Raw genomic sequence first — 53702 nt, 5'->3', positions numbered from 1 at the left:
CTCTTTAAGCCATCTTAAATGACTCTGAGGTGTCTGTTAAACCCGTGGCGATTCACAAATAACGTTAACACAGGTGCGATAGAGTCATTCACCTATGCTCAACTAAAAGCAATGGACATGGGGTCCTATGTATCCTCCGCCTGGGCAAATGAGAGGATAATGAATTATGACGAATGGTTGCGCGAGTGCAAACGGTGCGCAGTAACCCCATTAGCGGAATGGTCTGCTCCGATGACTTCTGACCAGGCGGATAGCTTCCTGGCTCTCGTCACAAAATATTATGGCCCACGCCCGACGGATGTTTGCGTCCAGTCCACATACCCACAAACCCTAGAATTGCTGCGTTCTAAAAATGCGTATATCGGGCTATGCGTCATGGGCGGCTACGGCGCTGCATTGGACGAAGACCGACTTAACCTGGCTTATAAACTGGGTAACTGCGCGGCAATGCTAAGTGGCCCCATTATCACAGATGCATCAGCGGTATCAAGTATAAAAGACCGTGGTTTACTGCTTGTATATGCTATTGCTAATACACCAACTCGTTTTGATAATGCAGTCAGTGCTGGTACCGATATCATTATTACTGACTTTTACCGGGGGTAATATGCAAGTTCAAACTTATAAAACATTACCAAAAGGTATGCAGTCATTCTCATCCTATTCAGATATACCTATTGGTTCAAATACGTTCAACAAAAACGACATAACAAAATCGGTTCTGATAAAGTCGTCAACAGCCTCCGCTGCATTGCAGTTAATGGATTTAGGTAAACAGGCACACGGAACAACATTGAGTTTCTCAGTAGACGTTCGATGCGCCTCGCTTACAGTAGGTTCCGCTTCTATTGAGATGGACTCACGATCCGGTAATGGAATTTCAGCTGGTAGAAAAATTGTGGGTGTTGCGACTACGTCGTCACTAGAATGGGTAACCCTACGTATTGACTGGATTGTGGCTGACGGTGGGAACTGGATATCTTTGGCCTACGGAGCCAGTACAACATCGCAGGGCACTTTTGAGTTTAGAAACCCTCGATTAGCAATCAGCGGTGAGCGCCGCAATAAAGCGATTGCGTTCAATTTACTACGTAGTGGTGGCGTGTGGACTATTGATGCAGCGAATTTCTTTACGGGTGGGGCGTTTCTAATATCGGCATCAGGGGATCAAATCGCTGTTGGTTGGCCCGGGGTCGATGAATCCCTAGCTCCTGCTGTCAGTATCACCATCGACACAGGATTTAGCCTTGCGTCAGCAGGGTTTGTTAGCGCAGGTCCGAATACAGTAACAAATACTGGATGCAATATTAAATTGATTCAGTCTGATGGGGCGTTCAAATCTGATGTGCTGGCCGGAGGTACTGCTCGGCTTCATGTTGTTGTTACTTGCTGATTTCAGACACACTTTCGCGGATGGCGTGTTATATGAGGAACTGCTATTTGTAAGCTATGGCGAATGCATCTGCATGCAACGCCGCAGCTTTGTCAGTCAATAATGACTGAGATGTGATGGCAAAAAATTAGCGCAAAACAACTCGAAACCGGTGAGGGTAGTGATTCGTCTTGCGCTAATGCTCTTGAAAACCACTAACTTAAACTCGAATCTGGGGGGGCATATGGGGGGCAGAATGCTTTCAGGGGGCAGGTTTGGGGGCATCAAAAAGGCCGTATATGTCCCTATATGTCCATACAGCACTTTCCCTAACCCACTGATTATCCTCTAAGTGCCTGATTTGCAGAACCTCTCAAAACCGATTAAATAAATAGGCATTGGCTATACATCTTTAGCACATCTCGCTAATCCAGCTATCACCATCAACAAACCCATTATTTTTCAAAGCATTGTAAAAATTAATCTATCTCATTCGCCGCTTGTCGCAGGGTCTATGCTTATAAAAAGACATCAATAAAGGGAAAACGGGGAATACCCCCACGTGGCGCGGGTTGAAGTGATAATCATTATCACTAACATAGCGTTATCCCTTTGTGGCTCCACTGATGAGGTAGACCTATGGATTTGCATTCTGGAACTTTCGATCCCAGCGATGTCACCTGGCGTGGCGTGACGCTTACCCCGCCTGCGGCGGCGCATATTCGGGAGCTGGTTAAACAACAGCCCGGTATTCAGGGCGTGCGGCTTGGGGTGAAACAGACCGGCTGCGCGGGCTTTGGCTATGTGCTGGACGCGGTGAGTGAACCGAATAAAGACGATCTGCTGTTCGAGGCCGACGGCGCGAAGCTGTGGGTGCCTTTAAGCGCGATGCCGTTTATTGACGGCACGGAAGTGGATTACGTGCGGGAAGGCTTGAACCAGCTGTTTAAATATCATAACCCGAAGGCGCAGAACGAATGTGGCTGCGGCGAAAGCTTCGGGGTATAGGCGGTACATAATGACGCGCAATACTGATGCAAGTGACGATGTCCAGACCTGGGCCGGCGGCCCGCTGAACTATAAAGAAGGGTTTTTTACCCAACTACAGACCGACGAACTGGCGAAAGGGATCAATGAAGAGGTGGTGCGGGCGATTTCAGCCCGACGCAATGAACCCGAGTGGATGCTGGAATTTCGCCTGAAGGCTTATCACGCCTGGACCCAGATGGAAGAGCCACACTGGCTAAAAGCCCATTACACCTCGCTGAACTATCAGGACTACAGCTATTACTCCGCGCCATCGTGCGGTAACTGTGATGATACCTGCGCTTCCGAACCAGGTGCGCAGCAGCAAACCGGGGCCAGCAGCTTTTTGACCGATGAAGTAGAGGCTACCTTCAACCAGCTCGGTGTTCCGGTGCGCGAAGGTAAAGAAGTGGCGGTGGATGCTATTTTTGACTCCGTCTCGGTTGCCACTACCTATCGGGAAAAGCTGGGCGAGCAAGGGATCATTTTCTGCTCCTTTGGCGAGGCTATCCACGATCACCCTGAACTGGTCCAGCGCTACCTGGGCACTGTCGTGCCCGAAAATGACAATTTCTTTGCCGCGTTGAATGCGGCGGTGGCCTCGGACGGTACCTTTATCTACATCCCGAAAGGGGTGCGCTGCCCGATGGAACTCTCGACCTATTTTCGTATTAACGCCGAGAAAACCGGCCAGTTTGAACGCACCATCCTGATTGCCGATGAAGGCAGCTACGTGAGCTATATCGAAGGCTGTTCCGCCCCGGTGCGCGACAGTTATCAGCTACACGCGGCGGTGGTGGAGGTGATCATCCATAAAGACGCGGAAGTGAAATACTCTACCGTGCAAAACTGGTTCCCCGGCGACAACAACAGCGGCGGGATCCTCAACTTCGTCACCAAGCGTGCGCTGTGCGAAGGGGAAAACAGCAAGATGTCCTGGACGCAGTCAGAAACCGGTTCGGCGATCACCTGGAAATACCCGAGCTGCATCCTACGCGGGGATAACTCGGTTGGTGAGTTCTTCTCGGTGGCGCTGACCAGTGGCCATCAGCAGGCTGACACCGGCACTAAGATGATCCACATCGGTAAAAACACCCGTTCGACCATTATCTCGAAGGGGATCTCTGCCGGGCATAGTCAGAACAGCTATCGCGGGCTGGTGAAAATCATGCCGACGGCGACCAATGCGCGTAACTACACTCAGTGCGACTCGATGCTGATTGGCCCCGACTGCGGGGCGCATACCTTTCCGTACGTTGAATGCCGCAATAACAGCGCACAGCTGGAGCATGAAGCCACCACCTCACGCATCGGTGAAGATCAGCTGTTCTACTGCCTGCAGCGCGGCATCAGCGAAGATGATGCTATCTCGATGATCGTGAACGGCTTTTGTAAGGATGTTTTCTCGGAGCTGCCGCTGGAGTTCGCCGTGGAAGCGCAAAAACTGCTGGCTATCAGCCTCGAACACAGCGTCGGTTAAGGATTAAGGGAAACGGTATGTTGAATATCAACGAATTAGAAGTCTCGGTTGACGATAAAGCGATCCTGCGCGGCGTTAACCTGAACGTGCGCCCAGGCGAGGTGCACGCCATTATGGGGCCGAATGGCTCAGGGAAAAGTACGCTCTCCGCGACGCTGGCGGGCCGTGAAGATTACACCGTTACCGGTGGTTCGGTAACGTTTAAGGGCAGCGATCTGCTGGCGCTGTCGCCGGAAGAGCGGGCCGGAGAGGGCATCTTTATGGCCTTCCAGTATCCGGTCGAGATCCCAGGGGTCAGCAACCAGTTCTTCCTGCAAACCGCGCTGAACTCGGTGCGCGCGCATCGCGGGCAGGAACCGCTGGATCGTTTTGACTTTCAGGATCTGATGGAAGAGAAAATCGATCTGCTGAAGATGCCCGCGGATCTCCTGACCCGTTCGGTCAACGTCGGTTTCTCCGGCGGCGAGAAGAAGCGCAACGATATTCTACAGATGGCGGTGCTGGAACCGGAGCTTTGCATTCTCGATGAAACGGACTCCGGGCTGGATATCGATGCCCTCAAAATCGTCGCCGACGGCGTGAACTCGCTGCGCGACGGTAAGCGGGCGTTTATCATCGTCACCCACTACCAGCGCATTCTGGATTACATCAAGCCGGACGTGGTGCACGTGCTCTACCAAGGGCGCATTGTGAAATCCGGCGACTTCCGTCTGGTGAAACAACTGGAGGAGCAGGGCTATGGCTGGCTTAGCGAACAACAGTAGCGCGCTGCAGCAGTGGCATGCGCTGTTCCAGTCGCGGGGCGGCAACGTGTCGCCTCAGGCGCAGCAGCACCTCCAGCAGGTACAAAAGCTGGGTCTGCCAACACGCAAAGATGAAGACTGGAAGTACACCTCGCTGGATAAACTGCTCGCCAGCACTTTCGTTGCTCCGGCACTGCCAGCGCTGACCGTCGCAGAGCGCGATGCGCACGCGGTGGCGCTGGATGCCTACCGGCTGGTGTTTGTTGATGGGCAGTTCGATGCCCGACTGAGCGACGATTTATCGGCGAGCGGGTTTGAGGTGATGGTCGATAACCAACGTCAGTCGCTGCCGGATGCCGTGCACGGTGAAGTCTTCCTCCATCTGACCGAAGGGCTGGCAACCAGCGTGACCCATATTGCGGTGGCGCGTCATCAGCATCCAGCAAAACCGCTGCTGTTGCTGCACATTACCCGCGGCCTTGATTCTGATGAGATGAACACTGCGCACTATCGCCACCATCTCCGCCTGGCGGAAGGGGCGCAGGCGACGGTGATTGAACAGTACGTTAGCCTGAATGCGGCGCGCCATTTTACCGGTGCGAGGTTGACCGCAGAGGTGGCGGACAACGCGCAACTTCAGCATCTTAAGCTGAACTGTGAAAATGCCCTGAGCTACCACTTCGCCCACAACGATCTGCGATTAGGACGCGATGCCTCGGCCTTCAGCCACAGTTTCCTGCTGGGCGCGGCGGTCACCCGTCACCACACCAGCACACAGCTGAATGGCGAGAACAGCACTCTACGGGTCAACAGCTTGTCGATGCCGGTGGGCAACGAAGTGTGCGATACACGTACCTGGCTTGAACATAATCAGGGTTACTGCAACAGCCGCCAGCTCCATAAAACCATCGTGAACGATAAGGGGCGGGCGGTGTTTAACGGCGTGATTACCGTGGCACCGCATGCAATTAAAACCGACGGGCAGATGACCAACAACAATCTGCTGCTTGGACGGCTGGCGGAAGTGGATACCAAGCCGCAGTTGGAAATCTATGCTGATGATGTCAAGTGCAGCCACGGTGCCACCGTGGGTCGTATCGACGATGAGCAGCTCTTTTACTTACGCTCACGCGGGATAGCGCAGGAGGAGGCGAAGAAAATCATCCTCTATGCGTTTGCCGCGGGGCTGACCGATGCCATTGCCCTTGAAGCGCTCAAGCAGCACGTGCTAGCGCGCATTGGGCTGCGTCTGGCAGGAGGTAAACAATGACTTTTTCCGTACAACAGGTTCGCGGTGATTTTCCGGTGCTGGCGCGTGAGGTTCACGGCCAGCCGCTGGTGTATCTCGACTCGGCCGCCAGCGCGCAAAAACCGGAACAGGTAATCAACGCCGAAGCGACCTTTTATCGTCACGGCTATGCCGCCGTACACCGTGGGATCCACACGCTAAGCGCCGAAGCGACGCAACGTATGGAAGATGTGCGCCAGAAAGTGGCGCACTTCCTCCATGCCGCCAGTGCCGAAGAGATTGTCTTTGTCCGCGGCACCACCGAGGCGATTAACCTGGTGGCGAATAGCTGGGGAAACAGCAACGTCAAGGCCGGTGACAATATCGTGATCACCGCCATGGAGCATCACGCCAATATCGTGCCCTGGCAGATGCTCTGCGCGCGCAGCGGGGCGGAGCTGCGGGTTATCCCACTCACGCCTGACGGTACCCTGCAACTCGATGCCGTAGAGGCGTTGTTTGACGAACGTACCCGGCTGCTGGCGGTAACCCAGGTCTCTAACGTACTGGGCACGGAGAACCCGCTGCCGGCGCTGATCGCTCTGGCCCATCGCCACGGCGCGAAGGTGCTGGTAGACGGCGCGCAGGCGGTGATGCACCTGCCGGTTGATGTACAGACGCTGGACTGCGATTTCTATGCCTTCTCCGGTCACAAGCTCTATGGACCCACCGGGATCGGTGCGCTGTACGTCAAAGCGGAGATCCTGCAGGAGATGCCACCGTGGGAAGGGGGCGGCTCAATGATTGCCACCGTCAGCCTGACCGAAGGCACCACCTGGACCAAAGCGCCGTGGCGTTTTGAAGCGGGTACGCCTAATACCGGCGGCATTATTGGCCTCGGTGCGGCACTCGACTACGTGAATGCATTGGGCCTGACGGCGATCGACGAATACGAGCAGACCCTGATGCGCTACGCGTTGGATGCGCTGGCCACCGTGCCTGATTTGCACCTTTACGGCCCCGCCGAGCGCCGTGGGGTGATTGCCTTTAATCTCGGCAAGCATCACGCCTATGACGTGGGCAGTTTTCTCGATAACTACGGCATCGCCGTACGTACCGGCCACCACTGCGCCATGCCGCTAATGGCATTTTACCAGGTTCCCGCTATGTGCCGGGCCTCGCTGGCGATGTACAACACCGTTGAAGAGGTCGACAGACTGGTGGCAGGGTTACAGCGCATCAGGCGCTTATTGGGTTAACAGGGAGCAACGATGGCGGCTTTACCGGATAAAGACAAACTGTTGCGCAACTTCACGCGCTGCGCCAACTGGGAAGAAAAGTACCTCTATATCATCGAACTGGGGCAGCGCCTGACACCGTTAAGCACCGAGCTACACAGCCCTGAACACCTTATTCAGGGCTGCCAGAGCCAGGTGTGGATAGTGATGGGGCGCGATGAACAGGGTCGGATAACCCTGCAGGGCGATAGCGATGCAGCTATTGTTAAAGGCTTGATTGCCGTGGTGTTTATCCTCTACGATGGCATGACCGCCGCCGACGTTCAGGCTTTCGATGTTCGCCCCTGGTTTGAACAGCTGGCGCTGGCGCAGCATCTGACACCGTCGCGCTCCCAGGGGCTGGAGGCGATGATTCGGGCAATTCGTACGCAAGCAGCAAGTTTTAGCTAATATCAAATAGACAGCTTTCATTCTGTTACGAAAGGCGGGCTTAAGCCCGCCACGCTGGTGGTTCAGCTTTCTGGCACGTTGTCAGTGAATATGAATAAGGAATCCAGATATGAAGCGCGCGTCCCTCTTAACACTCAGCATTTTAGGAGCCCTCAGCGCTATTTCCAGCGCCTGGGCCGTTGACTACCCATTACCCCCTGCCAACAGTCGTTTAATCGGCCAGAATCAAACCTACACCGTTCAGGACGGTGACAAGAACCTACAGGCTATTGCCCGACGCTTTGATACGGCGGCGATGCTGATCCTCGAAGCCAACAATACCATCGCGCCCGTGCCAAGACCCGGTACCGTGGTGACTATCCCGTCACAGATGCTATTGCCGGATGTGCCGCGTGAAGGGATTGTGGTGAACCTGGCTGAACTTCGCCTCTACTACTTCCCGCCGGGAGAACAGCAGGTGCAGGTCTATCCTATTGGCATCGGTCTGCAAGGGCTGGAAACGCCGGAAATGACGACACGCGTGGGGCAGAAGATCCCCAACCCGACCTGGACGCCAACAGCGGGCATTCGCGCGCGTTCCCTGGAGCGTGGCGTCACGTTGCCCGCGGTGGTGCCTGCGGGTCCAGGTAATCCGCTGGGGCTCTTTGCGCTGCGTCTGGCGTACGGTAACGGCGAATATCTCATTCACGGCACTAACGCCCCGGACAGCGTCGGTCTGCGCGTCAGCTCGGGTTGTATTCGCATGAATGCGCCAGATATCAAAGCGCTGTTTGCTCAGGTACGCAGTGGAACGCCGGTCAGGGTGATCAACGAACCGGTGAAGTACGCCGTTGAGCCGGATGGCTCTCGCTATCTGGAAGTGCATCGCCCGCTGTCGCAGAACGAAGCACAGGACACGCAAACCATGAAGATGACGTTATCCCCTGGCTTTAAGCAGTTCGTCCAGCAGGCGAGCGTGAGCGAAGACCAGGTGAAAAAAACGCTGTCGCGTCGTGCCGGTTATCCGGTGATTATCTCCACGGGGAAAGGAACGGCTTCTGCGGCTGAACCAGTGCTGTCGGTACAGAACAGTGCGCGGGGAGAAGCGGTGGGGGCAGAAACGTCATCCGGAAAGGTGACGCAGTAGAGCCGGCAAATCGCAGGCAAAAAAAATGGCGCACAATGTGCGCCATTTTTATTACCAGAACTCTTACTTACGGTAAGAGTGAGCCTGGTTGTCCAGACGCTGGTTAGCACGAGCTGCGTCGTCTTTAGCAGCCTGAACGTCGGAACGCATTGCGTTCACGTCGTTGCTCAGCTGGTCAACTTTAGCGTTCAGAGTCTGAACGTCAGAAGACAGCTGATCGATTTTAGCATTGCTGGAGCAACCTGCCAGCAGAGTAGAACCCAGGATTACCGCGCCCAGTACCAGTTTAGTACGATTCATTATAAATACCCTCTAGATTGAGTTAATCTCCATGTAGCGTTACAAGTATTACACAAACTTTTTTATATTGAGAATATTTTTTTATGCCTTTTCCCTTATTTTTGATCGTTCGCTCAAAGAACCATCGACTTTGGGATTTTATGGCGAAAAAGTGTGTGAAAACAGAGGACTTCCATCGGATTCATCTTAGATAATCTGAGTTTAAATAGTGACAGCCTATTTGATTTTTTATTGAGCTCAGTTATCTGACTGTATAAAAAAAGCGCCCAGAGGGCGCTTTTTTAAGCAAACTATAATAAGTATGTGGATTATTACAGTACGTGCACGGATGCCGTGTTGGTGGTTCCGCTTGGAACCAGCGCGCCAGAAACCATGACAACAACGTCACCTTTCTGAGCCAGACCGCTTTCCAGAGCGACTTCTTTACCCATACGGTAGAAATCATCGGTAGAGCTGATCTCTTTGACTACCTGAGCGATAACGCCTTTGCTCAGCACCAGCTGACGAGCAGTGGTTTCATTGGTAGTCAGCGCCAGAATGGTGGCATCCGGGAAGTATTTACGGATAGCACGTGCAGATTTACCGCCCTGGGTAGCAACCACGATCAGCGGCGCGTCCAGTTTTTCAGCAGTTTCAACGGCGCCACGGCATACGGCTTCAGTGATGCGCAGTTTGCGGCTGTCGTTGTTGAAGTCCAGACGGCTGGTCATCACGCGGTCAGTACGTTCGCAGATGGTCGCCATGATGGTTACCGCTTCCAGCGGGTACTTACCTTTAGCGGATTCGCCGGACAGCATGACTGCATCGGTACCGTCGAGGATGGCGTTGGCGACGTCGCCTGCTTCAGCGCGGGTAGGACGTGGGTTTTTGATCATGGAATCCAGCATCTGGGTCGCAGTGATTACGACTTTACGTGCACGGATACATTTTTCGATGATCATCTTCTGCGCGAAGATAACTTCTTCAACAGGGATCTCAACGCCCATATCGCCACGAGCAACCATGATGCCGTCAGATGCTTCGAGGATTTCGTCGAAGTTGTTCAGGCCTTCCTGGTTTTCGATTTTGGAGATGATCTGGATGTTTTCGCCGCCGTGCGCCTTCAGGTGCTCACGGATTTCAACAACGTCAGAACGTTTACGGATAAAAGACGCCGCAACGAAGTCAACGCCTTGCTCGCAACCAAAGATCAGATCCTGTTTGTCTTTCTCAGCCAGTGCTGGCAGAGCGATAGAAACTCCAGGCAGGTTAACGCCTTTGTTTTCGCCCAGGTCACCGTTGTTCAGCACTTTACAGATAACCTTGTTACCTTCGATAGCGGTCACTTCCATACCGATCAGACCATCGTCTACCAGTACGGTGTTGCCCACGGTCAGGTCAGTGGTGAAGCCTTCGTAGGTCACAGCAACGATTTCGCTGTTACCCACAACGGATTTGTCGGTGGTGAAAGTGAAGGTCTGACCCGCTTTCAGGGAAACGTCGTTACCGCCTTCCAGCTTGATGGTACGGATTTCTGGGCCTTTGGTATCCAGCAGGATAGCTGCTTTCTTACCGGTTTTGCTCAGCACGTTGCGCAGGTTTTTGATGCGCTGACCGTGTTCAGCATAGTCGCCGTGGGAGAAGTTCAGACGCATGACGTTCATGCCAGCGTCAAGCATTTTGCCTAACATCTCTTCGGATTCAGTTTTCGGCCCGATGGTACAAACAATTTTGGTCTTTTTCATGACAGTCTTAGTCTTTAAGTTGAGATTGAGAAGGATTGGGATTTTGAATTCTCGCTCCATGCGCGCACAGCCATGGAGTCAAACCGGTATTACGAAAGTTGCTATGCCACGCCATAAGGATAGGTGACATAAAAAAAGCGTGCAGAGGAAAGTGTGCTAGAGGTTCAGCATAGTTAAATAGGCGATGTTTTAATCGTTTATTAATGCAGTCCAATGAGCTGAAACCATTCAAGAAAGAAACGCCGCAGATTATACGATGTTATGTTGTAAAAAGAAAATAAAAACACCGTTTCAAAATTAAAAGACGCTAATTAACAAAACAAAAACGTATTACTTCTAAAAATGTAACAGCGAAGATGCGCAACAAATCGATGAAAGCTGCGCGGTGGTCGTTGCTGATTTGCTTTATCCACTAATAGAATCAATAATAATTTGATTATTAATGGAAATTAGCGAGCGTAAACGATGGGAAATCAGGCGAAAGACGACGTTTTATACCAGGAAATGTGCCGCGTGGTGGGCAAGGTAGTGCTGGAAATGCGCGATTTAGGGCAGGAGCCAAAGCATATTGTGATTGCAGGCGTGGTGCGTACGGCGTTGGCTAATAACAAAATTCAGCGCTCCGAGCTGACGCGCGAAGCGATGCAAAAGGTGGTGACTGCGCTTTCAGGGCAGTGATAACACCTTGAAATAAATAATGATCAGGCGATAACGAAACGCAGAATAGCTTTGACGGCCAGTTCGCTGTGATGGGAAATCAGCGCGTCATCATCGATGTCTGGAAGCGGACCGTCCAGATAAAGGCTGTTAAAGCTATAAAAGTTGGAAACCTGATAAAAGCTGAAGCTGCTGATCAGGCGGTGCACGTCGCGGGCTTCAAGCGCAGGCTGAAAAATGCCTTGCGCCTGCCCGCGATGAAGAATGTGTTCCAGCAGCGAAAGGGCGCTTTTATTGAGTCGTTTCAGGTCGCCCGACGCCAACAGCCATTTCCCACGCTGCATGTTCTCCATACAGATAATACGCATAAAGTCCGCATGTTCGGCGTGATAACGCACGCTCCACTTCACCAGTTGCACCAACGCTTCTACCGGCGGCTGATTCTCCAGACCGAGCTGCTGCTCCGTTTCACGGATCCGCGAATAAACATACTGAAGAACCGACTGGTACAGCTGCTCTTTCGTTTTGAAGTAGTAAACCACCATACGTTTGGTGGTCTGCGCTTCCCCGGCAATCTGTTCCATTCTGGCTCCCGCCAGCCCATGTTCGGCAAACACGGCAATGGCCGCGTTGAAAATACGGTTCTTAAGCGACTGGGCTTCGTCTTGAGCGATGGCGGACATAACAACTCCTGTTAACTTTTCCAAGGGAACAAAAAATACACACAATGATCACAATTTAGCAACCAAATATGGCGCTAACGAACCAAATGATTCATATTCATCCCACCGTTACTGCATGAACCTGGTGAAACTATGTTGCGTTCTATTGCCACCGTGTCTATTTCTGGAACCCTGCCTGAAAAGCTGAGCGCAATTGCAGCAGCAGGCTATCAGGGCGTTGAGATCTTCGAAAATGATTTGCTCTATTATACCGGCACGCCAGCAGATGTCCGTAGCATGGCCGACGATCTGGGGCTAAAAATCACCTTATTTCAGCCATTTCGCGATTTTGAAGGCGGCACCCGCGCGCAGTTTGCCGCCAACCTTGAGCGGGCGAAGCGTAAATTTGCGCTGATGCACGAACTGGGCTGCGACACGCTATTACTTTGCAGTAACGTTCAGGCAGATTGTTCTGCCGATATTGACCTCCAGATTGCCGATCTCCGCGCGCTGGCGACGCTCGCCGAGCAGGAAAATATCCGCATTGGCTATGAAGCGTTAGCCTGGGGAACGCACGTCAACCGTTGGTACCAGGCGTGGGAAAGAGTGAAGGCAGTAGATAGCCCGGCGCTGGGTATTGTGCTCGACAGCTTCCACATTCTGTCGCTCGGTGACGATCTCAGCCGCCTGCACGAAGTCCCGGTCGATAAAATTACCTTCCTGCAACTGGCCGATGCGCCGTTGATGAAAATGGACGTACTCGAATGGAGTCGTCATTTCCGCTGTTTCCCTGGTCAGGGTGAACTGCCGCTGGTGGAGTTTACGCGGGAACTCACGCGTGTAGGCTATCGCGGCCCGTGGTCGCTGGAGATTTTTAACGACGGTTTCCGCGCCTCACCGAACGGCGCCACGGCCAAAGATGGCTATCGCTCACTGCTGTGGCTGGAAGAGCAGACGCGCCACGCGTTGGATCACACCGACGCCTGTCTGTTCCAGACCGCGAATTTACCCACTTACCAGGGCACCGAGTTTATTGAATTTGCCGCCAGCCCTGCAGAGGCCAAAAAGCTGAGTGCCATGCTCAGTGGGATGGGGTTTACGCTGGCTGGTACCCACCGTTCAAAGCAGGTAGCGCTCTGGAGCAACGGCGGTGCGCGGGTGATTATTAACTATCAGCCGCACAGCTGGGCCGATCACTTTTACCAGCGTCACGGTGTATCGCTGTGCGCAATGGCGCTGCGGGTTAGCGCAAGCGCGCCGATTGTGGCGCGGGCAAAAGCCTATGGCTACGCCACCTGGCAGGGTGAGGTGGGGCCGAATGAGAGTGCGATCCCAGCGGTTTGCGCACCCGACGGCAGCCTCATCTATCTGGTGGAGGGCAATCAGGATATCTATAGCCAGGATTTCAACCTCACCGCGACGGCAAACGGCGGGGCGCTGCTGGGCATTGATCATCTGGCACTAGGGATGGAGGCCGACAGCCGTGATAACTGGGTGATGTTCTGTCGTGCCGTACTCGGCTTTACGCTTGAACATGAACAGACGATGCCCGACCCGTACGGCCTGGTGCGCAGCCTGGCGGTACAAAGCCCGCAGGGCAACATTCGGCTGGCGCTGAATATTTCACAAAGCCGTGCCACGCAGATTGCGCGTTCCGTTGCCTGTTATCAGGGGGCTGGGCTCCAGCATGCGGCGTTTGCCTGCCAGGATCTGCTGGGATTACTGGATAAGCAGCCGCTGGCGGACTCGCTCTCCTTACCGGTACCGGCAAACTACTATGACGATTTGCTGGCGCGTTTTGGTGGCCCGGAGCAGGTTGCTCTTATGCAGCGTCAGCAAATACTTTATGACCGTGATGTCGCTGGTGGTGAGTTCTTGCACCGTTACACCTGGCCCTTCAGCGAAGGACGCTTCTTCTTTGAATTAACCGAAAGACGCAACGGATACACGCAGTATGGTGCGGTGAATGCCGCCGTTCGACTCTCGGCTATGCAGTACCGTTAGCGCGCTGGAATGAACCACCCGGTACGCTAACTTCACAGGACAGACCATAACAATAAACACGCATCTGCACTCGACAACGACAGGTAACTACTATGAATTCACTCGGCCATAATCGCGTGGCTACCGCTGAGGCGGTTAACGCGGTCCCCCGTACCCGGCGGCGCATCGGTATTTTGGCGCTGCTGGCCGTCGGGACAATGATTAACTATCTCGACCGTACCGTGCTCGGCATTGCCGCACCGCAGCTCACCCAGGAACTGGGTATCGGCGCGGCGGTGATGGGGATTGTCTTCTCCGCCTTCGCCTGGACCTATGCGCTGGCGCAGATCCCCGGCGGTATGTTCCTTGACCGCTTTGGCAACAAAGTGACCTACTTTCTGGCGCTGGGATTCTGGTCGCTGTTCACGCTGTTCCACGGGTTTGCCGTGGGGCTGAAATCGTTGCTGCTGTGCCGTTTTGGCCTCGGCATCAGCGAAGCGCCGTGCTTCCCGGTGAACAGCCGGGTGGTTAGTGCCTGGTTTCCTCAGCACGAGCGAGCCAAAGCAACGGCGGTTTACACCGTCGGGGAATATCTGGGCTTAGCCTGCTTCGCGCCGCTGCTGTTCTGGATTATGGACGGTTTCGGTTGGCGCACGCTGTTTATCACCGTCGGTGTGGTGGGTATTCTGTTCGCGCTGGTCTGGTGGCGCCATTACCGTGAACCGCATGAAGATGTGCGTCTGAGCGAGCAGGAACGCGACTACATCAGCGCAGGCGGCGGTATGACGACCGGGGCCGAGCAGCGCAAAGCCTTTAGCTGGCCGTTGGTGCGCCAGTTGTTGCGCAAACGCCAGATTGTCGGTGCCAGTATCGGTCAGTTTGCGGGTAACACCGTGCTGGTCTTTTTCCTCACCTGGTTCCCAACCTACCTGGCGACCGAACGCCATATGCCGTGGATAAAAGTCGGCTTCTTCGCCATTATGCCGTTCCTGGCAGCAGCGGGCGGCGTGATGTTCGGCGGCTGGGTATCGGATAAATTGCTGAAAGCGACCGGTAGCGCCAACCTGGGGCGTAAGCTGCCGATTATCGCCGGGCTGCTGATGGCGAGTTGTATTATCAGCGCCAACTGGCTCACCAGCGATACAGCGGTCATTATGGTGATGTCCTTCGCCTTCTTTGGTCAGGGAATGGTCGGCCTTGGCTGGACCTTAATTTCCGATATGGCGCCAAAAGGCCTGGGTGGCTTGACCGGCGGGCTGTTCAACTTCTGCGCCAACCTGGCGGGGATCCTCACACCTCTGGTGATTGGCTTTATCGTTGCCGCGTTCGGTAACTTCTTCTATGCACTGTTCTATATCGGCGGTGCGGCGCTGCTCGGCGTGGTGGCCTATCTGTTTATCCTCGGCGATGTGAAGCGCATTGAGCTGGATCTGCCGGAGCAGGAGGGCACTCATGCAAATTAGTGGGCATACGCGGTTAATTGCTCATTTGGGGTACCCGACCGAAAGTTTCAAAGCACCGATGATCTACAACCCCTGGTTTGAAAACCAGGGGGTTGATGTCAAAGTGGTACCGATGGGCGTGAAGCCGGAAGATTATACGGCGCTGATTCCGTCAATCTTCACTCTGACCAATATTGCCGGCGCGTTGGTGACTATGCCGCATAAAGTCGCCACCTGTGAACTGGTGACCCGGATGAGCCCAACCGCGCAAATTGCCGGGGCGTGTAATGCGATTCGCCGGGAGGCAGATGGCACGCTCACCGGCGATATGTTTGACGGCGATGGTTTTGTCCGCGGGATACAGCGCAAAGGTTTTCGCACTATTGGTGCGCGCGCGCTGGTTACCGGCTGCGGCGGCGTGGGGTCGGCGATTGCCGCCTCGCTTGCTGCCGCAGGCGTCAGCGCGTTAACGCTGTTTGACGCTCGTGAAAGCACGGCGAATGCGCTTGCGGCGCGGTTGCAGGCGCACTATCCGCAGCTGCGGTTAACTGTGATGTCTTGCGACCCGGCGGGGCACGACCTGGTGGTGAACGCGACGCCGCTCGGTATGTCGCCCGGCGACCCACTGCCGGTCGAGATGTCGCGGGTGGCTCCTGACACGTTTATCGGTGAAGTGGTGATGAAGCAGGAGTACACGCCATTTTTACAAGCCGCGCTGGAACGCGGTTGCCCGGTGCAGCGCGGTACTGACATGCTGTTTGAGATGATCCCGGCCTATCTGGATTTCTTCCATTTACCGGTTGCAACCCCGGAACAGCTGCAGGCGCTGGCGGACATTCGTTACTAAAGCGCTGGTCAGCGGCGTAATAGCCTGGGTAACATAACGCTTATGTCCAGGCTTTTGCGTACCTACTATGAACTCCACACTCACTCTGCTGGCGGCGGGCAGCCTCCGCCACGCTTTTATTCCGCTTCAGTCTCTTTTTACCGCTAAAACCGGAATACCCGTTGAACTTGTCTTCGGGCCCGCCGGGCTGCTGCGTGAGCGCATCGAGGGCGGCGCGCCGTGTTCGCTTTTCGCTTCTGCTAACCGACTGCACCCGCAAACGCTCTGCAATAGCGGTCGGGCGCACGGCCTGCAGCTATTTGCGCGCAATACGCTGATTCTGACGGTCAGGAATACCCCGCAAACGGTGGATAAAAGCTGGTTCGAACTGTTGAGCGACCCGTCGCTGCGTCTCGGGACGTCAACGCCGCTTTGCGATCCCTCGGGGGATTACACCTGGCAGCTGTTTGCACAGCTTGAAGCGGGCTTTCCTGGGCTCGGCGAATCGCTTAAACGGCGGGCAATGCCGCTAGTCGGTGGGCGCGAGTCACTGACGGTTCCCGCGGGTGAAATGGCGAGCAGTTGGCTGATTCGAGAAGGGGTAGCCGATCTGTTTATCGGCTACGCGCACTACGCAACGGCGCTGCAAGGCGAGCAGGATGTGCGCAGCGTGGTTATCCCGACGGAGTGGAATATTCGCTGCGATTACTATATGGCCATGCTGGACGATAGCGCCGCTGCGCAGCAGTTCTACCGGTTTATCCTCGCGGACGAAGGGCAGCGCTGCCTGCGCGATGCGGGCTTTATGTTGGCTAGCGACGCAGAGTAAACAGCGGCGTGACCACGGCGGCAGGATAATCCTCAAGCTGTAGCTTGCGGACTTTGACGCCGTACGCCTGCTGCAGGTTCTGTTCCTGCACAACCTCGTCTGTAGGCCCCGCCAGCCAATGACGGTTAGGCAACAGCAGCAGCGTATGGCTGGCGACCTGCAGCGCGTGCGTGGGGTCGTGGGTGGTGAACATCACCGTACGCGACTGCGCGTGGGCCAGATCGCTAATCAGCTGTAGCACCGTTTGTTGATTTCCCAAATCGAGCGCCGAGCAGGGTTCATCCAACAGAATGTTCTGGCTGGCGCTGACTAGCGCACGAGCAATCATCACCAATTGCTGTTGGCCGCCAGACAGGTTGCTGAACAGCGCATCGGCAAGCGTGGTGATATTTAGCAGCGCCAGCGCGGCCATCACCTGTTGTTCATCCTCTTCCTGTGGCTGCGAGAAGAGGGCGATGTGCCGCGCGCGTCCCATCAACACCACTTCCCGTACTCGCCAGGCAAAGGCCGGACGGAACGACTGCGGCACAATGCCTACGCCGCCGGTCACCGTAATATCACCCGCAATGGTTGGCAGCACGCCGGTGATGGTGTCTAGCAGAGTGCTTTTTCCGCGTCCGTTTGCGCCGAGAATGGCCCAGACTTCACCCGGTTGACAGTGCAGGCTGAGCGGCGCAAACAGCGGCGTTTTATGGCCATACTCAAGCCGGGAAAGGGAAAGCGTTGGGGTCATTTGAGCATTCCTTTTCGGCTTGCGCGTACCAGCATAACGGTGAAGAGTGGGGCGCCCACCAGCGCGGTGATGATCCCAATCGGGATTTCGGCGGCGGTCAGCGTACGGGCGAGGTCATCTACCAGAATCATAAAGCTTGCCCCCATCCAGAAAGCGCAGGGCAGCAGGCGGCGATGATCGGCGCCGGAGAGCATCCGCGCCAGATGCGGGATCACCAGCCCCACCCAGGCGATGCTGCCGCTGACCGCCACCTGTGCCGCCACCAGCAGCGCGCAGCACAGCAGCACACCCCGGCGTAGCGCAGTGACGCGCACGCCAAGGGCACGGGCATCTTTATCATCCAGCGACAGTAAATTGATACGCCAGCGCAGTTTGTAGAGCACCAGCGCCGCCACGGCGACGGGGATCGACAGCAGCAGCACTTTAGTCCAGTTGGCGGTGGCAAAACTGCCCAGCAGCCAGAACACAATATTAGGCAGCACCTCTTCGGTATCGGCCATGTACTGCATCAGGCTCACCAGCGCGGCAAAGAAACCGCTGAGAATAATCCCGGCGAGAATCAGCACCAGCGTGCTCTCTCTTCCCTGAAGCGCGGCCAGTAGATAGACCAGCGTCAACGCCAGTAGGCCGAAGAAGAAGGTAGAGCCCATCATCATTGGCATGCTGAAGCCCAGCAGAATCGCCAGCGTGCCGCCGAAGGCGGAACCGGAGGTCACGCCGATAATATGCGGGTCGACCAGCGGGTTCTGGAACACCCCCTGTAATGTTGCGCCACATAACCCCAGCGCACCGCCAGCCAGCAGAGCCATCAGAATGCGAGGAAGACGTACGGACCAGACAATCTGGTGGGCAATATCGGCATTGCTGTGCGGATGCATAAGCTGGTTCAGCACATCACCAATTGACAGACCATACTGCCCAAAACAAAGTGAGACCACGGCAACCACCAAGGTGAGCAACATTAGCCCACCCTGTACCGTTTTCGGATGACTACTGATGTGCATTAGCCTGCCAGTCGGTGCGGTAGAAACGATGGTAGTAATCCTGCGCCTGTGCATCGACATCGACGTTCTTATAGCGTTCCGGATAAAGCTTTTTCGCCATCCACAGCTCGCCAATCGCCAGCGCTTCAGGCATTGGGTAGCCCCACGCTTTGGCATATTCCGGCATTAACCAGACGCGATGGTTTTTGACTGCATCAATGCCTTGCCACTGCGGATCGGCAGTGATTTGTTTCACCACTTCAGGGTAACGATCCTGGACGAAAATCACCTGCGGGTTCCACTGCAATACCTGCTCAAGCGAAACCTGACGCGCGCCTTTGACCGTTGCTGCCGCCACGTTCATCGCGCCTGCATGTTGCATCATCAGGCCGGTGTATTTACCGGAGCCGTAGGTGTTCAGGTCCGGGTTTGCCATATAGACGCGCACTTTCTCTGCCTGCGGGATATTGGCGACCGGGGCGTTGAATTTCGCGCGCGCGTTGAAGGTGTAGTCGATAAGCTGGTTGGCTTCCGCTTTGCGGTTGACCACTTCACCAATCAGGCGAATACCCTGTTTGAGCCCTTCGTTGTAGGCGTGCTCTTCGTCCGCCATCGTTGGGTTCATCTTGTTCTTCTCACCAGCAGCATCTTCGCGCAGAGAAATGGCCACAACCGGGATACCCGCGTTAGTGATCTGCTGAATCATCGCTTCTGGCGCGTAGTTGGCGATAAATACCACCTGCGGATGCAGCGCCAGCAGGCTTTCGATATTGACCTGCGTCAGGTCGCCGGGCATGGGTAATTTCTCAATGCCGGGCATAAAGCGCGCAAATTCAGGACCGAGCTGCTTTTTCCAGCTGCTCAGGACGCCGACGATATCGTCAGAGGCGTTGAGCTGGACTAACAGGTTTAGCGTCTGGTGCTGGAGAACCACCACGCGGTTAACGGTATCGGGAAGGGTCACCTGACGACCAAGCTGATCGGTAACGGTGCGATCGGCCAGCGCAGGCGTGGCGGCCACCAGGCTAGCGCATGCCAGCGTCAGGCCAAGGAGTAAACGTTGTAATCTCGACATGGGTCACTCAGTAAGGAGGGGAAATAAACGATGTGTATTTGATTATATAACGTAGGGAAATGCAAACCATCCGAGAATATTACCCCTAAATATCTGCGGCCAATGATCCGCATAACAAATCCTTAACGAAAAAGGCCACCAGGTTTTACCCCAGTGACCCGGTTCGGGCGCATGCCGTCATTGCGACGAGACATCACGCTCCTGTCAGGTTAGATGTTGAAGAAGTGACAAACCAGCGTGACCACGATAGGCCCAATCACTGATGTCACAACCGCAATCACTAACGCTTCCCTGAACGTCATATAACCGCCTGTGTTGCAATGGCAACCGTACGCGGCTATCCTTGAGCTGCTTAGGATCAAGTATAGCCCTCGTTACGTTGCCAGGTTTTACCAAACAACGTGCGGGGGTTTTCTCTTTCCAGCAACAGGTGCCGCCGGGGATGAAGCCCCCGCAACATTGCGCCTCCCCCGAATGCTCGGGATTGCAGAGATCCTATAGCAGGCGTTCAAGCGCTAGCAATCAAAATGGCTGTGTTTTTATCCAGCTATCCGCTTTTCAGAATTTAGCCCGATCAAAACGAAAAAGGCCGCAGGGTTGCCTCCGCGGCCTGGTTCGGGCGCATGCCGTCATTGCGATGAGGCATCACGCTCCTGTCAGGTTAGAGGTTGAAGAAGTGACAAATCAGCGTGACCACGATAGGCCCAATCACTGATGTCACAACCGCAATCACTAACGCTTCCCTGAACGTCATATAACCGCCTGTGTTGCAATGGCAACCGTACGCGGCTATCCTTGAGTCGTTGAGGTTCAAGAATGGCCCTCGTTACGTTGCCAGGTTATACCAAACAACGTGCGGGGGTTTTCTCTTTCCAGCAACAGGTGCCGCCGGGGATGAAGTCCCCGCAACATTGCGCCTCCCCCGAATGCTCGGGATGGCTGAGATCCTATAGCAGGCACTTAGGCGCTAGCAATCAAAATGGCTGTATTTTTATCCAGTTATTCGTTTTTCAGAATTTAGCCCGTTCAAGGCGGGATATCCCCGTAATCATTGGTCATAAATCCTCCATTCTTCATCCTTTCTTTTCTGCTTAACTGTAGATTCCGTATTTACTGAGTCGCACTTATGCATCGTCGCCATTTTTTGTTGGGTGTTACCGCTACGCTATTTTCAGCCCGATACGGTTTTCCATCGGCTTTTTCTGCGTTATGGCAGCAACAGACGATACCGCTCTGGCCCGCTACGCCGCCCGGTGGTGGCGGGCCAATGGGGCCGATGCGGATAAGCCAAAAAGGGGCGCAAAACCAGATAGTCACACCATCGCTCACGGTGCTGAGGCCGAGCGTACCTAACGGACACGGCGTATTGATTGCCGCCGGAGGAGGCTATCAGCGAATTGAGATGGCGATGGAAGGCTGGCCTGCGGCCCTCTGGCTGGTTGCCCGAGGCTATACCGCGTACCTGTTGAGCTATCGGCTGCCGGGAGAAGGCTGGAACGATGGCAATCTGGTGGCGCTGCAGGACGCACAGCGGGCGCTGCGGATGGTGGCGCAACGGGAAAAGCAGGTGAACGCGCTAGGTTTTTCCGCCGGAGGGCATCTGCTGGGGATGGCCGCGACACGGCCGGATTATCATAGCTACCCGGCGCAGGATGCGCTGGATGAACGGCCAGCGAGCATGAGCCGTGCAGCGTTGATTTACCCTATTATTACGCTTGAGAAACCCTATACCCATACCGCAACGCATAAGATACTGGTGGGAAAATCGGCGACAGAAAGCGAAGAGGCCGCGTGGTCGGTGCAACAATACGTTACGCCGCGCACGCCGCCGATGTTTCTGGTACAGGCTGAGGACGATCCGGTGTCCGATCCGCATAACACGCTTATTATGCAGGCCACCTGTCTGCGCGAGCAGGTGCCGGTAACAATGTACCGTTACCCGACCGGCGGGCATGGCTTCGCGTTAGGCAGGCCAGGGACGAAAACCGTCGAATGGCCTGCCCATTACGAAAAATGGTTGCAGGAGTAAGGTTTACTCGATGGGCGTAAGATAGTCCAGACGCAGCGGCTCGGCTAACAGGCTGTCCATCTGGCCGATAAAGGTCTGAAAATGAGGCAGGGCCACGTGGGTATCCAGTGCGGCCTGGTCAGCCCAGGACTCGCGGACATAAAAGGTGTCCGGTTCATCGCGCAGTTGAAACAGCGCATAGTCGTGGTTTCCCTGCTCCTGACGTGTCGGGGCCAGCAGCGCTTTCAATGCCTCGCTTAGGGCCTCACGTTTTCCCACTTTCGCCTTCAGTACCGCAATAATTGAAATCATTTTAAAATCCCTCCAGCACAATTTTACCCACCGCCCGGCCGGTTTCGAGCTGGGTATGCGCTTTGCGCAGGTTTTCCGCGGTGATGGCACCGTAATGTTCGCCAAGCGTCGTGGTGATGACTTTCTGATCGATAAGTGTGGCGACCTCGGTCAGCAACTGATGCTGCGCAATGATGTCCTGGGTCTCAAACATGGAGCGGGTAAACATAAACTCCCAGTGCAGCGAGATGCTTTTCAGCTTTAATGGGCGCGCATCGAGGCTCTCAGGATCGTCAATTAACGCCAGTTTCCCCTGCGGCGCCAGGGCAGCAATCAGCTCAAGGTAGTGCTCGTCGGTATTGTTAAGGCTGGCCACATGCGTTACGGCTGGAATACCTATGCGGGCCAGTTCCTGAGTCAGCGGCTGGCGGTGGTCGATCACGTGATGCGCACCGGCGTTACGCACCCACTGCTGGCTTTCCGGGCGGGAAGCGGTGCCGATCACGGTCATTCTGGTGAGCTTGCTTGCCAGTTGCGTCAGGATGGAACCTACGCCGCCCGCCGCACCGACGATAAGCAGGGTATCGCCTTTGTTACCCCCGCGGGTAACGCCAAGGCGATCAAACAGCAACTCCCAGGCGGTAATCGCCGTTAACGGCAGCGCCGCGGCAGAGGCGTTATCCAGCGTGCGCGGTTTCAATGCCACAATACGTTCATCGACCAATTGGAATTCGCTGTTGCTGCCCGGGCGTCCCAGGGCACCGGCATACCAGACTTCATCGCCAGGGGCGAAGAGTGTCACCTGCGGGCCCACGGCTTTGACGACGCCTACGCCATCCCAGCCCAGCACGCGCGGCGTGTCGCTGCTGAATCCGGCGCGAACCTTGGTGTCCACCGGGTTCACGGAGATGGCTTTCACTTCGACCAGCAGATCGTGGCCCGTCGCCTCAGGAATCGGCAGTTCAATCTCGCTGAGAAAAGGAATGTTGCTGCCTTCGCTGGCAGCGCGGGTAATGGCGAATGCTTTCATGGTCTCTCCGGGTATCAATGGGAATAACCGAATAGTAGAAGCATGCGGTAATGGGAAAAATAGTGCGCTGGCGATAAGTGTTATTCGCAAATCGTGAAAATCCCAGGAATACATGCCCGCCAGCGAAAAATTACGCAGGTATGGTCACTTTTTTGTGTTTATGGCATGAAAAGCACAGTGGTAACGTAAAAACCGTTCCTATACTGACGGTCACATTCATCATGATGATACAGGCAGGACGTTATGACCCGTTACACTACGTTTTCCCTTGGTTCTCAGTTTGTTAATCGACTTGGCTATGGCGCCATGCAGCTTGCAGGTCCTGGGGTATTTGGTCCGCCGAAAGACAGACATGCCGCGATTTCAGTACTGCGCGAAGCGTTGGCGCTTGGCGTAAATCATATCGATACCAGCGACTTCTACGGCCCGCACGTGACCAATCAAATTATCCGTGAAGCGCTGCATCCTTATGTCGATGATCTGGTGATTGTGACGAAAATTGGCGCGCGTCGTGATGACCAGGGCGCCTGGCTGCCAGCATTTTCCGCCGAGGAGTTAAAGCAGGCGGTGCATGACAATCTGCGCAACCTCGGCCTCGATGTGCTGGATGTGGTCAATATGCGCGTGATGATCGGCGACGGTCATGCGCCGCGCGAAGGATCTATCGAGGCCAGCGTCAGCGTGCTGGCGGAACTGCAGCAGCAGGGGCTTATCAAGCATATCGGGGTGAGTAACGTGACGCCGACGCAGGTGGCGGAAGCGCGCAAACTCGTTAATATCGTCTGCGTGCAGAACGAGTACAACATTGCGCATCGCCGCGATGATGAACTGATCGATACGCTGGCGCGTGATGGTATTGCCTTCGTGCCGTATTTCCCGCTGGGCGGATTCTCGCCGCTGCAATCTTCCGCCCTGAACGAGGTCGCGAGCTCGCTAAATGCAACCCCGATGCAGGTGGCGTTGGCCTGGCTGCTGCATCGTTCGCCAAATATTCTGCTGATCCCGGGCACGTCATCGGTGACGCATCTGCAGGAAAACATGGCGGCGGGTCAGTTGACCTTACCAGAAGACGCGCTGGTGACGCTCGACGGCATCGCGGCTCGCGCATAACGGGAGGTTTGATGACAGGCAAATACTCTGCCCAATGTCACTGCGGCGCGGTGGCTTTCACCGTAGCGCTGAGTGATGGCCTGAACACGGCTCGCCGCTGCAACTGCTCTTACTGCCGGATGCGCGGTGCAGTTGCGGTTTCCGCGCCATTGTCCGGCATCGAAATTCTGCGCGGGCAGGATAAATTGACGGAGTACCGCTTTAATACCGGCGAGGCCGTCCATTTTTTCTGTTCGGTGTGCGGGATTTACACCTTCCATCAGCGGCGCTCGAACCCCCAGCAATATGGGATTAACGTCGCTTGTCTTGAGGGCGTGTCACCGTTTGATTTTGCCTGTGTGGAAGTGCATGACGGTGTTCACCATCCAAAAGATGGCGGCGGTGGTATCGCGGGATATTTGCGCTTCGACAAAAAGTAGCCCGGACGAGGCGGCACGCCGACTCCGGGGCTCGGAGCCGGTCCCGGCGGCGCTTTGCTTGGCCGGGCTACAAAAAATAAAACCCTGCTAGTGAGCAGGGTTTTTGTATTGCTGAGGGCGATTATGCTACCAGGCTGTCGATCGCGGCTTTTGCATCAGAGGTCGCTTTGGTTGCCACTTCTGGGCCGTAAGCGATACCTTCTGCGAAGACCACGTTCACGTCGGTGATCCCGATGAAGCCCAGGAACACGTTCAGGTATGGGGTGATCAGGTCAGTTGGGCTATCTTTATGGATGCCGCCACGGCTGCTCAGTACGATAGCACGTTTACCGGTAACCAGACCTTCTGGACCTTTCTCGGTGTAACGGAAGGTGACGCCAGCACGGGCAATCAGGTCGAAGTAGTTTTTCAGCTGCGTAGGGATGTTGAAGTTATACATCGGCGCGGCGATAACAATCACGTCGTGAGCCTGCAGTTCAGCAATCAGTTCGTCAGAGAGCTTCAGCGCTTCCTGCTGACGTGGGGTCAGTGGGGAGTCGCTTGGGCGCAGCGCGCCGACCAGTTCGCCATCCAGCACCGGAATTGGATTGGCAGCCAGGTCACGGACGGTGATTTCGTCAGCGGAGTGCTTTTCGCGCCACTGTTCAACAAAATAGTCGGACAGCTGACCTGATTGAGAGTAGCCTGCCAGGATGCTGGATTTCAGAACTAATACTTTGCTCATAGGTAATTCCTTATATTTGATTGACGGGCGATGCCCTGTTGCTTGATGTCACTTTATTCACAATCCTGCCACAGAGATAGCGCAATATATCGAAGTCTATGTTCAGTTTTTTTGAACAAGGCTCGAAATGCACAAGTGTGGTATGCTATGACGATTCTTTATGAGAGCTTTTCCCGGCAGTGCGCTGCCCAATAAGACTATGACAGAACAACAAAAAATCACCTTTGCGATGCTCAGCCAGCGCCTTGATGCGCTGACGCTGCGGGATAAACAGCGCTTTGCCCGCCGACTCCACGGAGTTAAGAAGGTTAAAAATCCTGAAGCACAACAGGCCATTTACCAGGAGATGGCGCAGGAAATTGAACAGGCTGCCGGTAAGGTTGTGCTACGTGAAGCGGCGCGTCCGGTGATTGAGTACCCGGAAAACCTGCCGGTTAGCCAGAAGAAACAAGACATTCTCAACGCCGTGCGCGACCACCAGGTGGTGATTGTTGCCGGGGAGACCGGCTCGGGTAAAACTACCCAGTTGCCGAAAATTTGTATGGAACTGGGGCGCGGGATCAAGGGGCTGATTGGCCATACCCAGCCGCGTCGTCTGGCGGCGCGCACCGTCGCCAACCGTATTGCCGAAGAGTTGAAAACCGAGCCGGGCGGTTGCATTGGCTACAAGGTTCGCTTTAGCGATCACGTCAGCGATAACACCATGGTCAAGCTGATGACCGACGGTATTCTGCTGGCCGAAATCCAGCAGGACCGCCTGCTGATGCAGTACGACACCATCATCATCGATGAAGCGCACGAACGCAGCCTGAACATCGACTTCCTCCTCGGTTACCTGAAAGAGTTACTGCCACGGCGTCCCGACCTCAAGGTGATCATCACCTCGGCGACCATCGACCCGGAACGCTTCTCGCGTCACTTTAATAACGCGCCGATTATCGAAGTCTCCGGTCGCACCTATCCGGTAGACGTTCGCTATCGTCCGATAGTCGAAGACGCGGACGACACCGAGCGCGACCAGCTACAGGCGATTTTCGACGCCGTCGATGAACTGGGGCAGGAAGGGCCGGGTGATATCTTAATCTTTATGAGCGGCGAGCGAGAAATTCGCGATACTGCCGATGCGCTGAGCAAACGCGACCTGCGCCATACCGAGATCCTGCCGCTCTACGCCCGCTTATCAAACAGCGAACAGAACCGCGTCTTCCAGTCGCACAGCGGCCGCCGCATCGTGCTGGCCACCAACGTGGCGGAAACCTCGCTGACGGTGCCGGGCATCAAGTATGTGATTGACCCCGGTACGGCGCGAATCAGCCGCTATAGTTATCGCACCAAAGTGCAGCGTCTGCCGATCGAACCGGTTTCTCAGGCCTCCGCAAACCAGCGTAAAGGCCGCTGCGGCCGTGTGTCGGAAGGTATCTGTATCCGCCTGTATTCGGAAGACGATTTCCTGTCACGCCCGGAGTTTACCGACCCGGAAATTCTGCGTACCAACCTGGCGTCCGTTATTCTGCAGATGACCGCGCTGGGGCTTGGCGATATCGCCGCGTTCCCGTTCGTGGAAGCGCCGGATAAACGCAACATTCAGGACGGTGTACGCCTGCTCGAAGAACTTGGCGCCATCACCACGGATGAACAGGCCACTGCCTACAAGCTGACGCCGCAGGGCCGTCAGCTCAGCCAATTGCCGGTTGACCCGCGACTGGCGCGTATGGTGCTGGAAGCGCAGAAGCACGGCTGCGTGCGCGAAGCGATGATCATCACCTCGGCGCTCTCTATTCAGGACCCGCGCGAACGTCCAATGGACAAACAGCAGGCGTCCGATGAAAAACATCGTCGTTTCCACGACAAAGAGTCAGATTTCATGGCCTTTGTGAACCTGTGGAACTACCTCGGCGAGCAGCAAAAAGCGCTGTCGTCGAACCAGTTCCGCCGCCAGTGTAAGCTCGATTTCCTCAACTACCTGCGCGTGCGCGAGTGGCAGGACATCTACACCCAGCTGCGTCAGGTGGTGAAAGAGCTCGGCATTCCGGTCAACAGTGAACCGGCAGAGTACCGTGAGATTCATATTTCGCTGCTGACCGGTCTGCTGTCGCACATTGGTATGAAAGATACCGATAAGCAGGAGTTTACCGGCGCGCGTAACGCGCGTTTCTCCATCTTCCCAGGTTCTGGCTTATTCAAAAAGCCGCCGAAATGGACGATGGTCGCTGAACTGGTGGAAACCAGCCGCCTGTGGGGGCGTATTGCCGCGCGCATCGACCCGGAATGGGTGGAGCCGGTGGCGCAGCATCTGATCAAACGTTCTTACAGTGAACCGCACTGGGAACGGGCGCAGGGCGCGGTGATGGCGACCGAAAAAGTGACCGTCTACGGCCTACCGATTGTGGCGGCGCGTAAGGTTAACTACAGCCAGATTGACCCGGCGCTGTGCCGTGAGCTGTTTATCCGCCACGCGCTGGTGGAGGGCGACTGGCAGACTCGTCACGCCTTCTTCCGCGACAACCTGAAGCTGCGTGCTGAAATTGAAGAGCTGGAAAACAAATCGCGTCGCCGCGACATCCTGGTGGATGACGAGACGATGTTTGAGTTCTATGACCAGCGTATCAGCCACGAGGTGATCTCCGCGCGCCACTTTGATAAGTGGTGGAAGCAAGCCAGCCGTGAAACCCCGGATCTGCTCAACTTCGAAAAGAGTATGCTGATCAAAGAAGGGGCGGAGCAGGTCAGCAAGCTGGACTACCCGAACTTCTGGCATCAGGGCAACCTGAAGCTGCGTCTGACCTATCAGTTTGAGCCGGGGACTGACGCCGACGGGGTGACGGTGCATATTCCGCTGCCGCTGTTAAACCAGGTTGAAGAGGCCGGGTTTGAGTGGCAGATCCCGGGGCTGCGCCGTGAGCTGATTATCGCGCTGATTAAATCGCTGCCGAAGCCGGTACGTCGTAACTTTGTGCCTGCGCCGAACTACGCTGAGGCCTTCTTAGGCCGTGTGACGCCACTGGAACTGCCGCTGCTGGATTCGCTAGAGCGCGAACTACGCCGGATGACCGGCGTGACCGTCGACCGCGAAGCCTGGCAGTGGGATCAGGTGCCCGATCACCTGAAAATCAGCTTCCGCGTGGTGGACGATAAAAACAAGAAGCTGCAGGAAGGGCGTTCGTTGCAGGCGCTGAAAGATATGCTGAAGGGCAAAGTGCAGGAGACGCTGTCGTCGGTCGCCGACGACGGTATCGAGCAAAATGGCCTACATATCTGGAGCTTTGGTGACCTGCCGGACCGTTACGAACAGAAACGCGGCAACTATAAGGTCAAAGCCTGGCCGGCGCTGGTGGATGAACGTGACAGCGTAGCCATCAAGCTGTTTGATAACCAACTGGAACAGCAGCAGGCGATGTGGCGCGGCTTGCGTCGTTTGCTGTTGCTGAACATCCCGTCGCCGATCAAGTATCTGCACGAAAAGCTGCCGAACAAAGCGAAGCTCGGGCTTTACTTTAACCCGTACGGCAAGGTGCTGGACTTGATTGATGACTGCATCTCCTGCGGCGTGGACAAGCTGATTGACGAAGCGGGTGGGCCGGTGTGGAGCGAAGCGGGCTTTGCCGCGCTGCACGAAAAGGTACGTGCCGAGCTTAATGAGACGGTGGTCGAGATTGCCAAACAGGTTGAGCAAATCCTCACCGCGGTGTTCAACGTCAATAAGCGATTGAAAGGACGCGTGGACATGAGCATGGCGCTGGGGCTGTCGGATATTAAGGCGCAGATGAACGGCCTGGTCTACCGCGGCTTCGTCACCGGCAACGGCTTCCGTCGTCTGGGCGATACGCTGCGCTATCTGCAGGCGATTGAAAAACGTCTGGAGAAGATGGCCGTCGACCCACACCGCGACCGCGCGCAGATGCTGAAAGTGGAAAGCGTTCAGCAGGCGTGGCAGCAATGGCTGAATAAGCTGCCGCCGTCGCGTCGTGAAGATGATGATGTGAAGGAAATTCGCTGGATGATTGAAGAGCTGCGCGTCAGCTTCTTCGCTCAGCAGTTGGGGACACCGTATCCGATCTCGGATAAACGTATCCTGCAAGCGATGGAACAGATCGTCGCCTGATCCCGGCGGCGCAGCGCCTCGCCGGGCTCCAACAATGATGTAGCCCGGGCGAGGCGTACGCCGACCCCGGGACGTCACCGCGGTCTACGCGTTCACCCACGCCAGCGTAAACCCATCCCACCCCTTAATCCCGACCGTTTGCAGCGCCGTGACCGTCAGGCGCGGATCGTTATGCATCATCTCAATAAACCGACGCACGCCGAGCACGCGGTCGTCGGTACTATTGGGGTTGGTCACCTCACCGTCGCGCACCACGTTATCGCCGATGATGAGCGTTCCCGGACGAGAATATTTCAGCGCCCATTGCAGGTAGTAAGGGTTATTCGGTTTATCGGCATCAATAAAAATAACGTCAAATGGCGCGGCATCCGCAAGCGTCGCCAGAGAATCCAGCGCCGGGCCTTCGCGCAGCGTCACCACGCTATCAAGCCCGGCGAGCGCGATATTCTCTCGCGCCACACGGGCGTGCAGCGGATCGGCTTCGAGGGTAATTAACCGTCCGTTCGGCGGCAGTTCGCGTGCCATCCAGATGGTGCTGTACGCGCCTAACGTACCTATCTCCAGAATGGATTTCGCCCCCACCATACGGATAAACAGCGCCAGCAGTTGCCCCTGATTAGCGGCCACGTCGTGCGCGGGGAGACCGGCACGATGGTTGTTTTCGAGCACCTGAGACAGCACGGCATCGCCGGGAATCAGGTTCTCTATCAAATAATTATCAACGTCCGACCACTGTTTTTGCATTGTGACACCCCTTGGGATTTGTCAGCCTGACAGCGAAGACCAGCCGCCTCCTAGCGACCGGTAAAGATCGATTTGCGCCAGCAGCAGGTTGTTTTTCACCTGTACTACGCTGATTTGCGTTGAGAATAGGGTACGCTGCGCATCCAGCACATCAAGATAAGAAGAGTAACCGTTGTTGTAGCGATTCTGCGCCAGCCGCAGGGTCTCCTGCGCCACGTCTTCCTGGCCCTGCAGTTCAGCCAGTTGCTCGCCGTAGCGGGTGATGGCATCGAGGCTATCATTGACCTCTTTAAACGCGCTGCGCACCGTTTTTTCATAGCTGTACAGCGCCTGATTGCGCTGGGCCATCGACACGTCGACCTGCGCATTCAGCGCCTGACGGTTGAGCAACGGCGCAAGAATACTGCCGCCAATGCTCCAGAGGCGCAGCGGGTTATCGAGCAGGTCCGGCAGCGTGCGGTCCTGGAAGCTGCCGGTTGCCGTCAGGTTAATCGATGGCAGAAGTTTGGCCTGCGATGATGCCAGGGTCGCATCGGCGGCGATCAGCTGGCGCTGGGCCTGAGCGATGTCGGGGCGGCGGTTGAGCAGCGTAGAGGGAAGCTGCGACGGCAGCGAAAGCGGGGTGAGTGTATCAAACGCGTTGCGTTTCACTTCGCCGGGGTTATTGCCGAGCAGCACGCTGAGGGCGTTTTCCTGCTGGGCGATTTGATGGCGCAGCAGCGGTACCTGGGCTCGCGTGGAACGCAGCGCTGAATCCGCCTGCATCAGTTCGAGGCGAGAAGTATAGCCGGTTTCATACTGGCGCTTTGCCAGCTTATACGCCTCTTCCCTCGACTTCAGCGTTTGTTCCGTGACCTGTAGCTGCTCGTCGAGCGACAGCAGGGTGATATAGCTGACGGAAACCGAGGTCGTGACCGTTAAATCTGCGGCAGCGGCGGCGGCTTTTTGCGCCTCCAGCGTTGCCTCAGCGGCATCGGACGCGCTGCGATTCGCCCCCCAGAGATCTACATCATAACTGGCGGTCAGGCCGCCTTTATAGATCGTACTGTGAATCGGTAAACCCGTGGCGGCAGACTGCGCTCGGGCGCGGGTGCCGGTCAGCCCGGCGTCCAGCGTGGGGAACAGGCTGCTGTCGGTGGCATAGGCACGCGCCTGATATTCATTCACCCGTTCGCGGGCGATCAGTACATCGCTGTTATAGCGCAGCGCCTGATCAACGTACTGATTGAGCGCGCTGTCGTGAAAATTGCGCCACCATACTCCCTCGACCGGGCTAGCAGGGCCAATATCGGCGCGCCAGGCGGCAGGAATAGCCAGCGTAGGTTCGGCTCGCTGCACGTCGGCAGACTGACAGCCGACCAACGCGAGAGCCAGCGCCAGGGCGACGGGGCGGATCATGGTTTCGTCTCCGCGCGGGTATCGATGGTGACCTGTACCGACATTCCCGGGCGCAGACGCTGCAGGTTTTTCTGTCCTTCATCCACCGCAATACGCACCGGAATTCGCTGGGCGATTTTGACAAAGTTACCGGTGGCGTTATCCGGCGAAATCGCGCTGAACTCCACGCCGGTGGCCGGTGAAATGCTCTGCACGATACCGCTGAATTTCTCGCTGTTGAGCGCATCGACGGTAAAGGTTGCTGGCTGACCGATACGCACGGTTGCAAGCTGAGTCTCTTTCAGATTGGCGATAACCCAATGCTGCGGCGGCACCAGCGGCGTTAAGTGCGTTCCGGCGGTGACGTACGCGCCAAGCCGCACGGCGATTTGCCCAAGCTGGCCGTCGGTGGGGGCGATAATGCGCGTGTTTTGTAGGTCAATCTCCGCCAGCTCCAGCGAGGCTTTGGCGTTGGCTACGTCGGCTTCCAGCGCGTCACGGTTGACGATGGTGGTCTGCAGATCCTGTTTTGACATCTCCAGCGTGGCCTTCGCTTGCTCGATATCCGCCGTGCCCTGAGCGGCGCTGGCGCGGGCGGAGTCACGCTCACGAATTGACAGCGAGCCGTCCGCCGTCAGGTCCTGCACGCGTTTTAAATCCGCCTGCGATTTCAGATTCTGCGCGCGGGCGTTTTGCAGCACCGCCTCATTGCGGACAATCACCGCCTCGGCGCTTTTGCGCTGCTGGAGGTTATTGCGCAGCGCTGCTTCCTTCATTGCCAGCTGCGCCTGTGCCTGGTGCACGCGCTGCTTATAGATACGGTCATCAATCTGGAACAGCACCTGGCCTTTTTTGACCTGGTTAAAGTCCTGCACGTTTACCCCGGTAACGTAGCCGTTGACCTGCGGGCTGATAAAGGTGGTCTGGCCACGCACATAAGCGTTATCGGTGAACTGAATGTGACGGGTAAACGGCGGTAGTTGCCAGGCGTACAGAATCACCAGTACGCCGACGAGGCCGATGGCCGCGGCGGTAAAAATGGATACCACGCGGATATTGTTTCGGGTATTGGCCTGTTGTTGGGCCGCATCCTGCTGACTCATAACGACTCCAGATCTCTCTTGTTGTTATTTGCTGCCCGTCGCCCGTTTCAGCGCGATATGGGCGGTAATACGCAGTCTTAGTAATCGCCAGAACACCCACAGCAGCGTGGCGGCGGAAATGGCCGCGGTCAGCAGGTAAGTGTCATTGTAGGCGAGAATATTGGCCTCCAGCGTGGAGAGGTTTTGCAGCACGGTACTGGCCTGAACGTTCAATAGTGCGCTATCACTAAGCTGGCTCTGATACTGCTGGGCGTATAGCTGTAAGCGCTCGTTAATCAGCGGATTGAGGGTGGTTATCTGGTCGGCAAGCTGACTGGAGTGGAACTTCTCACGCCAGGTCTGGAAGGTGCCGAGGATCGCGGAGCCGAGCAGGCCGCCAATGTTCTGGCTCATGCCAAACAGCACCGAAAAGCTCACCAGATTGCGCTGATCGGCAATCACTCCGCCGATACCAGCGAGCATGGCAGGCGCGAGGAAGAAGGCGCTACCAAAGCCGAGCAGGAACTGGCTGAACATCAGCTGGTCCGGGCGCGTCAGGCTGGTGGACTGGCTGTCCAGCAACGAGGCTATCATGATAAGCGTTAACGCCGTGGCGGTCGGCCAGTAGAGGCGTCGCGGGTTTAGCGTCAGGCAACTGGCGATAATCCCGCAGGTAATACCGGCAAAAATGGACCAGGCCAGCATTGTCATCTGCTCGTTTTGCAGCCCCACATACTGAAGCCAGCCGATCACGCCGGTGTTCTGCTCCGCCAGCACGATGCGGATGAGCACCATAATCAGCCCCAGACGCAAAATACTGCCGCTGGAGAGCCAACGGGTATTGAGCAGTGGGTTGGTGCGGTTATGTTCAAAGATGATGGCAGATACAATCAGCACCACCGCCGCTGCCAGCGACCAGCCAATCCACGGCGCTTCAAACCACCAGTCAAGACGGCCCAGCGATAGCACGGCGCAAATCAGCGCCATGCCGGGAGCCAGTAAAATAAAGGTGATGAAATCTTTCTTCTCAAACACCTTTTTGCGATCGCTCGGCGGCAGCTTGAGGGCGATAACGCAGGCCAGCGATACCAGCGCTAGCCCCAGTTCGAAGAAATAAAGCCCGCGCCATTCATCGATTTGCAGCAATTCAGTGGAGAACAGGCGAGCGATGGGGATCGCCAGCGACGACCCGGTTATCCCAATGGTCAACGCTTTCAGTCGGTGTTTTGCTGGCCAGGCCTGCACTTGATAATAGATCCCGAGCGAACTCAGGGCCGCCGCGACCATGCCGTGGGCGGCGCGCACCATCAGCGCGGAACTGAGGTCGTTGACGAACAGGTGAAAGAAGGTGACCAGCACGTAGAGCACCAGAAAACCTTCGGTAAACGCCCGCAGGCCAAACTGCTGGCGGAATTTCACCAGCAGCAGGTTAATTGAGACGTTGGTCATCACGTATACGGCAGGCAGCCAGGCAATCTCCGTCGACCAGGCGGCAAACGAACCCTGTAGGTTTTGTAGATTGGCGGTGACCACTGCATTGCCCAGCGCCCCAGTCAGGCATACCAGCAGGCCGACGATCCCGTAGGCGACACGCTTTGGCGCACTGTGAATAGGCGTTGATGGTGAGCCGAGGATCGCCGGTTTTTCGTGTGGTGCCCAGTCGTGCGGGGCATAGGGGTCACGACGCGGTGGCGCCATTATTTCTTCTCCACTTCGCGCAGCAGTCGGGTCAGTACGTTGCGGGTTATCTCTTGTTCTTCCGGGGTGATGACCGTCAGAATTTCTTCACGCAGTTCATCCGCCACGGCTTTCACCTGATGATAAAGCTCAAGACCTTTTGGCGTCGCGACCAGCAGTCGCTTACGTTTATCGCGCTCGGTAAGCACCCGCTCGACCAGCCCAGCGTCCACCAGACGGTTAATCAGCGGCACCACGGTGGCGCTTTCTACCCCTAGCTCTTGCGCCAGTTCGCTCTGCGACAGCGGATGCTCATTGCGCGCAATGCTGGCCACGGCAACCCATGAGGCCTGGCTCATGCCGAGATCTTTCAGCCGGCGATCAACCGCCAGCCGCCAGTGATGGGCGGTGAGATAGAGGAGGTGAGAAAAATTAAGCTGACGGTTATCCATTGGCGATGTATTCATGATCATTAGAGCTCTAATGATTTTACGTTCGCCGAAAACCATAATTCAAGTGAATGTGAAAAATAAATGTTATCGGAAGGTGACTATCTGTTTGCTATGCGAATGCTTCTGTAGCCCGGCGAAGCGCCGCCGGAAAATACCCGGAGTCGGCGTTAACACGCCTCGTCCGGGCTACGGGTTAAATCTGACTGGTCTGCGCGTTCACTGAAGCCGCATGATTTTTACGACGACTGGCAAAGAAAATCGCCGTCAGAGAAATCGCTACCGTGACCGCCAGATACCAGGCCACGGGAACCCAATCGCCGTTGTATTTTGCCAGCAGACCGGTCGCAATCAGCGGTGCGGTACCGCCTGCCAGCGCGGCGCCAATCTGATAGCCGAGAGTGATGCCGGTATAGCGAACGTTGGCGCTAAAGATTTCCGAGCACAGCGTCCCGAGCACGGCGGTAATCGGTGACCATAAAATCCCGAAGGTGATAACGGTAGCGAGGGTGATCCCCCAGGTGGTGCCGGTGTTGAGCAGCAGGAACCATGGCACGATGAACAGACCCAGCAGCACCACGCTAATCGCGTACATCCGCTGGCGACCAATCTTATCTGAGAGCAGGCCCATTAACGGGATCATCACCGTGGAGACCAGCGCACCGAGCGTTACGGCTTCCAGAACCTGCGATTTCTGATAGGTCAGGGTGGTGGTGGCGTAGCTCACGACGAAGGTGGAGAAGATATAGAACGGTGCGGTTTCCACCACCTTCAGGCCAGCCGCGATAATCACTTCGCGCCAATGATTTGTCAGCGTTTCGCGCAGTGGCGCTTTAGCCACTTTACCGGCGTCTTTCACCTTCTTGAATTCCGGCGTTTCGTCGATATCTTTACGGATCCACAGGCCAACCAGCACCAGTGCTGCGCTCATCAAGAACGGAATGCGCCAGCCCCAGGAGAGGAACTGTTCTTCGCTGAACAGGGTCATCAGCGAGACGATAAAGGTCGCCATCAGCATCCCAATCGTCACGCCCGCCTGCGGAATACTGCCGAAGAAGCCTTTACGCTTTTCTGGCGCGTATTCATAGGCCAGCAGCAGCGCGCCACCCCATTCACCACCAATACCAATCCCCTGAATAATACGCATCAGAATGAGTAAAATCGGTGCCCAGATGCCAATCATATCGTAGGTTGGCAGCAGGCCAATCATCACGGTTGCACTCCCCATCAGCGACAGGGTTAACACCAGCGTCTTTTTACGACCGATACGGTCGCCAATGTGGGCAAAAATCACCCCACCAATGGGGCGAATAAAGAAGGTGAGCGAGAAAGAAAGATAGGAGAGGATCAGGCCGATGACTGGGTCAACCATCGGGAAAAAGATCTTATTGAACACCAGTGCGGCTGCTGTTCCGTATAAAAAATAGTCAAACCATTCAATGGAACTGCCGGTCAGGCTAGCAATCAGGACCCTCTTATTCTTTTTCAGGATCGTGGTGCTACTTTCTTGTATTGTCATGAAGAATAACTCCCGCCACATTGGGTTAAAATCAGGTGTCACCTTTTTGGGGTGAATGGTGCAACCTGGATTGTGAAAAAGGTTGTGTGTTTGTTAAGCAACTTAGATATGAGCGTTATTTTTGGCAAGCGTGTTGTTGAAATTTGCGAGCAAAAATGAGAACCATTTCTGTTCATTTTGACTTTTGTTTTGTCAATTTGTGGATTTAAACCCTGAAAAGTATCTTTTAAATAGCGTTTTATTCAGGTGCAACCATATTGTTTTTAGACGTTTCTGGTTATTTCAGGATTGTTACAAAATGGTAGAGATGAAGGGAGTAGAGCAGGCGATGAACGTGTCAAATTTACCGCAGGAAACGCTGAATGCCGCCAATGTGCTGGGGCGTTGGCTGGCGCAAAATGATTTTGCCGCACCTCCACTGGCTTCACAAACGCAGTGGGTGGTGATGGCGGGGAATGCCGTGATGCCAACCATTGAGGCGGCCTGTCACTTGGTGAGCGAACACGGCGGTTCGCTATTGATAAGCGGCGGCATTGGTCATTCGACGAACTTTCTCTATGAGGCCATTGCCCAGCACCCGCGCTATCAAAGCATTAGCTGCGATGGCGAAGCCGAGGCGACGCTGCTGGCGGAAATAGCCCACCGTTTCTGGCAGATCCCACTGGAGCGCATTGTGGTGGAAGACCAGTCAACGAACTGTGGTGAGAACGCCGGGTTTACCCGCCGGGTGATGGAAGAGAGAGGAATTCGTCCAGAGACTGTGACGGTGGTGCAAGATCCCGCCATGCAGCGCCGCACGATGGCGACCTTCACCCGCGCCTGGCAGGGTGTGGATGACGCCCCGCGCTGGCTCAGCTATCCGGGCTATGTGCCGGAACTGCTCAATACGCCGGAAGGTGTCAGCTACCGCCAGCCTGCGGTTGGGCTGTGGCCGGTGGCCCGCTATCTGTCGCTGCTGCTCGGTGAAGTGCCTCGTCTGCGTGACGATGCCCAGGGTTACGGGCCGCGCGGGAAAGACTTTATTGCTCACGTCGATATCCCCGCTGAAGTCGAAGCCGCCTGGCAGCACCTTTCAGCCGATCCGCAGCTTCAGCAGATGTTAGCCAACCGAACTATGGTTTGACGTTAATCCGGCCGCCGTCCCGGCCGGGCTAGCGGAAACTCCACTGCACGCTGACCACAAATATCGACGGCAGAATGATGCCGCTTTCAATACCGAAGTAGTCGGTAAAGTTGTACTGCAGCCCGTGGTAAATATAGGGCGAGAAGCCCACGCCGGTGATTTTTTTCGCCGTATGGTAGGTGCCGGAGTCGCCGCAGTGGCTGAAGGCATCAAAAAAGAACTCGCCCGTATAGGCGTACACGCCTTTAAAGGTCCAGCCTTTCGTTTGGCCGCTGCCCTGCAGCCAGTCGCGGCGCACGCCCAGCGACAAGCAGCGGTCAGCAAAGCTGTTCTTCATTGTGCCGACCAGCAGACTGTATTTTGAATCTTCGGAGAACTTACGTTCGATGGAGAAAAAGTCGTTATTGAATTTTTCGTTATATTGACCGTGGTTGCCGCTCATATGGTAGACAAAGGAGCCGGTATTGACGGAGTAGAGATTTATCTCATCTGCAAAGCTGGAGGCGGCCGGCAGCAGTGCCGACGCAAATGCCAGCACGCTGGGTATTTTACGCATTTTAAAACTCAGTAAAGCTAAAAAGAAAAAACATTGCGCTACATGATAGGTCTTTCGCGATAAACCTCGGCTAAACCAGCGCCGCATCCCGTGGGAAATTAGCGCGCTATCTTTTCGCGCGGCTTCACAGAAACGGACATAATCGGTTGGAAAAGTTGCCAGAGTGTATATGTATTTAACAATATTTTTACTTGTTAACGACCTAACACAGACAGGAGCAGCTCATGACGTCACCCGTACAACATCCGATGTATATCGATGGTCAGTTCGTCAGTTGGCAGGGCGATAGCTGGATTGATGTGATTAACCCGGCAACCGAAGTGTGCCTTTCCCGTATTCCTGATGGTGATGCCGAACATGCGAAGCGAGCAATTGACGCCGCCGAGCGTGCGCAGCCAGCGTGGGAAGCGCTGCCAGCGATTGAACGTGCCGGATGGCTGCGCAAAATTGCCGCAGGCATTCGCGAGCGTGCAGCGGAAATTAGCCAGATGATTGTTGCCGAAGGCGGCAAAATTCAACAGCTGGCAGAGGTTGAAGTGGGCTTCACCGCTGACTATATCGAGTACATGGCCGAGTGGGCGCGTCGTTACGAAGGGGAGATCCTGCAAAGCGATCGCCCCGGTGAAAATATCTTTGTCTTTAAACGTGCGCTGGGGGTGACCACCGGTATTCTGCCGTGGAACTTCCCCTTCTTCCTGATTGCCCGCAAGATGGCGCCAGCCTTGATTACCGGTAATACCATCGTTATCAAACCAAGCGAATTCACACCGAATAACGCCATCGCCTTTGCTGAAATTGTCCATAAAATTGGCCTGCCGAAAGGCGTTTTCAACCTGGTGCTGGGGCGCGGTGAAACCGTGGGCCAGGAGCTGGCGGGTAACCCGAAGGTGGCGATGGTCAGCATGACCGGCAGCGTGGCTGCGGGTGAGAAAATCATGGCGGCGGCGGCAAAAAATATCACCAAAGTGGGACTTGAACTGGGCGGTAAAGCTCCGGCGATTGTGCTGGATGATGCCGATCTTGAGCTGGCGGTGAAAGCGATTGTTGATTCGCGCGTGATTAACACCGGGCAGGTGTGTAACTGCGCCGAGCGTGTCTATGTGCAGAAAGGGATTTACGATAGCTTCGTCAATAAACTGGGTGAAGCGATGAAGGCCGTGGCCTTTGGCGACCCGGCAAAACGCAACGATATTGCGATGGGGCCGTTGATCAACGCCGCTGCGCTGGAGCGTGTAGAGCAGAAGGTGGCGAAAGCCGTTGCCCAGGGCGCGAAGGTGGTGCTGGGAGGCAAAGCGGTAGAAGGCGCTGGTTATTTCTACCCGCCAACGCTGTTGCTGGACGTGCGCCAGGAGATGAGCATCATGCACGAAGAAACCTTCGGCCCGGTGCTGCCGGTAGTGATGTTCGATACGCTGGATGAGGCGCTGAAGATGGCGAACGACAGCGACTACGGGCTGACCTCATCGGTCTACACCCGCGACCTCAACCAGGCGATGAAAGCCGTACGCGGCCTCAAGTTTGGTGAAACCTATATCAACCGTGAGAACTTTGAAGCGATGCAGGGTTTCCACGCGGGCTGGCGTAAGTCTGGTATCGGCGGAGCGGACGGTAAGCATGGGCTGAACGAATACCTGCAAACGCAGATGGTCTATTTGCAAACGCAGGGTTAAGTGCTATTCCCGGCGTTGCTTGGCCGGCTACGTTTCGAATGTAGCCCGGCCAAGCAACGCGACGCCGGGAACTCACCGCGCTAAACCTTCGTCGCAATCCAGTTCATCATCAACCGTGGCCACACCGCGACCGGCACCCCCTCGGCATCGCGAATACCAAACCCGTGCCGCCCCTGTTCAAACAGATGCATCTCTACCGGCACCTGCTGCGCGTGCAGCGCATTAAACAGCGCCAGGCTGTTTTCCACCTTCACCGCCGGATCGTCGACCGCATGCAGCAAAAAGGTCGGCGGCACCTGACGATCGACGCGTTTTTCCAGCGAGTAATGCGCACGCTGCGCCGGGTCTGGCGTATCGCCAATCAATGCGCGGCGCGAGCCGGGGTGGCCGAACCCCTCGTCCATGCTGATAACGGGGTAGACCAGCGCCATAAAATCAGGGCGTGCAGAAAACTCATCAATCTCGTCCAGCGGCGGATAGGCCTTCTCCAGATAACGCGTTCCCAGGCTTGCCGCCACGTGCCCGCCAGAGGAGAAACCGAGAACGCCGATTTTGTCAGGCGAAATCTGCCAGCGCGCGGCCTGGCTACGGAGGGTTCGCATGGCGCGCTGAACGTCCGCCAGCGGGGCATTGGCACCTTCCTGGTGGCCGTCTCCCGGCATGCGATAGGTCATCACAAATAGCGTATAACCCTGAGAGGTAAAGTCGGGGGCGAGCGCCGTGCCTTCTTTATCCAGCACCACGCGTTGATAAGAGCCACCCGGCGTCACCAGAATCCCCACGCCGTTGGGATTTTCGGGCTGAAACACCGTTATCTGCGGTGCACGAACGCCGGTGACCGCGCGATCCCACGCGCTGCTGCCGGTGTGGTCGCTTTCTAACGTGGGCGTTACGGTACTGGCGCTGGCACCGGGCGCATCGCCGCCGGGCCAGAGGGTGAAAGTGGTGGACGTGCGGGCTGCCTGGGCCATCCGTGTTAGTAATAGATCCTTGGGCGTTGCGTTCATGGCATCCTCAATCGGTTTGATGTCGCGCGGATTATCTCTCCACGCGGGCTATTTTTGCCTCGTGTTCCAGTAGCCAGGCCTTGCGGGCGATACCGCCGCCGTAGCCGGTCATGCTGCCGTCTTTGCCAATCACCCGATGGCAGGGAATGACGATAGCAATACGATTTGCGCCGTTGGCCGCCGCGACGGCACGGGCGGCGGTCGGTTTGTTGAGCGTTTCGGCCAGCGCTTGATAGTGGGTGGTTTCACCGCAGGGGAGCAAACACAATGCCTGCCAGACGCGGCGTTGAAAGTCGCTGCCGGGAGTATCCAGCGCCAGGGTAAATCGCTGGCGCTGTCCGGAAAAATACTCGCTAATCTCTTTTTCAGCCTGCCGGGTATGAGCATTTTGCCCGGCGATAATGCGGGCACTTAGCAGGCGCTGGATGTCGCTGAATTCGGTCTCCAGCATGCGGCGGTCGACAAACTCGAGCAGGCACACTCCACGTTCGCTGGCGCAGACGAACATTGGCCCAATCGGCGTGGTAAAGCGGTGAATCAACAGCGACTGCTGGACCGTTGCCGGAGAGTGACCGGTAAGCTTTTTATAGGTATAGCCGAAGCCGCTGAGCGACTCGTAGCCGCTATCAAAAGCCACGTCCGTGGCGCTGCGCCCGCTTTTCAACTCCTGCAGGGCAACGTTAACCCGCTGCATCCGCTGGAACGCCTGAAAGGTGATGCCGTGATGGTGTAAAAACCAGCGTCGAACGCGCTCCGGACTAATATGGTTTTCACGAAGCTGGGTATCGCTGATGCGCGCTTTCGGCGTTTGCCGCACCAGAGCCAGCGCCTGCTCGATAAAATCCGGCGCGCTGCAGGCGTTTTCGGTAGGGCGGCATACCTTGCAGGGGCGAAAGCCTGCGTCCAACGCCGACTTGAAATCACGGTAAAACTCCACGTTTTCCCGCTTTGGTTTTCGCGCCCGGCACACTGAAATACAGAACACCCCGGTGGTTTTTACCCCGACGTAGAAAACGCCGGTATACTCCGACGCCCGCGCCAGCAGCGCCTGGTACCAGGTGTCGCACTGGGCACTATCGGTGACTTTCATCGTCGAAGACTCCTGCAAAGGACGGCTGATGGCGAAGGGTTAACAGTAGATCGTTTAGCCGGGTTTGTATTGCACTATGTACCGCATTACCCATTGAAATGCGACGTACCCCAAGTTCTGCCAGCGTGGCGAAATCGGCCAGGTCGGGAACCGCCATTACGTTCAGCGGTAGGATGGTTTGCTGGACCAGAGTGGCAATATCCTGCGAACGGTGGACGCACGGCACAAACAGCCCATCGGCACCGTTTGCCGCATAGCGAGCGTTTCGTGACAGTGTCACTTGCAATGCATCAGGTTCACCGAGCAGAAAGGCATCGGTACGCACGTTTAAAAAGAGCGGGCAATCACTGGCATCGAGCGCTTTGCGTATATCTCGCAGTTGATGAGCGAAACAGTCAGCATCTATCAGGCGTCGTACACCGTCGTGAACCCGGCTGTCTTCCAGATTCACGCCTACCACGCCAAGTGCCGCGAGCTGTTGCAAATTGTCCACAATACCGTCGACAGTCTCGGCATAACCGGCTTCCATATCCACGCTGAGTGGTAATGACGAACAGGCGCGAATACGGCTGACCAGATAGTGTAGTTCGGCAAAAGGAAGACCTTCGCCGTCGGCGTAGCCCAACATGGCCGCGATGGCGGCGCTGGACGTTCCCATCGCCTGATACCCAGCGTTCTCGGCTGCCAGCGCGCTAGCGACATCCCACACGTTGGCGATAAGCAGAGGCTGAGGTTGATGGTGTAATTGGTTGAAGTTCATAGGGTTCTCCGGTTGTGTGTGCAAACGGAGTGTGCCGCAACGGGCAGAATGCCAGCAACCGAAAATCGGACGACCATTTTTGACGAGGAAGACGGCGGGGGCATGATGCCGCCCGCCGGAGACGTTACATTTTGGCGAACTTTTCCAGCACGCGAATCAGCTGGGTCACAAAGCCATATTCGTTATCGTACCAGGAGACGGTTTTAACCAATTGCAGGCCGCCCGCTTCGGTCACTTCGGTTTGGGTGGCATCGAAAACGGAGCCGAAATGGGTGCCGATGATATCGGAAGAGACAATCTCCTCTTCGGTATAGCCAAAAGATTCATTGTTGTGCGCCGCGTTCTTCATCACCTGGTTGACCTCCTCGGCAGTCACTTTCTTACCCAGGATGGAGACCAGCTCGGTAACCGAGCCGGTTTTGGTCGGCACGCGCTGGGCATGGCCCTTCAGCTTACCGCTCAGCGCCGGGATCACCAGACCAATGGCCTTAGCGGCCCCGGTGGTATGTGGAATGATGTTCTCTGCCGCTGCACGTGAGGCGCGCAAATCCTTACCGCGCGGGCCGTCAACCAGCGATTGGGTGCCGGTGTAGGCGTGAATGGTGGTCATGGTACCGACTTCAATGCCAAACGCGTCGTGAAGGGCTTTGGCCATTGGCGCCAGGCAGTTGGTGGTGCACGAGGCGACGGAGATAATCTTATCGCTGGCGTTCAGCGTATCGTCGTTGACGTTAAAGACGAGGGTTTTCATGTCGCCCGCTGGGGCGGAGACCAGCACTTTTTTCGCCCCGGCATCAATGTGCGCCTGCGATTTTTCCGTCGAGGTGTAGAAGCCGGTGCATTCGACAATCAGTTCAGCGCCCTGGGCGGTCCAGGGAATGTTTTGCGCCTCTTTTTCGGCGTAAACGGTGATGGTTTTACCATTCACAATCAGCGCATTATCGTTGTAATCCACGCTCCACGGGAACGGACCATAGTTGGAGTCATGCTTTAACAGATAAGCCAGAACTTTGGGGGAGGTGAGATCGTTAATCGCGACCACTTCATGACTGCTGGATACTTCCAGTAAACGGCGCAGAACCAGACGACCGATGCGCCCAAACCCGTTAATGCCAATTTTACTCATGGTGCTCTCCTGTCAGTGATGGGATGTCAGCCCAATACGCGTACGTCAGATCGATTCAATAAATAAGTGTGGTTTATGTATTTCACCTGTCCAGGCTTAGTTCAGCGCGCCGGGAAGGGCAACGCTGTCGCGAAAATTTAATTTGTATCGATTTGAAAAAGTTAATGAAATTTTAATGAATCGCGGCTATTTTGCTTTTTTATGTTACTTCTCAGAGTATTTTGGCGATGAACGATAAATATTCCCGCTTACAAATTGCCATCCATTGGCTGGTCTTTCTGCTGGTGGTGGTGGCCTATGCGGCGATGGAGTTACGCGGATTTTTCCCCCGCAGCGACCGTCCGGTTATTAACATGATCCACGTCTCCTGCGGGATTAGCGTACTGGTGCTGATGGTGGCGCGTCTGCTGATTCGCCTGAAGCGCCCGGCGCCGCCGATCGTGCCGAAGCCAAAACCGATGATGACCGGCATGGCGCATCTGGGGCACCTGGCTATCTACCTGCTGTTTATCGCGCTGCCGCTGATTGGTCTTATCATGATGTATAACCGTGGTAACCCGTGGCTGGCGTTTGGTATCACTATGCCGCATGCGGCAGAGGGGAATTTTGACCTCGTCGATACGCTTAAACACTATCATGTGTTCCTCGCCAACCTCGGCTACTGGCTGATTGGCCTGCATGCGCTTGCCGCGCTGGCGCACCACTATATCTGGAAGGACAATACGCTGCTGCGCATGATGCCGCGCAAGCGTTAACGCGCTTTCAACTCCCTGGGCTCTGCGCTACCATAAGTCTTATGTCTGACGTATGAGTGGAGAGAACAGGGTGTTCGCAGATTTTGGTGTACTTAATTACTGGACCTATTTGCTCGGGGCCATCTTTATTATTCTGGTGCCGGGGCCGAATACCTTCTTCGTGCTAAAGACCGGTGTATCGCACGGTATCCGCAAAGGCTATATGGCGGCGCTCGCGGTGTTTATTGGCGACGCCGTTCTGATGTCTCTCTCGTTTGCGGGCGTCGCCACGCTGATTAAAACCACGCCGGTGCTGTTTAATATTGTGCGTTACCTGGGGGCCATTTATCTGCTCTATCTTGGCGGCAAGATGCTCTACAGTACGCTGAAACGTAAAAATGCCGAACACGATGAAGCGGCGGAACCGGGCCACGCTATCTTCAAACGTGCGTTAACGCTGAGCCTCACCAATCCGAAAGCGATCCTGTTCTACGTGTCGTTCTTCGTGCAGTTTATTGACGTTCACGCGACAACCCCGGGCCTGGCGTTCTTTATCCTCGCGGTGACGCTGGAGCTGGTGAGCTTTACCTACCTGAGCTTCCTGATTGTCTCCGGCTCGCTGGTGACGCGCTATGTGAAAACGCGTAAAAAACTGGCGAAAATCGGTAACAGCCTGATTGATTTGGTATTTGTCGGCTTTGCCGCGCGTCTGGCAACGCTCCAGTCCTGATAACTTTCCTGGCCCGATAACCCTTATCGGGCCAGTCTGTTTTTTCCTTTTCACATCACGATAACGGCGCAGGCCGGCCATCACATCCCCGTAATAAACGTCTAAACTTAGAGCTCTGGAAGCGTAATCCCGCGCCGCTTGCGATATGCTCTTTCGCGAATTTGAAAAAAATAAAACATTTATTTTACATCAACACAATGAGATTGATAGTATACCCCCCTATACTATCGGAGGAGCTATGCCGCATTCACTCGAAGACAAAAAACGGGCATTAAGCCGAGTGCGCCGTATTAAAGGGCAGGTTGAAGCGCTGGAACGCGCGCTGGAATCGGGTGACTCGTGCCTGACCATCCTGCAGCAGATTGCCTCGATTCGTGGGGCCTCTAACGGCCTGATGGGCGAGATGGTTGAAATGCACCTTAAAGATGAACTGGTCAGCGGTGAAACCACGCCGGATCAGCGGGCGCTGCGCATGGCTGAGGTCGGTCACCTGCTTCGGTCCTATTTAAAATAATCCCCATAATGGAAAAGAGAGTTATGAAATCACGTGCTGCAGTTGCGTTTGGCCCAGGTCAGCCGCTGAAGATTGTGGAAATTGACGTTGCGCCGCCGAAGAAGGGCGAAGTGCTGGTCAAAATCACCCATACCGGCGTTTGCCATACCGATGCATTCACGCTGTCAGGGGATGACCCTGAAGGCGTGTTCCCGGCGGTGCTTGGTCATGAAGGCGGCGGCGTGGTCGTTGAAGTGGGTGAAGGGGTAACCAGCCTCAAGCCGGGTGACCATGTTATTCCACTGTATACCGCAGAATGCGGCGAGTGTAAGTTCTGTAAATCGGGCAAAACCAACCTGTGCCAGGCGGTACGCGCCACTCAGGGTAAAGGGCTAATGCCGGATGGCACCACTCGTTTCTCCTACAACGGCGAACCGATTTATCACTATATGGGTACCAGCACCTTCAGCGAGTACACCGTCTGTGCGGAGATCTCACTGGCGAAGGTGAACCCGCAGGCACCGCTGGATAAAGTCTGCCTGCTGGGCTGCGGCGTGACCACCGGTATCGGCGCGGTACACAACACGGCGAAAGTGAAAGAGGGCGATACCGTGGCGGTGTTTGGCCTCGGCGGTATTGGTCTGGCGGTGATTCAGGGCGCGGTACAGGCGAAAGCCGGGCGCATTCTGGCCGTGGACATGAACCCAGAAAAATTCACCCTGGCGCGTGAAATGGGCGCAACCGACTTTATCAACCCGAAAGACTACGATAAGCCGATTCAGGACGTGATCGTTGAACTGACCGACGGCGGCGTGGACTTCAGCTTCGAATGTATTGGCAACGTCAACGTGATGCGTTCGGCGCTGGAATGCTGCCATAAAGGCTGGGGTGAAAGCATTATCATCGGCGTGGCCGGTGCGGGTCAGGAGATCAAAACCCGTCCGTTCCAGCTGGTGACCGGTCGCGTATGGCGCGGTTCGGCATTCGGCGGCGTGAAAGGCCGTACCCAGCTGCCGGGCATGGTGGAAGAGGCGATGGCGGGCAAAATTCAGCTCGACCCGTTTATTACCCACCGTCTGCCGTTAGACCAGATCAACGAAGCGTTTGATCTGATGCACGAAGGGAAATCTATCCGTACCGTCATTCATTTCGGCGATAAATAATCCTCCCCCTAACCAGCGGGATTGCCCCGCTGGTTCTCCGAAGTGTGACCCGCCTTCCGTTTTGCACCATTGCTGATAACAAATCAGTGCTAATGGCCGATGACTCTATTACTTACCTCAAGTACAAGAGAGTCACTCATGGAAAAAAAATCCGCGCAGCCGCGTCGCGCACAAAAGGTCGGCTTCTTACATCATATTCGTCTGGTGCCGTTTTTCGGCTCGGTGCTGGGCGGTATCCTGGTGCTGTTCGCGCTGAGTTCAGGGCTGGCAGGCTATTTTATGTGGAAGGCCGATAACGACCAGCGCGACGTCACTCAGGAGCTGCAGGTGCGCGTGGGGCTTTCCGACAGCGCTAACTATCTGCGCGAAGCCCGTATCATGATGATTCATGCGGGTGCGGACAGCCGTATTGCTGAAATGGAGAGCATGAAGAAAAACCTGGCGGCGGCAGAAGACAGAATCAAACGCTCTCAGGATGGATTTAAGCTCTACGTCAACCGCAGCGTGAAAACACAGGCGGACGAAGCACTGGATGCCGAAATGAATCAGCGCTACAGCGCCTATTTAGAAGGGATGGCGCCGATGCTGAAATACGCCAAAAACGGCATGTTTGAAGCCATCATCAACTATGAAAGCGAGCAGGCGCGGGCGTTCGACGACGCGTACAACGATGTGCGCAATAAGGTCATTACTATTCGTACCGCTCGTGCCAACCAGCTTGCCGAGCTGGCCCACGACCGTACTCGCCTGGGCGTGATATTTATGATCGGCGCGTTTGTGCTGGCGGTGCTGATGACCATCGTCACCTTTACCACCCTGCGTAATGTGGTGATCCTGCCGCTGCAGCGCGCGGGCGTGCGCATTGCGCAGATTGCCAATGGTGACCTGACGATGCCGGATGAACCGGTAGGGCGCAGCGAGATTGGTCAGCTCAACGGCCATCTGCAAAAAATGCAGCACTCATTGGTGCAGACCGTGGGCAGCGTGCGTCAAGGGGCGGAAGAAATTTATCGCGGTACCAGCGAAATCTCCGCTGGCAACACCGACCTCTCTTCTCGTACCGAGCAACAGGCGGCGGCGATTGAACAGACGGCGGCCAGCATGGAGCAGTTAGCCGCAACGGTGAAACAGAATGCCGAGAACGCCCATCATGCCAGCAAACTGGCGGAGGACGCGTCGGGCAAAGCAACGCGCGGTGGTCAACTGGTCTCCGGCGTGGTGTCGACGATGGGCAGCATTTCGACCAGCTCGAAGAAAATTTCTGAGATAACCTCGGTCATCAACAGCATTGCTTTCCAGACCAACATTCTGGCGCTGAACGCGGCGGTGGAAGCGGCGCGTGCGGGTGAGCAGGGGCGCGGATTTGCGGTGGTAGCGAGTGAAGTGCGCACGCTGGCAAGCCGCAGCGCCCAGGCGGCAAAAGAGATTGAGGGGCTGATCAGTGAATCGGTGACGTTGATTGAACGCGGCTCAGGCGAAGTGGTACGTGCGGGAACCACGATGACCGATATTGTGGATGCGGTAAAACGCGTGACCGATATCATGCTGGAGATTGCGGCTGCATCGGACGAGCAAAATCGCGGTATTCAGCAGGTAAGTCAGGCGGTCACCGAGATGGATAACGTGACTCAGCAAAACGCCTCTCTGGTGGAGGAAGCCTCTGCGGCAGCGGCTTCACTGGAAGAACAGGCGGCGCGTTTAACCGAAGCGGTAGGTACCTTCCGCTTACAGTCCAGTGAACGCGTTGAAACGGTGAACACGGTGGCAAAAGCCACGTTTAACCCCGCACGCCCGGCGGTAGCGACCGCAGGTGCGGATAACTGGGAAACGTTTTAAGCAGGAGCCATCCAGCCTGCAAATAAAAAAGCCTCGTCACCGTAAAGGTGGCGAGGCATCGGTTTCCGTCACCGAATATGTGACGGAAATTCGGCTTAATGACTGTCCGGCAACGCGTAAGCAATAATGTAGTCACCGCGATCCGGCGACTGGCGTGCGCCACCCGCGTTAATCACGATGTACTGCTTGCCGGTCTTCGGCGACACGTAAGTCATCGGGCCCGACTGGCTGCCTACCGGCAGACGGTCTTTCCAGATCTCTTTCCCGGTTGCGGTATCAAACGCGCGCAGATAGAAATCCTGAGTACCGGCGAAGAACAGCAGGCCAGACTGCGTCGAGAGTGACGCGCCAAGCGTTGGCATACCGATAGGAATTGGCATATGCATGCGGATCCCCAGCGGCCCGGTATCTTCTACCGTACCAACCGGTACCTGCCAGACGATTTTCCCTGACTTCAGATCCACCGCAGACATGGTGCCGAACGGCGGTTTCTGGCACGGAATGCCCAGCGGTGACAGGAAACGCTCGCGCATGGCGCCGTACGGTGTACCGTCCATCGGTACAATCCCCATCTCAATACCGCTCGCATTTTTCGCCACATTGGCGCGTGGCACCATATAGTTTGCCAGACCCAGACGCATATCGTTGACGAACATCAGGCTGTTGTTCGGGTCAACCGACACGCTGCCCCAGTTCATCCCACCCAGCGAGCCAGGATACTGCAGGGAACGGTCTTCCCCTGGTGGGGTGAAGATACCCTGATGACGCATCTCTTTAAACTGGATGCGGCATAGCAGCAGGTCAACCGGCGTAGCACCCCACATATCGGACTCTTTCAGCGTTTCGTTGCCGATCATCGGCATGCCAACGGAGAAAGGCTGAGTCGGCGAGTAGCGTTCGCCGGGTACGTTGCCTGCCGGAACCGGACGTTCTTCGACTTTGGCTACCGGCTCACCGGTTTCACGATTGAGCATAAAGATCATGCCCTGCTTGCTGGTCTGGACCAGCACCGGCGTGGTGCCGCCTTTACCATCTGGCAGGTCGTATAACAGCGGCTGCGATGGCAGATCAAAGTCCCACAGGTCGTGGTGGGTGGTCTGATAGTGCCAGCGCACTTTACCGGTGGTGGCATCTACCGCCACGATAGAAGAGCTGTACTTATCGTCGAGTGCGGTACGTTCACCGGCCCAGAAGTCAGGCGTGGCGTTACCGGTCGGCAGGTAGACCAGGTTCAGCTTCGCGTCGTAAGACATCGCGGACCAGACGTTCGGCGTGCCGCGGGTATAGGTCATCCCTTCTGGCGGCAGGCCGGTAAGGTTAGGGTTACCGGGATCCCATGCCCAGGCGAGTTTACCGCTATGCACATCGTAAGCGCGTACCACGCCCGGCGGTTCGCCGGTGGAGAAGTTATCGGCCACGCGGCCACCCACGATCACCACATTACCCGCCACTAATGGCGTAGAAGTCTGCTGATAGTAGCCCGGTTTGATATCCCCCATCCCGATGCTCAGGTCAACTACGCCGTGGTCGCCAAAGTCGTCACACACTTTACCGTTATCGGCATTGATAGCGATAAGACGTGCGTCGGTGGTTGGCAGGAACAGACGACGAGGACAAGCGGCAGGTTGAGTTGCTGGTGCCTGCGCGTTAACGGACGAGTGGTCTTCAAAGTACCCCAGACCACGGCAGCGCTGCCAGTTAGGCGCGGTGGCTTTTGAGTCGTAGCGCCATTTCTCTTTGCCCGAGTCAACGTCCAGCGCCAGTACTTTGCTGTACGGCGTGCAGACAAACAGGGTGTCACCGACCTGCAGCGGGGTGTTCTGATCTTCTGCACCTGAACCGTTGCTTTGCGGGATATCGCCGGTATGGGCTACCCATGCCACCTGAAGCTTATCGATGTTCTGCTTATTGATCTGGTCTAACGCGGCAAAACGGTCGCCGTGGGTGGTGTTGCCCCAATGCTCCCAGTTTTTCTGCTCATCGCCGGGCGCTACCGGTTTAACCGGCACCGCTTCGGTGGCTGAAACCAGCGTTTGTGGCTTGAACATACCGCCCATGCTGACCAACAGCACAACGGCAATCACGGCGGCGAGGCCAAAGGCAGGACCTTTTTTCGCGGGCTGAACGCGCGACATAAATGGCCACACCAGCGCACAGAGAAATGCCAGTACGCCAAAGGTAAACAGGCGCGAGAAAAGCGGCCAGAAATCCCAGCCTGCGTCGCTGATTGACCAGACGACAGCCACGATAAACGCCAGCGCGTACAGCACGATCCCACCACGACGCTGACGGGCAATCAGAATGGCGCTCACCACCATCACCAGTCCCATCAGGGCAAAGAACCAGGAACCGCCGACGCTGGCGAGCTTCACCCCCAGCGCCCCGATAGCCAGGCCGACGATCAACATCAGCGCGATAAGAAGCCACTGCAGGACTCGTGGGAATCCTCGTGGCACGTTGCCAGTTGCCATACCTTTCTCCTTAAAACAGCAAATGTAGGCACGATTGAACCAGATGGTGCGCTGGATTCGTGCTTTTGTTTTGAATGAAGCATAAGTCAGTTTCTAAGTGACGCATTTAGTTCAGTAATGAAATCATTAATGAACCATTTGGTTAAATTATGGATATGATAGATCTGTTAAATTGCATTGCGCAATTGTTAAAAAATAATATCGCATTAATTGACTGTTTAACGGTGGTACAGGGGAGAGGTCAGGAGGAAGGCGTTGGTCGCTGGGTAGGGCTTAAAAACGGAGCGTTTAATCAGATGGTGAGGCGTGAAATTTAATCTTTGTCCTTGGTACGTTTAGATCTGCGATTTATGTGCAACTTTTTGCCTATATGCTGGTCTCTATGGAAAGTAACATAATATCATTATAAATATTCACGGAATTGATTATATGTTTTTTGGAAATAGATTTTGCAAATGGATGTGTAAAACAATTTACCGCTTGTCACATACCTCGGAATACAAACACAACAAAAATTTGTGGCCGTTCTTTAAAGTGTGTCGAACGGCATCTGGTAGTATAGATACTATTTTTTACAAAAAATACAGAGTTGATAACGTTTCAAATATTGAAAATAGTAAGAAAGAGCGCCCACTCATCATTATGGCTACAGGGCCGTCGGTTGGCTGCATTGATCAGCGCTTTTTTGACGATAGATTTGATTATATCGGTGTCAATGGGGCCATCGCGATGACATCGATTCCTTATTCCTGGTACGCAATTATCGATAGAGATTTTGTTATTCAACGATCTGATTTTGTTAGAGATATAGTCTCTCGTGACGGGCTGGTGTTGTTTTGTACCTGTGCTACGCTGGAAAGCATTTTATCGGTGGTTGCAAAAAGTGATATTCGCTGTAAATTCCATATTTTTGAAAGTGCAGTTGGCTTGAAGATATATAAATTTTTGCAGGCAACCGTAGCTTTTAAACCTGATGATGAACGCTTTCATTGGCATAATGGCATTGGCTTTTCCGATGATATCCATCAGGCCCTGTTTGATTACGGTACGGTAGCATATACGGCGCTGCAGATTGGGTGTGCGTTGGGCTATAAAAAATCTATATTGCAGGCCTGGATATGAACAATTTTCATGCGCCTCGCTTCTATGAAACGGAACATAACAAATTAGGCACCAGGCTGGACAAAGATTTCGACGGTATTATTCAGTCATTTATAGCGGCGCGCGTATATTGTGATGAGCATAATATTAAAGTCATCAATTTATCGCCTGACAGTGCCGTAGACGCTTTTCCTAAAATGCGCTGGGATCGCGTAACACAGGCGGTTGAAGCGTAATACCTCCGTGGCGTCACCCACGGAAGCGAGAGGCTATGAAGGCATTGATTTACGCACCGCACTGAGCAGCGTCTGTGCACCGGCTGAAAGCGGGGTATCCACCCGCGTGAGAATACCAATCGGCTCTCCCTGGCCCTGCGTCGCGATTGGCAGGGCGGTAAGGACACCGCGACGCAAATCGTCTTTCACCGCGCCGGAAGGAACAAACCAGATATAGTTGTAATCGACGGTGAGCTGGCGCGATAGCGAGGCGGAGAGCGTTTCAATACAACCCGCAGGCATTTTGCAGCCCTGACTTTGCAGTAAGGTTTCCGCGTTCTGGCGCGGAACGGTGCCTTTTGGTGACACCACCACTGGCCACTCCAGTACGCGGCTCAGGGTAATGTTTTCGTGTAGTAGTGGGTGATCGGGACGTACCACCAGCTTCAATGACTCCAGGAACAGCAGCTCATAGTTCAGCCCGGTCATCAGTTCCGGGTCAGACATGCGGCCAATTCCCAGATCGATATCCCCGGATTTCAGGGCGGCCAGCAGCATAGTGTTATTCATGGTGGCGACCTGGAGCGTTACGTCTTTTTGCTGCTGGTGGAACTGACCTATTACGGCAGGCAATACACCCAGAGCGGCAGTCGGCAGGGCACCGATGCGCACCACATCATTGTTAACACCTTCTTTACGTGTTAACGCCTGACCGGCGGTATTTAGCGCATCAAGCACCTTCACCGCATGGGTTAAAAACTGTTCACCAACGAGGGTCAACTGTGCGCCCAAACGACCACGTTCAAAGAGTCGAGTACCGGTAAGCTGTTCGAGTTCATTGAGCGTCTTGGAGAGCGCTGGTTGGCTTAAATTAAGGGTTTCAGCCGCACGCCCTAAAGTTCCCTGTTGGGCGACGGCTACGAATGTGTGCAGATGGCGCAGACGAATGCGCTGACTAAAGAGAGCATTTTTTTCCATAAGCGATATTAAAAACAGAGCGGTACGAGTGACAAGTGATGTTGTTTAAATTTGATAACTTACTAGCAAATTATTATTAACATTTGTGCGGTTTAACAGACAAGCGGTTTGTTGGATTTGTCGATATTCCCGGCGTCGCGTTGCTCGGTCGGGCTACTTTGCGATAGGTAGCCCGGCCGAGCGAAGGTACAAACCGGAAACATAGGTAACACTTTAGACCGGATACATGGGTAACAGTTA

The 53702-nt window shown here is 55.4% G+C and carries 50 protein-coding genes; 27 read left to right on the top strand and 23 right to left on the bottom strand.

All coding sequences use genetic code 11. From position 1 onward, the window contains the following. The first annotated feature begins 18 nt into the window (after positions 1-18). From V6944_RS21690 to ldtE, 9 genes are all read left to right on the top strand, one after another. The gene (locus V6944_RS21690; protein WP_333500482.1) at positions 19-606 is read left to right on the top strand and encodes a glycerophosphodiester phosphodiesterase; all 588 of its coding nucleotides are present in this window, start codon (positions 19-21) and stop codon (positions 604-606) included. Between the two features lies 1 nt (position 607). After that, positions 608-1393, top strand: a complete 786-nt coding sequence (locus V6944_RS21685) for a hypothetical protein (RefSeq protein WP_333500481.1) — start codon at positions 608-610, stop codon at positions 1391-1393. Positions 1394-2011: 618 nt separating this feature from the next. Continuing rightward, complete coding sequence (gene sufA, locus V6944_RS21680) at positions 2012-2380, top strand: Fe-S cluster assembly scaffold SufA (RefSeq protein WP_333494896.1); 369 nt, start codon at positions 2012-2014, stop codon at positions 2378-2380. A gap of 10 nt (positions 2381-2390) precedes the next feature. Further along, positions 2391-3878: a Fe-S cluster assembly protein SufB gene (gene sufB / locus V6944_RS21675; protein ID WP_333500480.1), complete on the top strand. Its 1488-nt coding sequence runs from the start codon at positions 2391-2393 to the stop codon at positions 3876-3878. A 17-nt stretch (positions 3879-3895) separates the two neighbouring features. Further along, positions 3896-4642, top strand: coding sequence for a Fe-S cluster assembly ATPase SufC (sufC, locus tag V6944_RS21670; RefSeq protein ID WP_333500479.1), 747 nt, complete (start codon positions 3896-3898; stop codon positions 4640-4642). Beyond that, positions 4617-5891, top strand: coding sequence for a Fe-S cluster assembly protein SufD (sufD, locus tag V6944_RS21665; RefSeq protein ID WP_333500478.1), 1275 nt, complete (start codon positions 4617-4619; stop codon positions 5889-5891). Before sufC ends, sufD begins: the two co-directional genes overlap by 26 nt. Then, on the top strand, positions 5888-7108 hold the full coding sequence (gene sufS / locus V6944_RS21660; RefSeq protein WP_333500477.1) for a cysteine desulfurase SufS: 1221 nt from the start codon (positions 5888-5890) through the stop codon (positions 7106-7108). Before sufD ends, sufS begins: the two co-directional genes overlap by 4 nt. A gap of 12 nt (positions 7109-7120) precedes the next feature. Continuing rightward, positions 7121-7537, top strand: a complete 417-nt coding sequence (sufE, locus tag V6944_RS21655) for a cysteine desulfuration protein SufE (protein WP_333500476.1) — start codon at positions 7121-7123, stop codon at positions 7535-7537. A 109-nt stretch (positions 7538-7646) separates the two neighbouring features. Continuing rightward, positions 7647-8663 (top strand): L,D-transpeptidase LdtE, encoded by a 1017-nt coding sequence (ldtE, locus tag V6944_RS21650; RefSeq protein WP_333500475.1) that lies wholly within the window; start codon positions 7647-7649, stop codon positions 8661-8663. Positions 8664-8726: 63 nt separating this feature from the next. On the opposite strand, the gene V6944_RS21645 is transcribed toward ldtE, so the two are convergent. The 3 genes from V6944_RS21645 to ynhH form a co-directional block, all read right to left on the bottom strand. Next, a complete protein-coding gene (locus V6944_RS21645) occupies positions 8727-8963 on the bottom strand; it encodes a major outer membrane lipoprotein (RefSeq protein WP_002908860.1) in 237 nt (78 codons plus the stop codon). Between the two features lie 311 nt (positions 8964-9274). Then, complete coding sequence (gene pykF, locus V6944_RS21640; RefSeq protein ID WP_185668662.1) at positions 9275-10687, bottom strand: pyruvate kinase PykF; 1413 nt, start codon at positions 10685-10687, stop codon at positions 9275-9277. 7 nt (positions 10688-10694) lie between these two features. Beyond that, positions 10695-10901, bottom strand: coding sequence for a protein YnhH (gene ynhH / locus V6944_RS23365; protein ID WP_442910764.1), 207 nt, complete (start codon positions 10899-10901; stop codon positions 10695-10697). A 251-nt stretch (positions 10902-11152) separates the two neighbouring features. Here ynhH and fumD point away from each other — a divergent pair, with 251 nt between their 5' ends. Next, positions 11153-11365, top strand: coding sequence for a fumarate hydratase FumD (gene fumD, locus V6944_RS21635; protein WP_185668663.1), 213 nt, complete (start codon positions 11153-11155; stop codon positions 11363-11365). 23 nt (positions 11366-11388) lie between these two features. Here the strand turns inward: fumD and V6944_RS21630 are convergent, their stop codons facing one another. Continuing rightward, complete coding sequence (locus V6944_RS21630) at positions 11389-12027, bottom strand: TetR family transcriptional regulator (RefSeq protein ID WP_333500474.1); 639 nt, start codon at positions 12025-12027, stop codon at positions 11389-11391. 132 nt (positions 12028-12159) lie between these two features. On the opposite strand from V6944_RS21630, the gene V6944_RS21625 reads away from it, so the two are divergent. The 4 genes from V6944_RS21625 (at position 12160) to V6944_RS21610 (ending at position 17086) form a co-directional block, all read left to right on the top strand. Continuing rightward, positions 12160-14010, top strand: coding sequence for a bifunctional sugar phosphate isomerase/epimerase/4-hydroxyphenylpyruvate dioxygenase family protein (locus V6944_RS21625; RefSeq protein WP_333500473.1), 1851 nt, complete (start codon positions 12160-12162; stop codon positions 14008-14010). A gap of 92 nt (positions 14011-14102) precedes the next feature. Next, positions 14103-15452 carry an MFS transporter gene (locus V6944_RS21620; RefSeq protein WP_333010339.1) on the top strand — a complete coding sequence of 450 codons (1350 nt, stop codon included), beginning with the start codon at positions 14103-14105 and terminating at the stop codon, positions 15450-15452. Beyond that, a complete protein-coding gene (locus V6944_RS21615; protein ID WP_333500472.1) occupies positions 15442-16278 on the top strand; it encodes a shikimate dehydrogenase family protein in 837 nt (278 codons plus the stop codon). The genes V6944_RS21620 and V6944_RS21615 overlap by 11 nt, the downstream gene beginning before the upstream one ends. A 67-nt stretch (positions 16279-16345) precedes the next feature. Beyond that, the gene (locus tag V6944_RS21610; protein WP_333500471.1) at positions 16346-17086 is read left to right on the top strand and encodes a substrate-binding domain-containing protein; all 741 of its coding nucleotides are present in this window, start codon (positions 16346-16348) and stop codon (positions 17084-17086) included. Here V6944_RS21610 and V6944_RS21605 read toward each other — a convergent pair. From V6944_RS21605 to V6944_RS21595, 3 genes are read right to left on the bottom strand one after another with little or no spacing between them, the layout of a single operon-like run. Beyond that, positions 17070-17819, bottom strand: coding sequence for an ABC transporter ATP-binding protein (locus V6944_RS21605; protein WP_333500470.1), 750 nt, complete (start codon positions 17817-17819; stop codon positions 17070-17072). The genes V6944_RS21610 and V6944_RS21605 overlap by 17 nt on opposite strands. Beyond that, positions 17816-18823: a FecCD family ABC transporter permease gene (locus V6944_RS21600; protein ID WP_333500469.1), complete on the bottom strand. Its 1008-nt coding sequence runs from the start codon at positions 18821-18823 to the stop codon at positions 17816-17818. The genes V6944_RS21605 and V6944_RS21600 overlap by 4 nt, the downstream gene beginning before the upstream one ends. Next, complete coding sequence (locus tag V6944_RS21595; protein ID WP_333500468.1) at positions 18810-19877, bottom strand: ABC transporter substrate-binding protein; 1068 nt, start codon at positions 19875-19877, stop codon at positions 18810-18812. The genes V6944_RS21600 and V6944_RS21595 overlap by 14 nt, the downstream gene beginning before the upstream one ends. Positions 19878-21003: 1126 nt before the next feature. On the opposite strand from V6944_RS21595, the gene V6944_RS21590 reads away from it, so the two are divergent. Then, a complete protein-coding gene (locus tag V6944_RS21590; RefSeq protein ID WP_333500467.1) occupies positions 21004-21906 on the top strand; it encodes an alpha/beta hydrolase in 903 nt (300 codons plus the stop codon). 3 nt (positions 21907-21909) lie between these two features. Here the strand turns inward: V6944_RS21590 and V6944_RS21585 are convergent, their stop codons facing one another. Beyond that, positions 21910-22197: a putative quinol monooxygenase gene (locus V6944_RS21585; protein WP_333500466.1), complete on the bottom strand. Its 288-nt coding sequence runs from the start codon at positions 22195-22197 to the stop codon at positions 21910-21912. A gap of 1 nt (position 22198) precedes the next feature. Further along, positions 22199-23206: a zinc-binding alcohol dehydrogenase family protein gene (locus tag V6944_RS21580; RefSeq protein ID WP_333500465.1), complete on the bottom strand. Its 1008-nt coding sequence runs from the start codon at positions 23204-23206 to the stop codon at positions 22199-22201. A gap of 243 nt (positions 23207-23449) precedes the next feature. On the opposite strand from V6944_RS21580, the gene V6944_RS21575 reads away from it, so the two are divergent. Then, positions 23450-24316 (top strand): aldo/keto reductase family oxidoreductase, encoded by an 867-nt coding sequence (locus V6944_RS21575; RefSeq protein ID WP_333500464.1) that lies wholly within the window; start codon positions 23450-23452, stop codon positions 24314-24316. Between the two features lie 11 nt (positions 24317-24327). Continuing rightward, positions 24328-24735: a GFA family protein gene (locus V6944_RS21570; RefSeq protein WP_442910763.1), complete on the top strand. Its 408-nt coding sequence runs from the start codon at positions 24328-24330 to the stop codon at positions 24733-24735. 121 nt (positions 24736-24856) lie between these two features. On the opposite strand, the gene azoR is transcribed toward V6944_RS21570, so the two are convergent. Then, a complete protein-coding gene (gene azoR, locus V6944_RS21565; protein ID WP_035893172.1) occupies positions 24857-25459 on the bottom strand; it encodes an FMN-dependent NADH-azoreductase in 603 nt (200 codons plus the stop codon). Positions 25460-25658: 199 nt separating this feature from the next. Here azoR and hrpA point away from each other — a divergent pair, with 199 nt between their 5' ends. Beyond that, complete coding sequence (gene hrpA / locus V6944_RS21560; RefSeq protein WP_333500462.1) at positions 25659-29561, top strand: ATP-dependent RNA helicase HrpA; 3903 nt, start codon at positions 25659-25661, stop codon at positions 29559-29561. Positions 29562-29645: 84 nt separating this feature from the next. Here the strand turns inward: hrpA and V6944_RS21555 are convergent, their stop codons facing one another. The 6 genes from V6944_RS21555 to V6944_RS21530 all read right to left on the bottom strand — a co-directional run bounded on the left by V6944_RS21555 (position 29646) and on the right by V6944_RS21530 (position 36409). Further along, on the bottom strand, positions 29646-30305 hold the full coding sequence (locus tag V6944_RS21555) for an O-methyltransferase (RefSeq protein ID WP_333500461.1): 660 nt from the start codon (positions 30303-30305) through the stop codon (positions 29646-29648). A 21-nt stretch (positions 30306-30326) separates the two neighbouring features. Then, on the bottom strand, positions 30327-31703 hold the full coding sequence (locus V6944_RS21550) for an efflux transporter outer membrane subunit (protein ID WP_333500460.1): 1377 nt from the start codon (positions 31701-31703) through the stop codon (positions 30327-30329). Further along, positions 31700-32785 (bottom strand): HlyD family secretion protein, encoded by a 1086-nt coding sequence (locus V6944_RS21545; RefSeq protein WP_333500459.1) that lies wholly within the window; start codon positions 32783-32785, stop codon positions 31700-31702. Before V6944_RS21545 ends, V6944_RS21550 begins: the two co-directional genes overlap by 4 nt. 24 nt (positions 32786-32809) lie before the next feature. Continuing rightward, positions 32810-34462, bottom strand: coding sequence for an MFS transporter (locus tag V6944_RS21540; protein ID WP_333500458.1), 1653 nt, complete (start codon positions 34460-34462; stop codon positions 32810-32812). Beyond that, a complete protein-coding gene (locus V6944_RS21535; protein ID WP_333500484.1) occupies positions 34462-34893 on the bottom strand; it encodes a MarR family winged helix-turn-helix transcriptional regulator in 432 nt (143 codons plus the stop codon). Before V6944_RS21535 ends, V6944_RS21540 begins: the two co-directional genes overlap by 1 nt. 193 nt (positions 34894-35086) lie before the next feature. Further along, positions 35087-36409, bottom strand: coding sequence for an MFS transporter (locus V6944_RS21530; RefSeq protein ID WP_333500457.1), 1323 nt, complete (start codon positions 36407-36409; stop codon positions 35087-35089). Between the two features lie 298 nt (positions 36410-36707). On the opposite strand from V6944_RS21530, the gene V6944_RS21525 reads away from it, so the two are divergent. Further along, positions 36708-37532, top strand: coding sequence for a YdcF family protein (locus V6944_RS21525; protein WP_333500456.1), 825 nt, complete (start codon positions 36708-36710; stop codon positions 37530-37532). Between the two features lie 28 nt (positions 37533-37560). Here V6944_RS21525 and V6944_RS21520 read toward each other — a convergent pair whose 3' ends face one another. Then, positions 37561-38088, bottom strand: a complete 528-nt coding sequence (locus tag V6944_RS21520) for a hypothetical protein (protein WP_442910762.1) — start codon at positions 38086-38088, stop codon at positions 37561-37563. 224 nt (positions 38089-38312) lie between these two features. Here V6944_RS21520 and aldA point away from each other — a divergent pair, with 224 nt between their 5' ends. Next, a complete protein-coding gene (gene aldA, locus V6944_RS21515; RefSeq protein WP_333500455.1) occupies positions 38313-39758 on the top strand; it encodes an aldehyde dehydrogenase in 1446 nt (481 codons plus the stop codon). Between the two features lie 80 nt (positions 39759-39838). Here the strand turns inward: aldA and V6944_RS21510 are convergent, their stop codons facing one another. The 4 genes from V6944_RS21510 to gap form a co-directional block, all read right to left on the bottom strand. Then, positions 39839-40765, bottom strand: coding sequence for an alpha/beta hydrolase (locus V6944_RS21510; RefSeq protein WP_333500454.1), 927 nt, complete (start codon positions 40763-40765; stop codon positions 39839-39841). Between the two features lie 31 nt (positions 40766-40796). Next, positions 40797-41855: a bifunctional transcriptional activator/DNA repair enzyme AdaA gene (locus tag V6944_RS21505; RefSeq protein ID WP_333500453.1), complete on the bottom strand. Its 1059-nt coding sequence runs from the start codon at positions 41853-41855 to the stop codon at positions 40797-40799. After that, positions 41839-42615: an isocitrate lyase/PEP mutase family protein gene (locus V6944_RS21500; RefSeq protein WP_333500452.1), complete on the bottom strand. Its 777-nt coding sequence runs from the start codon at positions 42613-42615 to the stop codon at positions 41839-41841. The genes V6944_RS21505 and V6944_RS21500 overlap by 17 nt, the downstream gene beginning before the upstream one ends. Positions 42616-42739: 124 nt before the next feature. Then, complete coding sequence (gene gap, locus V6944_RS21495) at positions 42740-43741, bottom strand: type I glyceraldehyde-3-phosphate dehydrogenase (RefSeq protein ID WP_185668686.1); 1002 nt, start codon at positions 43739-43741, stop codon at positions 42740-42742. 227 nt (positions 43742-43968) lie between these two features. Here gap and cybB point away from each other — a divergent pair, with 227 nt between their 5' ends. The 5 genes from cybB (at position 43969) to V6944_RS21470 (ending at position 48697) form a co-directional block, all read left to right on the top strand. Beyond that, the gene (cybB, locus tag V6944_RS21490; protein ID WP_220440632.1) at positions 43969-44496 is read left to right on the top strand and encodes a cytochrome b561; all 528 of its coding nucleotides are present in this window, start codon (positions 43969-43971) and stop codon (positions 44494-44496) included. Between the two features lie 70 nt (positions 44497-44566). Further along, on the top strand, positions 44567-45205 hold the full coding sequence (leuE, locus tag V6944_RS21485) for a leucine efflux protein LeuE (RefSeq protein WP_333500451.1): 639 nt from the start codon (positions 44567-44569) through the stop codon (positions 45203-45205). Positions 45206-45443: 238 nt separating this feature from the next. Next, the gene (locus tag V6944_RS21480) at positions 45444-45719 is read left to right on the top strand and encodes a metal/formaldehyde-sensitive transcriptional repressor (protein ID WP_185668689.1); all 276 of its coding nucleotides are present in this window, start codon (positions 45444-45446) and stop codon (positions 45717-45719) included. Between the two features lie 23 nt (positions 45720-45742). After that, positions 45743-46861 (top strand): S-(hydroxymethyl)glutathione dehydrogenase/class III alcohol dehydrogenase, encoded by a 1119-nt coding sequence (locus V6944_RS21475; RefSeq protein WP_333500450.1) that lies wholly within the window; start codon positions 45743-45745, stop codon positions 46859-46861. A gap of 138 nt (positions 46862-46999) precedes the next feature. After that, entirely contained in the window at positions 47000-48697 is a 1698-nt protein-coding gene (locus V6944_RS21470; RefSeq protein WP_333500449.1) for a methyl-accepting chemotaxis protein, read from the top strand. A gap of 95 nt (positions 48698-48792) precedes the next feature. Here the strand turns inward: V6944_RS21470 and V6944_RS21465 are convergent, their stop codons facing one another. Continuing rightward, complete coding sequence (locus V6944_RS21465; RefSeq protein WP_333500448.1) at positions 48793-51168, bottom strand: glucose/quinate/shikimate family membrane-bound PQQ-dependent dehydrogenase; 2376 nt, start codon at positions 51166-51168, stop codon at positions 48793-48795. 429 nt (positions 51169-51597) lie between these two features. Between V6944_RS21465 and V6944_RS21460 the strand changes: the two genes are divergently transcribed. Continuing rightward, entirely contained in the window at positions 51598-52290 is a 693-nt protein-coding gene (locus tag V6944_RS21460) for a lipopolysaccharide core biosynthesis protein RfaZ (RefSeq protein ID WP_333500447.1), read from the top strand. Continuing rightward, positions 52287-52505 carry a hypothetical protein gene (locus tag V6944_RS21455; protein ID WP_333500446.1) on the top strand — a complete coding sequence of 73 codons (219 nt, stop codon included), beginning with the start codon at positions 52287-52289 and terminating at the stop codon, positions 52503-52505. Before V6944_RS21460 ends, V6944_RS21455 begins: the two co-directional genes overlap by 4 nt. A gap of 33 nt (positions 52506-52538) precedes the next feature. Here the strand turns inward: V6944_RS21455 and V6944_RS21450 are convergent, their stop codons facing one another. After that, the gene (locus V6944_RS21450) at positions 52539-53462 is read right to left on the bottom strand and encodes a LysR substrate-binding domain-containing protein (protein ID WP_333500445.1); all 924 of its coding nucleotides are present in this window, start codon (positions 53460-53462) and stop codon (positions 52539-52541) included. Positions 53463-53702: the final 240 nt, after the last annotated feature.

It is taken from the genome of Kluyvera sp. CHPC 1.2972 (assembly GCF_036759925.1).
Taxonomy (GTDB): Bacteria; Pseudomonadota; Gammaproteobacteria; order Enterobacterales; family Enterobacteriaceae; genus Kluyvera.
The sequence above is the reverse complement of the archived record's forward strand: the minus strand, read 5'-3'. Positions and strand labels throughout refer to the sequence as shown.

What these genes read in the sequence shown, in the direction of transcription:
- V6944_RS21690 (WP_333500482.1), top strand. Translation starts at nt 19, where the DNA reads ATGACTCTGAGGTGTCTGTTAAACCCGTGGCGATTCACAAATAACGTT.
- V6944_RS21685 (WP_333500481.1), top strand. Translation starts at nt 608, where the DNA reads ATGCAAGTTCAAACTTATAAAACATTACCAAAAGGTATGCAGTCATTC.
- sufA (WP_333494896.1), top strand. Translation starts at nt 2,012, where the DNA reads ATGGATTTGCATTCTGGAACTTTCGATCCCAGCGATGTCACCTGGCGT.
- sufB (WP_333500480.1), top strand. Translation starts at nt 2,391, where the DNA reads ATGACGCGCAATACTGATGCAAGTGACGATGTCCAGACCTGGGCCGGC.
- sufC (WP_333500479.1), top strand. Translation starts at nt 3,896, where the DNA reads ATGTTGAATATCAACGAATTAGAAGTCTCGGTTGACGATAAAGCGATC.
- sufD (WP_333500478.1), top strand. Translation starts at nt 4,617, where the DNA reads ATGGCTGGCTTAGCGAACAACAGTAGCGCGCTGCAGCAGTGGCATGCG.
- sufS (WP_333500477.1), top strand. Translation starts at nt 5,888, where the DNA reads ATGACTTTTTCCGTACAACAGGTTCGCGGTGATTTTCCGGTGCTGGCG.
- sufE (WP_333500476.1), top strand. Translation starts at nt 7,121, where the DNA reads ATGGCGGCTTTACCGGATAAAGACAAACTGTTGCGCAACTTCACGCGC.
- ldtE (WP_333500475.1), top strand. Translation starts at nt 7,647, where the DNA reads ATGAAGCGCGCGTCCCTCTTAACACTCAGCATTTTAGGAGCCCTCAGC.
- V6944_RS21645 (WP_002908860.1), bottom strand. Translation starts at nt 8,963, where the DNA reads ATGAATCGTACTAAACTGGTACTGGGCGCGGTAATCCTGGGTTCTACT.
- pykF (WP_185668662.1), bottom strand. Translation starts at nt 10,687, where the DNA reads ATGAAAAAGACCAAAATTGTTTGTACCATCGGGCCGAAAACTGAATCC.
- fumD (WP_185668663.1), top strand. Translation starts at nt 11,153, where the DNA reads ATGGGAAATCAGGCGAAAGACGACGTTTTATACCAGGAAATGTGCCGC.
- V6944_RS21630 (WP_333500474.1), bottom strand. Translation starts at nt 12,027, where the DNA reads ATGTCCGCCATCGCTCAAGACGAAGCCCAGTCGCTTAAGAACCGTATT.
- V6944_RS21625 (WP_333500473.1), top strand. Translation starts at nt 12,160, where the DNA reads ATGTTGCGTTCTATTGCCACCGTGTCTATTTCTGGAACCCTGCCTGAA.
- V6944_RS21620 (WP_333010339.1), top strand. Translation starts at nt 14,103, where the DNA reads ATGAATTCACTCGGCCATAATCGCGTGGCTACCGCTGAGGCGGTTAAC.
- V6944_RS21615 (WP_333500472.1), top strand. Translation starts at nt 15,442, where the DNA reads ATGCAAATTAGTGGGCATACGCGGTTAATTGCTCATTTGGGGTACCCG.
- V6944_RS21610 (WP_333500471.1), top strand. Translation starts at nt 16,346, where the DNA reads ATGAACTCCACACTCACTCTGCTGGCGGCGGGCAGCCTCCGCCACGCT.
- V6944_RS21605 (WP_333500470.1), bottom strand. Translation starts at nt 17,819, where the DNA reads ATGACCCCAACGCTTTCCCTTTCCCGGCTTGAGTATGGCCATAAAACG.
- V6944_RS21600 (WP_333500469.1), bottom strand. Translation starts at nt 18,823, where the DNA reads ATGCACATCAGTAGTCATCCGAAAACGGTACAGGGTGGGCTAATGTTG.
- V6944_RS21595 (WP_333500468.1), bottom strand. Translation starts at nt 19,877, where the DNA reads ATGTCGAGATTACAACGTTTACTCCTTGGCCTGACGCTGGCATGCGCT.
- V6944_RS21590 (WP_333500467.1), top strand. Translation starts at nt 21,004, where the DNA reads ATGCATCGTCGCCATTTTTTGTTGGGTGTTACCGCTACGCTATTTTCA.
- V6944_RS21585 (WP_333500466.1), bottom strand. Translation starts at nt 22,197, where the DNA reads ATGATTTCAATTATTGCGGTACTGAAGGCGAAAGTGGGAAAACGTGAG.
- V6944_RS21580 (WP_333500465.1), bottom strand. Translation starts at nt 23,206, where the DNA reads ATGAAAGCATTCGCCATTACCCGCGCTGCCAGCGAAGGCAGCAACATT.
- V6944_RS21575 (WP_333500464.1), top strand. Translation starts at nt 23,450, where the DNA reads ATGACCCGTTACACTACGTTTTCCCTTGGTTCTCAGTTTGTTAATCGA.
- V6944_RS21570 (WP_442910763.1), top strand. Translation starts at nt 24,328, where the DNA reads ATGACAGGCAAATACTCTGCCCAATGTCACTGCGGCGCGGTGGCTTTC.
- azoR (WP_035893172.1), bottom strand. Translation starts at nt 25,459, where the DNA reads ATGAGCAAAGTATTAGTTCTGAAATCCAGCATCCTGGCAGGCTACTCT.
- hrpA (WP_333500462.1), top strand. Translation starts at nt 25,659, where the DNA reads ATGACAGAACAACAAAAAATCACCTTTGCGATGCTCAGCCAGCGCCTT.
- V6944_RS21555 (WP_333500461.1), bottom strand. Translation starts at nt 30,305, where the DNA reads ATGCAAAAACAGTGGTCGGACGTTGATAATTATTTGATAGAGAACCTG.
- V6944_RS21550 (WP_333500460.1), bottom strand. Translation starts at nt 31,703, where the DNA reads ATGATCCGCCCCGTCGCCCTGGCGCTGGCTCTCGCGTTGGTCGGCTGT.
- V6944_RS21545 (WP_333500459.1), bottom strand. Translation starts at nt 32,785, where the DNA reads ATGAGTCAGCAGGATGCGGCCCAACAACAGGCCAATACCCGAAACAAT.
- V6944_RS21540 (WP_333500458.1), bottom strand. Translation starts at nt 34,462, where the DNA reads ATGGCGCCACCGCGTCGTGACCCCTATGCCCCGCACGACTGGGCACCA.
- V6944_RS21535 (WP_333500484.1), bottom strand. Translation starts at nt 34,893, where the DNA reads ATGGATAACCGTCAGCTTAATTTTTCTCACCTCCTCTATCTCACCGCC.
- V6944_RS21530 (WP_333500457.1), bottom strand. Translation starts at nt 36,409, where the DNA reads ATGACAATACAAGAAAGTAGCACCACGATCCTGAAAAAGAATAAGAGG.
- V6944_RS21525 (WP_333500456.1), top strand. Translation starts at nt 36,708, where the DNA reads ATGGTAGAGATGAAGGGAGTAGAGCAGGCGATGAACGTGTCAAATTTA.
- V6944_RS21520 (WP_442910762.1), bottom strand. Translation starts at nt 38,088, where the DNA reads ATGCGTAAAATACCCAGCGTGCTGGCATTTGCGTCGGCACTGCTGCCG.
- aldA (WP_333500455.1), top strand. Translation starts at nt 38,313, where the DNA reads ATGACGTCACCCGTACAACATCCGATGTATATCGATGGTCAGTTCGTC.
- V6944_RS21510 (WP_333500454.1), bottom strand. Translation starts at nt 40,765, where the DNA reads ATGAACGCAACGCCCAAGGATCTATTACTAACACGGATGGCCCAGGCA.
- V6944_RS21505 (WP_333500453.1), bottom strand. Translation starts at nt 41,855, where the DNA reads ATGAAAGTCACCGATAGTGCCCAGTGCGACACCTGGTACCAGGCGCTG.
- V6944_RS21500 (WP_333500452.1), bottom strand. Translation starts at nt 42,615, where the DNA reads ATGAACTTCAACCAATTACACCATCAACCTCAGCCTCTGCTTATCGCC.
- gap (WP_185668686.1), bottom strand. Translation starts at nt 43,741, where the DNA reads ATGAGTAAAATTGGCATTAACGGGTTTGGGCGCATCGGTCGTCTGGTT.
- cybB (WP_220440632.1), top strand. Translation starts at nt 43,969, where the DNA reads ATGAACGATAAATATTCCCGCTTACAAATTGCCATCCATTGGCTGGTC.
- V6944_RS21480 (WP_185668689.1), top strand. Translation starts at nt 45,444, where the DNA reads ATGCCGCATTCACTCGAAGACAAAAAACGGGCATTAAGCCGAGTGCGC.
- V6944_RS21475 (WP_333500450.1), top strand. Translation starts at nt 45,743, where the DNA reads ATGAAATCACGTGCTGCAGTTGCGTTTGGCCCAGGTCAGCCGCTGAAG.
- V6944_RS21470 (WP_333500449.1), top strand. Translation starts at nt 47,000, where the DNA reads ATGGAAAAAAAATCCGCGCAGCCGCGTCGCGCACAAAAGGTCGGCTTC.
- V6944_RS21465 (WP_333500448.1), bottom strand. Translation starts at nt 51,168, where the DNA reads ATGGCAACTGGCAACGTGCCACGAGGATTCCCACGAGTCCTGCAGTGG.
- V6944_RS21460 (WP_333500447.1), top strand. Translation starts at nt 51,598, where the DNA reads ATGTTTTTTGGAAATAGATTTTGCAAATGGATGTGTAAAACAATTTAC.
- V6944_RS21455 (WP_333500446.1), top strand. Translation starts at nt 52,287, where the DNA reads ATGAACAATTTTCATGCGCCTCGCTTCTATGAAACGGAACATAACAAA.
- V6944_RS21450 (WP_333500445.1), bottom strand. Translation starts at nt 53,462, where the DNA reads ATGGAAAAAAATGCTCTCTTTAGTCAGCGCATTCGTCTGCGCCATCTG.